The following is a 44,484-nucleotide window of genomic DNA, read 5'->3' as shown; positions in this document are numbered from 1 at the left end:
CGCTGGTGCGGGTGGCCGCGGCGACGCGGGAGCGGATGAGCGTCACGGGCGAGCCGATCCCGGCGAGGTATCCGGCCGTATCTCAGGCGGTCGGGTCGGCGGTCATGTCGATCGCGCAGGCGTCGGCGATCACGAAGGGCCTGGATCGCACCGGGAACCGCGTGGGCGTCGGCGAGCTCGAGCGGGCCGAGATGGAGCTGGTCGCGTCAGCGTGTGGGGTGAACCTGGAAGACGAGCAGCCGGCCGTGCCGAAGGTGCTGGAGGTGCAGGCGGCGACGTGGGTGTCGTACCTGGACCCGGACGGTGACGAGCCGCGGGCCGACAAGATCGCGGAAGAGCGCGGCCTGTGGATCTCCCGGCGCAGCGACGGCGCGGTCACCGGGAAGTTCGTGGCGACGCCCGAGCAGGGCGAGCAGCTGCTGTCGGTGTTCGATGCACTGCTCTCGCCCCGGCGCAGGGTGGAGTCCCCGGCCGCGTCCGAGTGCGGGGAACCCCTCGCCCCCGCGCTCGGCGCCGACGAGCACCCGCTGGACGAAGACAACGCGCACAGCGACAACGACGAAGTCGAGGTTCCGCTGGTGGACCCGCGGTCGATCGAGCAGCAGCGCATCGACGCGCTCACGATGGTCGTCCGCGCCTACGCCGAGTCACCAGACGCGCCCAGAACCGGCGGCGAAGCCCCCACCGTCATCATCGTCACCACCGAAGCCGGCATCGCCGGAACAGCGACACGACCCGAAGACGTCCCCCACCTGGAGCGCACCGGAGACCCCGTCCCACCCAGTGTCGCCGCGCAGCTGATGTGCGACCGCTTCATCCGCGTCGCGACCCGCAGCAGCGCCGGGGAGATTCTTGACCTCGGCCGCAAGCAGCGACTCTTCACCACCGCCCAACGCCGCGCGATCGCGATCCGAGACCGGCAATGCCGGGCGCCCGGCTGCAGCGCACCCGTGCGCTGGTGCGAAGTGCACCACGCCACGCCCTGGAGCGAAGGCGGACCCACCGACGTGAAACACGGCATCCTGCTCTGCTCCTTCCACCACCACGAAGTCCACCGGGGACGGCTCGTCCTCATCAACGGCAGCAGCGGACGCTGGCACGTCGTGCCCACGCTCGGACACCACGCCCCACGCAGAACCGCGCGCCGCCGCAGCTACACCACCAACAGCGTCCAAGCCGCACGCCCACGGATCAACCGAAGACCCTGAAACCAGAGGCAGGGGGAACTAACCCGCCGACCCGCGACCCTGATCAACTGACGGCACCATTCCACCTACGGCTCTGATCAACGGACGGCTCTGATCGACCGAAGATTCTGATCGACCGAGGACTCTGATCGACCGAGGACTCTGATCAAGCGAGGACTTCTAAAACCACGGACAGCCCAACGGTCGGAGCCGAGACCCAGCCAGAAGCCCCCGAAACACCAGTCCCGCCGTCAACCCTGCCGTGCGCTCCTCTCCGCCGCCAGAACCAACTTGATCGTGGCCGCGTCATCAGGAACCGTCGGGTCGAGCCCCGTCACCGACGCGAACTTCGCCAGTCGGTTCATGACCGTGTTCCGGTGACAGAACAGCGCCCCCGCGGCCTTCGACGCCGAACCAGTAGCCATGTACACCTCGACGGCCTCAACCAGCAGAGTCCGCTCGGACGAAGGCAGGACAGCAAAATCCCGAAGCGAATCCGCAGCCAGGCTCGACGCGACCAGCCCAAGCCGCCGCACGACCAGACTCGGCCAATGCTGCGCGAGCAGCGCCGCCCGCCCAGGAACCGCGAACTCAGCCAACTCGGACGCCAACTGCCACATCCCACTCAACGACGACAGCGTCGCCGCCGACTGAGACACACCCACCTGCAGATCAGCGAGCCCCAACTGCACAGACAGACCAGCAGAGCGCAGACCAGCAGAGCGCAGACCAGCGGAGCCCAAGGCGGCCGACTCAGCGCCAGCAGACCCCGCGCCAGCAGACCGCAGCCCAACAGGCCGCAGGCCGGCCGACTCAACGCCCGCAGACCCCACGCCAGCCGACCCCACACCGGACGAGCCAGCAACGACCGCGAACTCCACACCATCAAGGCGCAGGCACACGGCCGCGGGAAGAACGGCCCGCACGTCCGAGGCGAAGCTCGCCGCCGCATCCTGATGCGCGACCGCGACCCAGTACGGACCAACAAGCGGAATCTCGAGCGCCTCCGCAGCCTGCACATGCAACTGCGAGTCGTCGACACCACCGCGCAGCAGACGACGAAGCAGGAACGCCTGCTCCTGCTCGAGCTCCGCCTTCACCTGCCCCAGCTCGAGCATGTACCCCGACTGCACGCTCGTCGTGTGCGCCTCCACAACCTCCCAGATCGCGACCACATCATCAGAGAGGCGATCCGCCTCCCCCGGCAAGCGGTCGTTGAGCGCCTGCCAGATGAAACGGAAGTCCATCCGCACCGCCCGCAGCAGCGACTCGAGCGGCACCCCCTGACGAACGCGCTTGCGCCCGATGGCTCGCGAGTGCGCCCGCAGCTCGTCCTCGAGCCGCTCCCCACCGAGCTGCCGGAACATGAGCCCAAGCGTCGTGAACGCCGTGCTGTGCACATCGCGCTCCGCGATCACCGACTCGACATAACCCGTGAGCGTGCGCACCTGCATCACGTACAACGCCGTTATCTCGTCAAGGTCGTCGAGACACGATCGGATACCGCGCTGCAACGGCGCCGAAACAGACGCGTCATTCACCGGCTCAAAACCAATCTAGATTGTGCATTTGCCCATCCTAGGCGTGCAATCGAGTGGGCCTGGCGATTGCCCGACCCTGCCATGGCGGGGTTGCATAGGTACACCAACGTCACCGCAGACGTGCACGTTCACATGCAGGCCTTTCCCCCAACATCGGAGCCACCATGTCCCACGACCCGCAGACATCGACCCCGAGCGCCCCCGCCGCCCCACCCAAAGTCAGCCTCAAAGAAGCGCGGCGCATCGCCTTCGCCGCCTTCGTCGGCACCGCCCTCGAGTGGTACGACTACTTCCTCTTCGGCACCGCCGCGGCCCTCGTCTTCAACCGCCTCTTCTTCACCGACCTCAACCCGGCAGGCGCCACCCTCGCCGCCTTCGCGACCTTCGGCGTCGGCTTCGCGGCCCGCCCCATCGGCGCCGTCGTCTTCGGGTGGATCGGCGACCGCTACGGCCGCCGCCCCGCCCTCCTCACCACGATCGTCATGATCGGATGCGCGACCGGCCTCATCGGCGTCCTCCCCGACTACCTCGCCGTCGGCATCGCAGCCCCCGTCATGCTCGCCGTCCTCCGCCTCGTGCAGGGCTTCGCCGTCGGCGGCGAATGGGGCGGCGCGACCACCATCGCCATCGAGCACTCCCCCGAGAAGATGCGCGGCCGCTTCGCCGCCCTCGTGCAGATCGGCTCCCCCGTCGGCACCCTCGTCTCATCCGGCGCCTTCGCCCTCGTCCTCATGATGCCGCCCGAGACCTTCGACGCGTGGGGCTGGCGCCTCCCGTTCCTCCTCGCCTTCCCCCTCCTCGGCATCGCCCTCTACATCCGCCTCAAGGTCGAAGAGTCGCCCGTCTTCCAGGAGCTCGCCGCCGCCGGCGAGCAGGTCAAGGTCCCCGTCGTCGAACTCTTCCGGAAATCCGGACTCCGCCTCCTCGTCGCCGTCGCCGCCGCCATGCTCGGCGTCGGAGGCTTCTACATGATGACGACCTTCGTCGTCTCCTACGGCACCAACGTGCTCGAAGTCGACCGCCAGGTCATGGTCAACGCGACCCTCATCGCCGCCGTCCTCCAGATCGGCGTCACGATCTTCGCCGGCCGCCTCGCCGAGCGCTTCGGCCCCGGCCGCATGACCGTCGTCGGCGGCCTGACGACCGGCATCGCCGCCTTCCCCCTCTTCTGGCTCATCGACACCGAGAGCCCCATCGCCATCATCGCCGCCGTCAGCATCGGCATCGCCCTCATCACCCTCTCCTACGCCGTCACCGGCGCCCTCCTCGCCGAACTCTTCCCACCCCGCCTCCGCTACAGCGGCGTCTCCCTCGGCTACAACCTCGCCGGAGCCATCAGCGGCTTCCTGCCCCTCATCGCCACCGCCCTCATCACGGTCGGCGACGGATCATCGTGGCCCGCCGTCCTCGTCCTCATCGGCATCTGCGTCATCACCGTCATCGGCGGCGCCTTCGGCGAGCGGATGCGCCTCCGCGACGACATCGTCGAGATCGACGAAGCCGCCTCCTGAGCGCAGACAAACGCTCCCTCCCCACGCCGGGCACAGCTGCCCGGCAGCACCACACGCGAAAGCAGGACACGACCATGACCACGCCAACCACACCCACCGCCAGCCCCAGCACCAGCGCAGCCACCACACCCGCCGGCGCCCTCACCGACGATCAGCGCCAGCGCATCCTCGACGCCGTCGACGCCGCCTTCGACCGCCAGATCGCCTTCACCCAGGAGCTCGTGCGCCACCCGTCGCTGCGCGCCAACGAATCCTCGGCGCAGGACCTCCTGTACGGCGCCATGGCCGGCCGCGGCCTCGCCATGGACCGCTGGCAGCTCGACCCCGACGAGCTCGCCGCCCACCCGGGCGCCGGCGCCGTCGAGATCTCCTACGACGGCCTCGAAAACGTCGTCGGCACCTTCGCACCCCAGGAAGAGCGCGGGAACTCGCTCATCCTCAACGGCCACATCGACGTCGTCCCCGAGGGACCAGAGAGCCAGTGGGCCCGCTCCCCGTGGGACGCCACCGTGCGCGACGGCTGGCTGTACGGCCGCGGCAGCGGCGACATGAAGGCCGGCCTCGTCGCCAACCTCTACGCCTTCGACGCCGTCCGCGCCGCCGGCCTCACCCCGACCGGGCGCATCCACTTCGAGTCCGTCGTCGAAGAGGAGTGCACGGGCAACGGCTCCCTCTCGGCCCACCTGCGCGGCTACACGGCCGACGCGGTCCTCATCCCGGAACCCGAAGAGGACATGCTGGTGCGCGCCAACACCGGAGTCATCTGGCTGCGCCTCCGCGTCGACGGCAAGCCCACCCACCCGCGCGAGATGCAGACCGGCTTCAACGCCATCGACGCCGCCTACTTCGTCATCGGGGAGCTGCGGAAGCTCGAGGCCGCCTGGAACGCGAAGCAGGGCGAGCACCGCTACTTCGAGGAGCTCGACCACCCCATCAACTTCAACGTCGGCAAGATCCAGGGCGGCGACTGGGGCTCCAGCGTGCCAGCCTGGTGCGAAGTGGATGTGCGCGTCGCCCTCTACCCGGGCATCACCGCCGACTCGGCCTGGGCCGAGATCACGGATGCGCTCGCCGCCGTCACCGTGGATGCAAACGGCAACACGATCGCCACGACGGCAACGAAGACGGGCTTCTTCGCCGAGGGATACGTGCTCGAGGAGGGTGGCGCCGCCGAGCAGGCGCTCGAGCGCAGCCACAGCGCCGCCTTCGACGGGGCGAAGCTCGAATCGTTTGTCACCCCCGGCTACCTCGACGGGCGCGTCTTCGCGCAGTACGCCGACACCCCCGCCCTCGTCTACGGCCCCATCTCCGAAGCCATCCACGGCTACGACGAGCGCGTCGACCTCGAGTCCGTGCGCCGCATCACGAAGTCCATCGCGCTCTTCATCGCCGAATGGTGCGGGGTCGAGTAGACGCCAGCAGCGACTTCACGGCACCGACACCGGCGATCCATCGCAACGGCCGCGCCGGCTCTCACGCTCGAGAGTCTGCGCGGCCGAGCGCGTCCCGGGATACCCAGGCTTGGTTCGGCGCTGCCTCGCGGTCAGCATCGTCTGCTCGCTCGATGTCTGCTCGCTCGACCTTCCCTGGTCACCTCCGCGTCGCCCCAGCGGGTGGCCCCGTCGCTTCTCAGCGCGTGCCGGCCCCGTGCATCCACTCGTCGCCGCTGCCGCTGAGGGAATCCTGCACCGCTTCCTCGGCGTCGGCGAGCGCCCGTTCGGCGGCGTCCAGCTCGAGCTTCGTGGCTTGCTCCGCCTCGAGGCGCTCACGGTCAGCCGCCTGACGTTCGGCGCGATCGCGCAGCGACAGCGACTGCGAATCCGGCAGGTGCAGGTCTTCGCTGCGCAGGGCGGCGAGGCGCGAGCGCAGCTCCCGCGTGCGCAGGTACGCCTCGCGGACGCGGAGCATCAGCTCGGGTTCCGACTGCTGGCCTGCTTCGTCTGCGCGCGCGTTCACAGAGAGAGCCTAGAACGTTCCGACAGCACGGCCGAACACGGCGCGATCGCGGCGCGCGCGGTTCAGCCAGCCCAGGCCACGCAGGCGGCGCAGGCGGCGCGTGCGGCGCAGGAGGCCTGACGCTCAGGACGCTCAGGCCACGAGCGAACTCGTGCTCAAGGGCTCCGGGCAGATGCGCATGCCACCTGGCGTGCTGGCCGAGCTGATGATCGCGCGCACCCACGCCTCGTTGATGGCGGGCATCCGTCCCCCGGCGAACCGGAAGCGCAGGTCGGTGGCCGGGCTGATCCACAGCGTCTCGCGGCCGCTGCCCTGGCCAGCGGGGCGCGACATCGAGAAGGCGACGCTCTGCCCGGCTCGCAGCAGACTCAGCACGGCGATCTTCAGGTGCGCGAGCGGGCGGTCGTCGATCTCGAGCTCGTGGCCCTGACTGCCGTAGTACATGAAACCCATGGGGTCGCCTTCGATTGATGAGGAACCAAGGCGACGGATCCGTCTCGACCGCTCGGTGTGCGCCCCGAACAAGTGAAGGAGGGGCTGGGGACCGAAGTCCTTCGAGTGTCACACGCCGCGCTCGCAATCCCTACACTTTCGCTGATTCCCACATCGACCCTGGCTCAGTTCGAGCCGCAGCGCCGCCGACACGGAGGACGAGATGTCCGACTCGCGTTCGTTGAATCGACGCTCCGAGATGCTGGCTGCTCGTCGCCTCGGAGCAAGCGCATCTCGTACGGTGGATGCATGACCGGAGGAACACCGCGACGCGTCGCGCTCATCACGGGTGTGGGGCGCCGGCGCTCGATCGGCGCCGCGCTTGCGGTGGGCCTGGCTCGCGACGGCTGGGACCTGGCGCTCAACTACTGGCAGCCGTACGACGACCGCGTTGGGCTCGAGCGCTCCGGCGATGACCCGCGGGCCGTGGCGGAGCTGTGCCTTGATCTCGGCGCGTCCGTCGAGCTCGTCGAGGGAGACCTGAGCGACCCGAGCGTCCCAGGCCGACTCTTCGAGGAGGCGCGGACCCTCGGTCCGCTCGCAGGCCTCGTGCTGTCGCACGCGGAGTCCGTCGACAGCTCCATCCTCACCACGGATCTCGAGAGCTGGGACCGCCACTTCGCGGTCAACGCCCGCGCGACGTGGCTGCTGATCAAGGCGTTCGCAGAGCAGCTGCCCGTGGTGCCCGACCCCGGGAGCGCCCGCGCCAGCATCGTCGCCCTCACGAGCGACCACACGGTCGACAACCTGCCATACGGGGCCAGCAAGGGCGCGCTCGACCGCATCGTCACGGCTGCCGCCGTCGAACTCGCCGACCGCGGCGTCAGGGCCAACGTCATCAACCCTGGCCCCGTCGACACGGGCTGGCTGGACGACGAAACCCGAGCGTGGTGCACCGACGCGACCCCGGCGGGTCGCCTCGGCACTGCCGAGGACACCACGAACCTGGTGCGCTTCCTGTTCTCGCCTGCGGGCGCCTGGATCAACGGCCAGGTGCTCTCGAGCAACGGCGGGTTCAAGGTCGGGTAGGCCGCATCCGCAACGCGCATCCGGTAGACATGACGCATGACTCTCGATGAGCCTCGCCGGACGATGCGCATGTGGATTCTCGCGAGCGTGATCGCCCTCGTGTTGGCGGCACTCGCGACGTGGCTGCTCTTCCCGGTCTCGCTGGACACGTACTGCGGTCGAACCGGGTTCGGCCCTCTGAACTGCGGCGACGTGAGCTACTCCGCAACTGGAGCGCCGACGAGCTTCGCTCTCTGGATGCGGGGAGCAGGCGCAGCCATCGCGACGCCGCTCGCCGTTGTGGCGGTCACCAGCTTCGTTCGGAAGCAGCGCGCCATGCGCGCCGAGCACGCCCCAGTCCCACCGGCGAATGAGGGAGCCGCGAGCGCATGACCCCTCCGTTCCTCCGCCCTCGGTCGACCGCGCGCATCTGGCTCTGGACGGCCGTCATCGTGGTCCTGATCTCGCTCGTCCTGGCGCCCACACACGACTACACGATCTGCGTCGACAACTACAGCGATCCCTCCCTCTCCTACTGCGAGAGCTACCCGCTGTCCCTTGCCGGCAACCGGACCCACGTGCTCGCATGGCTGGCAGCCGTGGCCGCGACGGCGCTCACCGGTTGGCTCCTCGCTCGACGCCACAAGTCGCGCGACCCGCGGTAGGCGCGGCCCCACGCCCGAAATCGAAAGGAAGGGGGCTCGTCCACAACAGGACGCGAATCAGGGATGCGAGAGCTTCGAATCGCCCAGTCAGCACCGTCTCCCGCCCTGCTAGCTTGAGCGCGTGGCCCCGCAGATCCCCCCGCAGCTCGCCGACCGGCACACGCGTCGCCTGCGCCGCCCGGCCACCGAGCGCACACCGGAGTTCGACCTGAGCTACGCGCGCACCGGGCCCCGAGCATCCACCCCCGTCGTCGTGATCCCGGGCGGCCCCGGCCTCGGGTCGCTCCTCCCCTACCTCGGCTTCCGCCGGCGCGCAGCCCAGGGTGGGCTCGACGTGATCATGGTCGAGCACCGCGGCGTCGGCTTCTCGCGCGCCGACCTGCGCGGCCGCGACCTGCCGGCGTCGGCGATGCGCATCAGCGACGTCATCGACGACATCGCCGCCGTGCTCGACCACGAGGGCATCGGCCAAGCGCATATCGTCGGCGCTTCCTACGGCACGTACCTCGCCTCGGCGTTCGGGGCCCGCTACCCGGAACGCGTCGCCGGCATGCTGCTCGACTCGGCCCTCCAGTCGGCCGAGTCGCTCAACCTGGAGCGCCACACCGTGCGCGAGCTGTTCTGGCGCGGCGACACCGCCACCGCCGAGGCCGTGCACGCGCTCATCGACCAGGGCGTCGACTCGCGCATCCTGCTCGACGTGGCGAGGGCTGCATACGAGCTCGGCGGCGACGAGCTGCTCCTCCCCGTGCTGCGGCAGCGCGCCAACCACGCCCACACGGCCGCCTGGAGCGCCCTGCAGCTCTACGCGACCCGCGACCGCTCGATCGTGCGGTTCCCCGGCATCTACGAGTTCGACCTCGCAGGCGTCATCGGCTTCCGCGAACTCGGCTACGGCGGCACCCCGGACGGACTCCCCCTCGACCCTGCCCTCACCTACTCCGAGATCGCCGACCTCTTTCCCGCCTTCGCGGGCGAACCCTTCGACCTCGCCGCCGAGACGCCGAAGTTCACGTGGCCGCTCGTGCTGCTCGTCGGCACACGCGACCTGCGCACCCCTCCGCCCATCGCCCGCGCCGTTGCGGCGACGGCACGGGATGCGGTGCTCGTGCACATCGAGAACGGCCACTCCGCCCTCGAATCGCACCCGCTCGCACTGCTCAACGCGATCCGCGCGCTCGTCCGGGGACGGGAGCACGCGCTGCCCGGAGCCGCGGCGGCGATCAACCGGCTGCCGCGCCGGGGACTCGCCGCGCGCATCCCGGAGCTGCTGGGAGCCGCGACCCTCGTCGAGAGCACGGTTCGGCCGTAGCCCGCCGACCGCCGCCCCTCAACCGCGAGCGGGGTCCATCCCATCGACGACACCGGTGATGCTGTGGTTGATCGGGTGGTAGGTGTTGATGCCGATGTTGTAGTAGACGCCGCCCCGGTAGGAGCGGCGATGCTCTCGGAGGGCGGGCGTCCCGACAGGCATCTGGAGCGACCCGGCGAGGACGTCGTCGAGGACGACGGCCGTGAGCTTGTACTCGATCCGATCGGCCGCCCAGCCGTTTCCCGCGAATTCGGCTTCGATGCTCCCCCGGGTCAGCGTCTCCTCGTCGAAGACCACGGCATCGGGGCGGACGTAGTTCTCGAAGCTGGCGATCGGCACCCCGCTCGCGTACCTGTCTCGGACGATGTGCAGGAGGCGAGCCCCGATGGGGAACCCCGTGACCGACGACACGTCGGCGTCGGCGTGCGTCCAGGAGAACTCCCGAACGTCGGTGCTCGGCTCGCGCTTGCTCGCCGCGATCAGCTCGAAGAGCGTGTGCGAGGTCTCGGGATGATGCTGGATGGCGGCGGCACCCTCGACTCGGGTTCCGCTGCCCTGGGTCCGGGAGATCAGTCCTCTGGCCTCGATATCCCCCATCGCACGCCGCAGCGTCGACCGGGCCACCCCGAACCCTTCGCAGAGCTGCCGTTCCGTCGGCAGCAGGTCTCCGCTCTGCAGCACGCGCCGCCGGAGAGCTTCCTCCATCTGCGCGATGACCTGCGCATACAGCGGCGCCCTGCTTGTCACATCGACGGCGACGAACGCCTCGCCGAAGGACACACGTCGTGGAGCATCGCTCACTGCTGATTCTCTTTCCTCGCTTGTCGCGACGTGCGACGCCGGGATCTCCCGGCGCCGCACCGCTGGCCTCACTCTAGGAACGAGAGCTGCGCCACAGATCCTGCCAAGTGACCGTCTTGGTGTAATCATCCTGCAGGGTGTCGGTGTTGTACGGCTGGAACCCGCCCGCCTCCTTCAACTCGATAACGCCCCAATCGTCTGCCACGGGCTGCACCTCCGGATCGAACGAGGACTTGCTGTCGGGCATGATGAACTCCATCCCCTCCTGCGATGTCGCGAAATGGATGTAGAGCTTCGCGGCGTTCGGGCTCGCGCTGTTCGTCGCGTACGCCATCGTCTGCGGTGTCGCGGCCCCCGCATACGGGTTCATGCCCTCGCAGGGCGCGAGCTTGTATCCCTTGTCGACATTGTTGCGGTACTTCGCGGCATACATGAGGCCGAAGGGCGGGTCGCTCTGACCGGCAGCCCCCACCGCGTCGGAGACCTCCTCATCGTTCTTGAAGATCGTTGGGCTGTTGCCCGCGAGACGCTTCACCCACTCGTGAACCGCCGTGGGCTCCTCGGTCACGAGCTCCTCGCCGAAGTGCTCTTCGTAGGCTGCGGCGTACTCGTCCGCGTGATGGTTCGCCGCCTGGTTCCAGATCGTCGTGTACAGCGCCCGGCTCTCCGGGTCGGGGATGGCGACGCTCCCCGCCCACTCCTCGTCCGTGAGCTGCCAGATGTTCGAGATCGGGCAGGTGTCCCCGTACACCTCGGTGTTGTACGTCCAGATCGCCTGGTTGTCGCTGGTCAGATACGGGTACTGCGCGTGCGCAGGCAGGCGGTCGTAGGCGTCACCCGGAACCCAGTTCGTGAGCACCCCGTCGGCGAGCAGCTCGCTGTAGAAGGTGGGCACTTCCGAGTTCGCGACGACATCGCCGATGACGTTGTCCGCCTCGTACTCCTTGGCCACCTTGTCCATGACGTTGGTCTCGATCTTGATGCCCGTCGCCGGGATGCCGTACTTCGCAGTGAACGCCTCCGCGATCTGCACGACCTTCCCGGTCTCGTCGTAGATCGTGATGGGGCCTTCGTTCTTCGCGGCGTCGATGAGCGCATCGAGGTCGAAGCCCTCGGCCGTCTCGTCTGCTGCGAGGTCCGGGCGCTCCACGGTGTTCTCGGCAACGCTGCCGTCCGCACCGGGAGGCGCGCAGGCCGACAGCGAGAGCAGCGCCGCCGCGGACACTCCGACGGCGAGCGCCCTGCGGAGGGCCCGCGAACGTGTTCTGGTCATGATGGTTCCTTTCGGGGAGATGAGATCAGTTGTCGGAGAAGACCGACGGGACAGGACGGGTGCTCTGGAGGCGCATCAGCGATTCGATGTGCGGGAAGACGGCGCCGGCGACGGTGCCGTAGTAGTGGCGGTTCAGGTGATCAGATGCACCCGGCAGCTGCTCGCCGCCGCCGTACGTGCGGTAGATTCCACCGGCCCGCTTCAGGATGAAGGCCGGTGCGGCGACATCCCAAGGGGACGCCTCGAACGAGAAGACGGCGTCTGCCCAGCCCGCGGCGACGTGTGTCAGCGTGATGGCGCTGCTCCCGAGATCGCGGACGTGCGAGTACGTGTCCTCGAGCTCTGCGTAGGCCTCCAGCGCTTCCACCCGCAGGTGCACCAGGTCGCGCGGCAGCGGGAAGCTGGCGAGGACCGTGGCACGTTCGGGGGTTGTCGCTCCCTCTGATCGCAGGTCTTCGCCGTTGAGAAACGCGCCACGCTCATCCGCGACGAACATGTTGTCGGCCACCGGGTCGTAGACCACGCCGGCGACAACCTCCCCGTCGACGGCCGCGCCGATGCACACGGCCCACAGGGCGATGCCGCGTGCGAAGTTGGAGGTTCCGTCGATCGGGTCGATGAACCAGGTCACGTCACCGGCACCGCTCGCGCCTCCTTCTTCTCCCACGATCCTCGAGTCGGGCAGCTCCTTCTCGATGACGCCCCTGATGAACTGCTCGGCGCGAACGTCGTACACGGTCACCAGGTCGTGGAAGTTCGCCTTCTCGTCGATGCTCATGCCCTTGGAGCGGAAGCCCTCGAGGGCGAGCGCCCCTGCGCCCCGCGCCGCCTCCTCGGCGATCCGTGCGAGTTCGATGCTGCTGATGGTCTTCGTGGTCATGCGGTTTCCACCTTCATGCGTTGTTCGTCCTGATCGAAGACGTGCAGCGCGGATTGCGCGGCACGCAGTGTGACCCGGTCGCCCGCCCGGACCGGCGCGGCGACGGATGAGGTCGTGTAGACGTGGCGTTCGCCGACGAGGACGTCGGTGGTCCAGCTGCCCCCGGTGGGCATGACGGACGCCACCGTCCCGTCGAGCGTGAGCTCATCGGTGACCCCCGTGTCCCCAGCAGGCTCGACCCGGATCGCCTCGGGCCTCACTCCGAGCGATCCGAGCCGACCAGCATCCACCCTCGCCGCGAGGTACTCGTATGCCGACGCAGAATCGGCACCGGCGGGAGTGAAGTCGAAGAAATTCATGGGTGGCACGCCGAGGAAGTTCGCGACGAACCGATTCGCTGGCCTGTCGTAGATGTCGAGGGGTGTGCCCACCTGCTGCAGCTTCCCCTTGTTCAGCACGGCGACGCGGGTCGCGAGGGTCATCGCCTCCCACTGGTCGTGCGTGACGAAGACGATCGTCGACTTCGACTCGTTGTGGATGCGCTTCAGCTCGGTCCGCATCTCCAGGCGCAGCCGGGAGTCGAGGTTCGACAGCGGCTCGTCCAGCAGCATCGTGTCCGGCTGCACGGCGAGCATGCGGGCGAGGGCCACGCGCTGCTGCTGCCCTCCAGAGAGCTGCGCCGGATAGCGATCGCGGTAGTCCGTGATGGAGAGCGAACGCAGCACCTCGTCGATTCGTTTCGCACGGGCCGCCTTGTCCAGCCTCCGGAGCTTCAGGCCGTAGTCGATGTTGTCGGCGACCGTCAGGTGCGGCCAGAGCGCGTAGCTCTGGAACACGAGACCCAGGTCGCGCCGCTCAGGAGGAACGAAACGAGCGGCTCCGGGTTCGTCGACGGCGCGGTCGCCGATGCGGATGGATCCGCTGGTCGCGTTCTCGAGGCCGGCGATCATGCGGATCGTGGTCGTCTTCCCGCATCCGGACGGGCCGAGGAGGCACATGAAGTCGCCGTCCTCGATGGTCAGATCGAGGTCGTCGACAGCGTTGGAGGCTGCCCCGTAGTTCTTGACGATGCTCTTGAGATCGATGGTGGGCATGGGGTTAGCCTCCTAGGCCGCGGGACAGGTCGGTCTTCATGATTTTCTGGACGGCGTAGGTGCCGAAGAAGGCGAGGGCGGAGACGACGAGGACGACCCCGTTGCCGGCTTGCGTGTACCCCACATCCAGAAGACGGATGGACAGTGTGGTGAGCACTTCGAGGCCGGGGACCGCGAGGATGACGACCAGGCTCAGGCTCTTGACGCCGGAGATGAAGGACATGAGCATCGACGTCGCCACGGCGCTCTTCTGGACGGGCAGGATGATCGTGCGGAAGCGGTGGAACCAGCCTGCGCCTGCGACTCGCGCGGCCTCCTCGGTCTCGCTCCCGAGCTGCATCATCGCGGAGATGCCGGCCCGCGAGGCGAAGGGCATCTGCTCCGTGAAGTAGATGATCACCAGCAGCGCCGCGGTCCCGTAGAGGGCCGGCACCGGCCCCCGCTGTACGGCGAACAGCGACAGGTAGGCGGTCGCGAACGCGATGCCGGGAACCAGGTACGGGAAGAACAGCATCTGTCGCAGCGTCCCGGAGAGTAGCCTCGACTCCGACCTGACGATGACGTAGCCGACGAGCAGCCCGACGACGCCGGCCATCACCGACGACAGCCCGACGATCCAGAACGTGTTGAAGGCCGCGCTGAGGACTTCCGCGTTGAGGAGGATCCCGTTCGGGAATCCGAACGTCTGCAGGTTTGTGCCGATCCAGAAGTCGAGTGTGAAGTTGTCGGGCGCGAAGCTGCCCGGCACGCGCATGACGGTTGAGAGCGCCAGCACGAGAATGGGGAGCGCCACGCTGACCGTGAAGAGCGCGACGCAGGCCAGGGTCGCGAAGATGCGAGACCTGCCGAGCCGCACCTCGTTTCCCGCCGAGCCGCTCTTCCCCGAGATCGTCACGAAGCGCTTCGCTTCCTTGAGGAAGTGCATGTCGACCCACAGCGAGATCGCGCCGATGAGCACGATCGCCGCGACGATGACCGCCGCAGAGCCTTGCTGGTTGTTGTAGACGCTCCGGTAGAGGCTCGTCGCGAGGACGTTCATGTTGACGGGCAGGCCGAGGACGTAGGCGACGCCGAACTCTCCGAGCACTTTGGCGAGGATGAGCGTCACCGCTGAGATCAGCGAGGGTCGGAGGATCGGCAGGACGATCGTGAAGGCGGTCCTGATGCGTGATGATCCGAGAATCTGGGCCGACTCCTCGAGTGTGGAATCGAAGCGCTTGAGGGCGTTGCCGACGAGCAGGATCACGAACGGGACGAAGTGGATCGCGAAGATCAGGATGATGGGCACTCGGCCGTAAGCGAGCCAGTCCGGGACGACGACCCCCATCGCCTCAAGCCATCCGGCCTGGCCTCCCGCTGAGCGATTCTTGAACATCGTCAGCCAGGCGAGCGCGAAGGTCCAGGCCGGGAGCATGTACGGCACGATGAGCGCGGTCGCGAACCACTTGCGACCCCACATGTTCGTGCGGACGAGCAGCCAGGCGGCGCACACGCCGATGACGAGCGCGAGCGCCACGCTGCAGACCGCGATGACGACGGTGTTGCCGAGCGGCCCCCAGAATATGGCGGCGGCCTGCGGCGAGAAGAGCACCCGCCAGAGGTAGTAGGAGGTGAACGACCCTTCCTCCTGCTGGGTGATGGCTGTGTCGGCCCGGTCGACCGTGATCCCGTCTCCGAGCAGCGAGATGATCGGCGCGACGATCAGGTAGGTGAAGAGCAGCAGGGCCAGGATGCCGATCGTCGTCGTGGGGTTCGTCGAGAGGACCCTGAGCCGGTACGCGAGCGGCGTTTTCGTCTTCGGTGGACGCTTGCCGCGCCTGGCTCGCGGGGGCACGGGCGGTTCCCCCTCCGGCGTCTCCGGAATGATGATGCTGGTTGTCAAGACATCCTCGTCTCACAGTGCAGGTGAATTGGTACCTTATTAGGTATGTTTAGAGGAAACACCCGCCCCACCAAAATGTCAAGACAATAGATCGAAGTGACACCTCATTTCCGCGCCGGTCCAACAGAGCCCGCTGCGTCGGTGCGCACAACGGACTCGGGGCGGTGAGCCGAAGCCCACCGCCCCGAGAGACGACCGAGAGAGACCGAGGCTACTCGCTGATGACGGCGTCGACCTCGACCTCAAGCAGCAGGTCCTTGGCGACGAGACCCGCTGTGCCGATGAATGCGCAGGCCGGTCGGATGTCGCCGAAGACCTCGCCGTGCACGGCGCCGACGGCGTCGAAGTCGCGCTCGATGTCGACGAGGAACACTCGCGTGCGCACGACGTCGCTCAGTGAAGAGCCCGCCTGCTCGAGCGCGGCCCCGATGCGTTCGAAGATCTCCCGCGCCTGCTCTTCAGCGTCGACACCCGGGGCCGTCGTACCCGCCACGAAGACGAGGTTGCCGACCTTCACGGCTCGCGAGTAGCCGACCGTCGCCTCGTACGGCGAGCCGGAGGAGATGTTCGTGCGTTCGGTCATGTGGGGCTCCTTCTTGTGGTCAGGTTCCGCCTCCGACTTGGGAAGCGCGTCCTGGCAGGCGATGTCAGGGAGAGCATGCCATGCGGCGGGCGCCGGGTGAACCCGCCTCAGACCCCGACACGGCCCCCGTCGTCATCGCGGTCCAGCTCCGGCTCCCCGGACTCGAGCGCCGCCCGAGCTGTCGGCGCCTCGATCCGCGCCGGGTCATCGGCATCCGGCCGGTCCGCGTCCGGTCCCCCCGTGTCGGCCTTCACCACGTCGAGCATCCCCGTCGTGGCCTCCGTGTACCACTCGGTGAGCGCCGGGTCCTCGGTATCGAGCCAGGCACCAGCCCCGTGCTCCGACTCGACGACGCTCGCCCCGAACACGAAGTCGTCACCGTGCTCGGCGATGCCCGCGCGCACGCCCTCGTCGATGGCCTCCTTCGCGTACCGGCGGCGCATCATGTAGGGGTCCGTGCGCAGGTCCTTCGCCCACGCCCACATGATGCCCATGACGACGAACGCGAACGGCAGCGCAGTGACGACCATGATCGCCTGCAGCCCCGACAGCGCATCCCGGCCGCCTGCGAGCAGCAGCGAAGCCGCGATCAGGCCGAGCATGAGGCCCCAGAAGATCGTGACCCAGCGCGATGGCTCGGCCTTGCCCTGCTGGCTCATCGACCCCATGACGATGGACGCGGAGTCGGCGGACGTGACGAAGAAGATGACGATGGATACCAGCGCGACAACACTCGTGATGGCGCCCAGCGGGAGCTCCGCCAGGAGAGCGAACAGCTGAGCCTCGGCCGAACCGGCCGCACTCACGCCAGCGCCCTGGGTCTCCAGCCACATCGAGGTGCCCCCGACGATGCCGAACCAGACGAGACACACCGCGGACGGCACGACGATGACGACCGTCACGAACTCGCGCAGCGTGCGCCCGCGGGAGATCTTCGCGATGAACAGGCCCACGAACGGCGTCCACGAGACCCACCACGCCCAGTAGTACGTCGTCCAGGCCTGCATGAACACCTCCGTCTCCTCACCCATGGAGGCGTTGCGCATCAGCATGGTGCCGAGCTCACTGAAGTACGTGACGCCGGCGGCCGGGATGATGTTCGCCAGCAGCAGCGTCGGCCCGGCGACGAGTACGAACAGGCCGAGGAGGCCCGCGACGACCATGTTGATGTTCGACAGGATGCGGATCCCCCGCTTCACACCCGACACGGCGGACAGGATGAACAGGGCCGTGAGCACGGCGATGGCCCCGATGATGAAGCCGTTGCCGAGCGCTCCGAGCCCTGTCACCATCTCCACGCCCGACGCGATCTGCAGCGCGCCGATCCCCAGCGAGACTGCCGTGCCGAAGAGCGTCACGAGGATCGCGAAGATGTCGATCAGCGGGCCGAACCATCCCTGCGTGCGCTGCGAGAACACCGAGTCGAACAGGGCCGAGATCAGTGGTGGACGGCCGCGGCGGTACGCCGCGTAGGCGATGGCACCGCCGACGAGCGCGTAGTAGGCCCAGGCCATCGGCCCCCAGTGCAGGACGGTCTGCGCGATCGCCGTGTGCATCGCATCCACGCTGCCCGGGTCGACGTCGAAGCCGTGCGGCGGCGCCAGGAAGTACGTGAGCGGCTCCATCGGGCCGTAGAAGAGCAGCCCGATGCCGATGCCAGCGGAGAACAGCATCGCGATCCAGGACACCATCGTGAACTCGGGCTTCTCATCGTCCGCGCCGAGGCGCACCCCACCGGTGCGCCCGTAGCCGACGACGAGCATGAAGATGGCGACGACGATCGTCAGGAGCGAGAACAGCCAGCCGAAGTTCTCCGTCACCCAGTCGAGCGACACGGAGCCGACGGCCGAGATGCTCGCCGGGTCGACGAGAGCCCAGCCGATGACCGCGACGACGCCGGCGCCGGCGACCCCGAACACCCACCAGTTCGTCCGGAAGGCCCGGCCCGTCTCCTCGACGCCGATGCCGGGGATGAGCGCCGGATGCAGCGGATCCGGGTCGATCACCTCCCGGATGATGCGCGACACGGGCTTGCGCTCGGGCCCGAAGGCAGCCGGCTCCTGTGCGGATCGGGAGGGTGGCGCGTCCTGTGAGTTCATGGCGTGCGGTGCATCCGTTTCTCTCGGGGGAAGGCAAACGGGGTGCAACGTTACCCGAAGGTCTTCCCGCAGCCGAGTCGAGCTCGCACCGCTGCGACCGTCCTCTGACGCCGCGACGGGCGCTGAGCAACCTCGGAGGCCCGCGCGCGAGACTTGGCTGAGTGAACCACCTCACACCCCAGCATCGAGGAGACCCAATGCCGCTCAACATCGCCGACCTCACGATCAGCAGCCCCGACTTCGAGGCCGGAAGCCGCCTCGCGGACACGTTCAGCGCTGACGGAGGCAACACCGCCCCTCGGCTCGAGATCACGGGAGTCCCGGCCGACGCCGTCGAGCTCGCGCTCATCGTCCACGACCCGGATGCGCCCATGCCGCTCGGCTTCACGCACTGGATCGTGTACGGCCTCCCAGCCCAGGACGGCCCCGTCGACGCCACCGCCGACCACGCCAGGACCGCCGAGAACACGGCGGGCAAGAGCGAGTACATGGGGCCTCAGCCGCCGGAGGGCCACGGCGACCACCACTACTACTTCACGGTCTACGCGCTCGACCACCACGTCGAAGGCACGCCGACCCGCGAGGAGTTCCTCGACGGGTACGCGCACGCGATCCTCGAGCAGAACCGACTCGTCGGCGTGTACTCGAACTAGGCGCATCCCGGAGATCGCGCGGTCACAGGCAGCGCCCCGGCAGCTCCCCCTACATTGGGGGCCGTGACCCACCCCCGCGATTCCTCCCAGGGTGTCGAGGGCGAGCTCGCCCAGGACACCGCGTTCGACGACCGCGTCGTGCGAAAAGCCGACTCCAGAGCGGCGGTCGCCGTCCGCCAGGGCATCCAGCGCGTCGGAGACAAGGTCGGTCCGAACAGCGCGCTGATCCTGCTGCTCGTGATCGGCGCGGCGATCATCCTCGGCCTCAGCATCCTCGCCGCCGAGATCTACGAGGCCGTCACCGACCGGGACGGCGTCGCGGGCCTCGACCAGCCGCTGCTCGACTACGCGATCACCCTCAGGTCCCCGCAGGCCGACGCCATCATCACCGCGTACACGGACATCGCCGGGCAGATCGGCATGCCCGTCATCGCCGTCGGAACGCTGCTGATCCTGTCGATCCGCCGCCGATCGTGGACGCCGGTCATCCTCATCGTGGCCGCGGGCGGCGGTTCCCTGCTCATGACGGTCGTCGCGAAGAACTTCATCGGGCGCGTCCGCCCCGAGCAGTCGGAGGCCGTTCCCCCGTACGAGACCTCGGCGTCGTTCCCCAGCGGGCACACCCTCAACGCCGTCGCCGTCATCGGCGTCATCGCCTACCTGCTCATCCTGCGCCGCCAGACCCGGCGCGCCCGAGTCCTCATCGCCCTCGGCGCCGCACTGTTCGCGCTCACCGTCGGCCTCTCACGCGTGTATCTGGGACACCACTGGTTCACGGATGTGCTCGCCGGCTGGGTCCTCGGAGCCGCCTGGCTCGCGTTGGTCATCTGCGCGCACCGCCTGTACCTGCTCATCCGCGAGCAGCGGCATGCTCGCCAGCTCGAGCAGACAGCCCAGGACAGGGCCGTCTGAGGTGCCGTCTGAGGCAATCCGTCTTGCCACGAGTCTCCCAGGAGGCACAGACGACTCGTGGATGCGCGCTCGCTACGGTCGCCGGCATGGTTAATCTCAAGAAGCGGGTGTCCACTGTCATCGCCGGTGCCGTCGTCGCGGGTGGCCTCATGTTCGGCGGGGCGACCGCCGCCCAGGCGGTGACCCCCAACTACAACGTCGGCCCGTTCGCGACGGTGAGCGAGTGCGAGGCGGCGAAGATCACCTACATCTCCTCCTGGACGAAGATCAGCCAGGACTGCACGTACTACCCGAAGCAGGGTGGCTTCGTCGACAACGGCTACTACTTCCACTACCGCGCGATCGCCTGATCGAGGTCGCCGGCAGCGCGCGGCTCAGCAGGCTATGCCCTCCGCCACACCGTACGTGGCGGAGGGCATCCTCGTTCCCTGGCCACCGCGGCGAACGAACGTGCTGCGAGCGTCACCGCGGCTCGGCGCGAACGCGCGCAGCAAGCGCGGCAGCACAGGCGGCGCGGGACCTCAGACGCGCTGCTCGTGCACGGCCTCAAGCGCCGCGCGATCCTCCGGCAGCATGCCGTCGATCGGCTCGCCGTTCCAGACGATGTCCGCGCCAAGAGCCGCGAGCAGCTCCTTGCGCTCCCCGTGCGAGAGCTGGGCCCCGTGCACGATCGTCGCCGGGCTCCACAGCATCGCGAGCTCGTCGTGCCAGCCCGCGCCGACGTCGCGCACGTGCAGCAGGTCGTGGAGCGACTTCGGGAGGTGCTTGATGGGCTCGGCGAACGCATCAGCGAGCACCGCGAGCTTCACCTGACGCTCGACGCCCGGCGCGACCACGAACGGCTCCGGGTTGGTGCCCTTGAACGCCTCCGAGACCTCCTCGGCCTCGAGCAGGATGACACCGCTCGTGGGCCGCGGGTTGCATTCGATCGCGAACAGTCCGCCGTCGTTGTCGACGAAGTCGAACGACAGCTGCCCCGTGTAACCCGGGTCGAGGGTGTCGACGAGCTTCTGCGTGTAGTCGAGCGTCTCCGTGCTGTCGATCGCGAGGAACGAGATGCCGGTGCTGTGCGCCCACTGCTCGGGCGCGCGGTAGGTACAGTGCGCCGTCACGCGGCCATCGACGACGATGCTGTACGTGCAGATCATGGGGCCGTCCACGAACGGCTGCACGAGCCACGGCTGGTCGGGCGTCGGCACCGCGTCGTCCACCGACATCTTGCCGGCGAGCGGTCCGGTGTTCGTGAGCAGCCCCACGCCGCCGCGCGAGAACGCGGCGCGCGCGAAGTACCTCGGGTACTGGTCGATCGCCGCCCGCAACTCCTCGGGGCTGTTCGCCACGATCGTCTCCGGCACGGGCACGCCGGCCTCGATGGCGAGGCGCTTGAAGCTGGCCTTGTCGTGCAGGCGGGCGAGCTGCTCGAACCCGCCCGTGAAGATGCTCGTGCCGTCCGGCAGCTCGTGGCCGCGAGCCGCGAGGTAGAACGCCTCCTCGAACGTCGGGATGACGACGTCGATCCCGTGCTCTTCCACGATGTTCACGAGGTCTTCGATGAACTCGTCCGTGTTGAAGCGCGGAGAGTTCGTCACGAAGTGCCCCGCGAGATAGCGGGAGTGGTTTCCGATGGCCCCCTCGTACGTGTCGCTCGCGAACACCGTGTGACCGGTGCTGCCGAGCTTGCGGATGATGTCAAGCGCGAACGTGTTCCGCGAACTGGTGACGAGTACTCGCACGGGGAGATCCTCTCGAAGGGGAAGCGGGGTTCCCGCCAGCCTAGTGAAGTGCCCACCCCAGCCTCGCCCCGGGGATTCACGAGGAAACTCCCCATCGAACTCCCCACTTCGGCCCCTCGGGCCGACGCAAATCTGCATCCCCCGTTCGCTGTGCAGATCTCCCCGGGATGTGAAGTCCGGTCGCCGAGCGGCGACACTCCCACGACCGCTGGCCTGAGCGTCGTGACGCACGTCAGAGACCGCTCCCCCCGCCGAGCTGCGCTCGAACACGCAGAGCAGCTCGCGCACTTCGCCGACGCTGCCCTGGCCGAAGGGATCAGCGTCGACACGTGCGTGTTCTACTCGAGCCGCGCCGCGACCGTCCACACGGACGCTGCCGAGGTGACACCTTCGGCTGATCGCACCGCGGTCATCGCCGACGAATCCCAGTTCCTCGATCTCCTCGCACGCCGCGAGCGCGCCGGACGCCGCCCGCTCACTGCAGCTCAGATCGAGCGACTCGCGACGCTCCTCCATGAGCAGGGAGCGAAGATCGACGCCTTCGGGGACTACGAGCGAGTCGCTCGCAAGACCGCACCAGTGGAACCGATCACCTCACCGTGAACGACTGACAACCGAGATTGGTCATCGCCCCACTTCCAGTGATCGCGACCGCGCAAGTTGCATGCTGTCCGGCCGAAAGCTTCGCTGCAGCCCAGAAGGAGTGGCTTCCCGGAACCCAGGAGAGGTACGGAGTGGGCCCGTTCGCGGAAACTGCAGTGAACCACCGACCGTCGATGAGAACGGCGACGGATATCGCGTCCCTCATCCGGTCCGGATCGTATGCCCATCCGTAGATCGCCGTGGTCCGGTTGCCGATGTCGGCAATCGCCATGCTGCCGACGGGCGGAGTCGGCTCGGCCACAGTCACTGATCGACAAGCGGGGTAGTGGTGCTCGCCTGCACCGAATCCCACCGCCACAGAGCAGATGAAGTGCGACCCCGGCTTCAGATCGAACGTCCACGAATAGCTGTGCTCTCCGGGGATCCCGTACGCGTAGAGATGCGTGGATGGCTTTGAAGCCATGGTGGCTCCCATCCATTTCGCGTTGATCGTCACGCCCACCTGGATGGAGTTGAAAAGATCAGAATAGTCGAGGGCGATTCCTGAGACCGTGACCTTCGATCCGCTCACGCGCACATCCATCGTCGAAGACGCGTTGAAGCGAGAATTGGCATTGTTGAACGTGTTTCCGTCGCGCACGAATGATGCCAAGTACTTCGCTGAGACGGCCCGGCCAGGTGCACTGAAATGCGTCTTGTCGATCGCGGAAGCCCAGAACGATGCAGGGTTAAATCCCGCGGCGATGGCGTTCAGGTCCGCCTGTCCCCGCGTGATGCCCGCATCATAGAGGGCGCCGTTGCTCAGGTAGTCCGCGAGCGGAATCGTCCGCTCGCCATACGTCTGCTCAGCCCAGGCGTTGACGTCCAAGCGATTGAGCGTGCGCAGGGCGCCGTGGCCTTCCCAGGCCGGCGGGATCGTGACCACGAAATAGGGGGCCGTCGACACGCTCTGGTGCAGACTCACCATTGCCGCGATGTCGCGCTTGATCTGGGCCGGTGAGAACAAGTTGTTGGTTCCGGCCCAGATAATCGACGTAGCGCCGGGCAAGGGCATGTCGAGCGATTCGAGCGCCGCGCCAGCCTTCGCCAGCGTCGCAGCGCCAGAGGATGTGCGGGTGAAGCTCCACTGCAGCGACGATTCAGCAAGGTCAGGGCGATGCGTGATTCGTCCATCGATTCCGTTGATTCGGGTATCCATGACGAAGCGGCCGAAGTCCCCGGCGGAGACGGGCAGCCCATTCGGCTGCCCGAGCTTCACGCTCCCCGAGCTCGGAATAGTGACATCTCTCGAAAGACTCAGCGGATAGACGCCAGCCATCGTGGCGATCGCGGGGCTCGTCATGCCACCATCGGCGTTGTTCACCACGGTGAAGCCCGGTAGCGCGGAGCTCATGACACCGGTCGCACACAGGCTATTGATCATCGAGTCGCCGAAGCACTGCACCGTGTTCGGAACCGCCTGGCGCGGCGCCGCGGTCGGTGCCGGAGTCGGGGTCGACGTCTCGTCGGGGATCGGTGGGGTCGGAGATGACGGAGAGGCTTCCGGTGGCGCGTCACTCGGTACCGACTCTGGAAGCTGAGTGGGCGAAGGAACCACCTGGGTCTCCTCGACCGGTCCGGTATCAGTGCCCGGTGGTGGTGGTGTCTGAGGCGCGGTCGGATCGGGCGTGACCGAGGACTGCGGGAACTCACTCGAAGGCGGCGTGGGTGCAGGTGAGGAGGTGAACGCAGACGCTGCAGGGGCTGACAGAAGCGCGCCCACGATGGTGCCTGTCATTGCCAGAACCACAATTGAATTACGGACGATGGGGCGCATTCCCATTCCCTTTCGAACATTTCCAGGCGCGCGAATGCGTTCCCGATCTCGAAGAATACCGATCCGCGTAATGCCGCGGAGTGGCGAATTGACCGGGGAATTCAGCGTCCACGAAGGTTCCCAGCACGCCGGTTTCGGCGAGTGCACAGAAAAGATGGACGCGTCGAAGGCGTCCCCTCACCGTCTCGCATGACTGGCCTGTTCGGAAACCGCGCCCGACGCCCGGTGCCCGGCGCCCGGCGCCCGGCGCCCGGCGCCCGGCGCCCGGCGCCCGGCGCCCGGCGCCCAGCAACGAGTTACGGGCGAACGCGAAAAGGCCCCGCTCGGCGGGGCCTTTTTCGTGTTGCTTCTCTTGCTCAAACTGGCTGGGGTACCTGGACTCGAACCAAGAACAAAGGTACCAGAAACCTCCGTGTTGCCAATTACACCATACCCCAATGGCACCGAAGCGCCTCAGAGAGCATAGCGCACTCCCGGACGCTGAACAAATCAGCCCCTCAGCCCGTCGACCCCCGCAGCCTCGGCGACTCCCCCGACGGGATCCGCGACCAGCTTGCGGCCGGTGAAGCGACGAACCAGGATCTCGAGCACGAAGCTGGCCACGAACACCACCAGCAGCGTGATCCACGTGCTCGCCGGGCCGGTCGAGATCGTGTACCCGAGCAACAGGGCGAACAGCGCAGCGTTGAGGGCGATGGCCGCGATGAGCGGCCACAGCTTCGCCCCAGTCTGCTTCCGCAGCTTGATGTGGCCGACGCTCACGGCGCCGTAGATGACCAGGAACGCGAGGCTCGCCATCTGCCCCCACCGCGGAGAGCGGGAAGAACATGACGAACGCCACCGTAAGCGCGGCAGACGCGAACAGGCCACCCGTTCCGCCCAGCCACACCTTCTTCTTGAACTGCTGCGGCAGCTGCCCCGTCCGGGCCATCATGAATGCGAGGTTTGCGTCGCCGAAGAGGGTCGCGTTGACACCCGACGCCGTCGCCAGCAGCGCCGCCGCACCGATCACGACGAAGCCGACCTGGCCGAAGATCGCAAGACCCGCCTCGGCGACGACATGCCCCTGATGCTGCTCGACCTCGGGCACGGACAGGATCATGACCACCAACGACGAGACGACAACGTACACGGCGACGACGATGATGAGCGACAGGTACATGGCTCGCGGCAGCTCTCGTGCGGGGTTCTTCATATCCGCCGCCGAGTTGGTGACCACCCCGAACCCCTCGTACGTGACGTACAGGAGTCCCGCGGCGAACAGGATCCCGAGCGCACCGGCCTACCCCGCCTCCTCGAAGATGAACTTCGGGTCGGCCTTGAAGAGCCCGGCCACGATGAACGCGAGCAGGATGAGCAGCTCGATCGCGATCACGAACTGCTCAGAGCGGCCCACGAGCTTCGAGCCGACGAGGTTGACGACGACGACCAGCAGCACGAGACCCACCCCGAACGCCTTCGCCGCCCAGGCCGGCGCATCGAACGGGAGCATGCTCACCGCATAACCGCCGAAGCCGACCGCATACAGCGACATTGCGATGATCCACCCGATGAACTGGAACATGTTCAAGCCGCCCGCGACGACAGTGTCGCCGAAGCAGCGGATGAGGAACTGACCGGCGCCACCACGACTCGGGAACTTCGCACCGAGCTTCGCGTACGAGTAGACGCTGAAGGCGGAGACCGCGCCACCCACGATGAACGCGACCGGGATCCACACGCCCGCCGTCGTCGCCGCCAGACCGAGCAGCGTGTAGAGGCCAGCGCCCATCATGCCGCCGACACCGATCGCGGTGCCGCCGAGCAGCGAGATGGCGCCCTTCGGCTTCGAAGCCGCGCCTGCGGCTGGTGTGTCTCCGGTCATGACTGGCCCTTCACGAGGAGCGAGGCGTCGCCTCACCGGCGCCCGCGGGAGCGGCGACGGTGCCGACAGTGTCAAGCTAGCGCAACCCGCACCCTCCGAACAGCCCACGGGCGCGCCCCGGACCAGCCTGCATCACGCCGCCCCCGCGCGGGCCACCAGCAGACGCGGCAAACCACGCGGGGCTCACGTGGGTCAGAGGCCGAGGAGGTCCCGGTCCACAGCCATGCCGGTCTGCGCACCGTTCCCCGCCGCGACGATGAGCATCTGCGGCCCGGGCCCCGTCAGCTCCCCCGTCGCGTAGATGCCGGGCACGCTCGTGCGACCCAGCTCATCCGCCGCCACGAGGCCGAACGCGTCGAAGTCGACACCGAGGTCGCTCGCGAAGTCGAGCTTCGCCACGTAGTTGGGGCGCACGAAGACGGCCTCGGTCGTCACGACGTCGCCATCCTCAAGCGCAACCCCCGTCACTCCCCCCGGCCCGCCTTCGACATCGACGACGGCCCGGTTCTCGACGACGACTCCGCGCTCGATGAGGTCGAGCTCCTGCAGCTCAGCAAGCTGCCCTTCCCCCGCGAACACGGTCAGCGCGCCGGTGAAGCGCGTCAGCTGCACCGCCCGCTCGTAGAGATCCGTCACCCCCGGCGCCGCGATCACGGAGACCCGGCGGTCGCGCTGCGTCCACCCGTCGCACTCGACGCAGCTGTGGATGCTCGTGCCGTAGAACGCGCGCAGCATCGGCAACGCAGGCAGCACCTCCGTGAGGCCCGTCGCCAGGATCACCGAACGCGCGAACACCGCCCGCGCCGGCGTGCCGCGCACCCCCTTCGCCTCGACCGCGAACCGGTACGGCACGCGTACCCCATCCCGGCGACGAGATGCGATCTCTCGCGGGTCAGCGCTGACACTCGAACCGTCAGCCGCGGGGACGCCACCCGCCACGAACGCGAACGACCCCTCGAACGCGGCCCCCTGCGAGGCCTCCGCGCCCGCCGACTCCTCGTCGCTCAACGCGCGCACCCGAGAGACCTGGGCGAACTGGATCTCCGCATCCTCGTACGCCTCGACGTCCTCACGCCCCAGCCTGCGCAGCTCGTTCGGGGCGGTGTGGTCGCGCGTCAGGAAGCCGTGCGCCTCGAGCGTCGCCGAATGCCGGGGCCGATTGCCGTCGAGCACCAACGTCGAGTACCGGTGCCGCGCGAGGATCAGCGCCGCCTGCAACCCCGCAGGCCCACCCCCGATGACAACAACGTCGTAGTGCGTGCCCAAGGCCTCGGTCATGCAGTCCTCCCGGAGTCTCCCGCCCGCAGGCTCAGGCAGGCGGGCATCCTCTGAGGGTATCCTCACCCGCCCCGACGTGCGAGGGCTGGCGCGATCCGCGGGCCTCCGGGCGCCATCGGGACCACCCGCTCTGCCCCACTCGCGCCGACTGCGCGACTTCACTAGCCCCTCGCCCCGGACACAAGTCTCGGGATGGGTAAATCGCTTCGGGATGAGAAAGAAACCATCCCGAAGTGATTAACCCATCCCGAAACGAGGGGGTGAGTGCTCGGCACGCGCGAGGGGGTGAGCGCGCGCGCAGCGCGGGCTACGCGGCGAGGCGCGAGGCGAGCGAGCGGATGCGCGCGAGCGACTGCTCGCGGCCGAGCAGCTCGAGCGACTCGAAGAGCGGCGGGGAGATCTTGCGGCCGGAGACGGCGACGCGGATCGGGCCGAACGCGACGCGCGGCTTGAGGCCGAGGCCGTCGATGAGCGCGCCGCGGAGCGCCGCTTCGATCTGCTCCGTCGTCCACGCATCCGGTGCCTCGAGCGCGTCGAGGGCCGTGATGGATGCGTCGAGCACGCCGGAGACGTCGCCCTTCAGCGACCCGACCGCCGTGTCCTCGACCTCGAGGTCTGCGGCGTCAACGAACAGGAAGCCGAGCATCTCCGGGGCCTCGCCGAGGAGCTGCATGCGCTCCTGCACGAGTGGGGCCGCGCGACCGAGCAGCTCGAGCTGCGCATCCGTCGTCTCGAGCGGGAGCACCCCGGCGAGCTGCAGCGGGGCGACGAGGCGTGACGCGAAGTCGTCGGCGCCGAGCAGGCGCATGTGCTCGCCGTTGATGGCCTCGGCCTTCGTGAGGTCGAATCGCGCCGGGTTCGGGTTGACGTCTTCCACGTCGAACGCGACGATCATCTCGTCCATCGTGAACACGTCACGGTCGGCGGCGATCGACCAGCCGAGCAGCGACAGGTAGTTGAGGAGCCCCTCCGGCAGGAAGCCGCGGTCGCGGTGGTGGAAGAGGTTCGACTCGGGGTCGCGCTTGGAGAGCTTCTTGTTTCCCTCGCCCATGACGTAGGGCAGGTGGCCGAAGCGCGGGATGAACTCGGCGACTCCCACGTCGATGAGCGCGTGGTACAGCGCGATCTGGCGTGGCGTCGACGAGAGCAGGTCCTCGCCGCGGAGCACGTGGGTGATGCCCATGAGCGCGTCGTCGACGGGGTTCACGAGCGTGTACAGCGGCTTGCCGTTCGGCCGCACGAGCACGAAGTCGGGGAACGACCCCGCCTTGAACGTGATCTCGCCGCGCACGAGGTCGTCGAAGGAGAGGTCGGTGTCCGGCACCCGCAGGCGCAGCGCCGGCTCGCGCCCCTCGGCCTTGAGGCGGGCGATCTCGTCGGCGGACAGGTCGCGCTCGTAGTTGTCGTAGCCCATCTTCGGGTCGCGACCGGCGGCGATGTTGCGCGCCTCGATCTCCTCGCCCGTCGCGAACGACTCGTACAGGTGGCCGGCGTCGCGGAGCTTCTGGATGACGTCGAGGTAGATGTCGGTGCGCTGCGACTGGCGGTACGGCTCGTGCGGCCCGCCTGCGTTGACGCCCTCGTCCCAGCCGAGGCCGAGCCAGCCGAGCCCGTCGATGATCTGCTGGTAGCTCTCCTCGGAGTCGCGCTCCGCATCCGTGTCCTCGATGCGGAACACGAACGTGCCCCCGGTGTGCTTCGCGTAGGCCCAGTTGAAGAGGGCCGTGCGGATGAGCCCGACGTGCGGGGTGCCCGTGGGAGACGGGCAGAAGCGGACGCGGACATCGCTGCCCGTTGCGGTGGTTACGAGCGAAGAAGAGGATGCAGTCATGAGGCCCCCAGCTTACCGGGGCGAGCCCACGCGCCGGGAGCTCCGTCGGCAGCTCAGCCGGCAGTTCAGCCGAGCACCTTCCGCCAGGCGCCCTCGCTGATGAACGGACGGAAGCCGAGGGCCTCGTTGACGTTCAGCATCGGCCGGTTCTCTTCGGCGTTGTACGTGTAGACCCGCTCGACGTCGGGGTGCAGGCTCCTCCACGCGAGCAGGTTCTCCGCCTTCACGAGCAGGCCGAGCCGGTGGCCGCGGTGCTCGCTCAGCACGAGCGTGTCCTCCTGGTCGGCCCGCTTCGTGCCGTCGGCCATCCGCTGCAGCTCGGTGAAGGCCACGAGCTCGCCGCTCGGGAGGTGCTCGATCGCGCCGACCAGCACCTGGTCGCCTCGGGCGATGGCCGTCGACTCGAGCTCCTCGCGAACGCGCTTCGCGTCCCACTCCTGCTCATCTTCGGCGAGGTCGCCCTGCGGGGCGTCCGTGCTCATGCGGGCCTTCAGCTGCGCGTAGCCGTCGACGTGCTCCTCGGGCGTCGGGTACGACCATGAGACGTAGCGGTAGTCGTCGCCGGCGACCTCGGCCGCGCCGTCGCGCAGCCCGCGGAGGCCGGCGTCGCGCTCCTCCCCGAGCTCGAGCACGCTCATCCGCTCGACCTGTCCCAGCTCGAAGCCGCGCGCGACCAGCATCTGGGCGGCCGGGTCGAGGGCGGGGATGTCGCCCACCCCGGTCGGTGACGGGATGCGCGGCCCGTCGACCTCCCGGTGCACCACCCAGGTGCGGATCTCGGTGCGGCCCGCTTCGCGCACCAGGCGCTCACCCAGCTCGTAGGCGGCGGCCCCGAACCCGCGGCCCCTCGCCTCCGGGTGGATCTCGAGCATCATCTTCGCCATGTGGACGTCCTCCGTGAGCGGGAGGTCGAAGAGGACCCGGCCGACGAGGCGCCCGTGCTCGCGGATGAGACGACCGTCGCGGCGCTCGTAGTCGCTCGCCTCGTAGCCCGGGAGCAGCACCTCAGCAGGCAGGACGAAGTCGTCGTTGCGGTACGTCTCCCGGGCGACGGCGTTGCGGAGCGCCGTCATCTCGTGGAACGACTCGGCCGACGCATCGCCGAGCGATGACGGGATGGCCAGGGGTTCAGCGGTGAATCCGCCTGGCTGACTGGCGGCGGGGGCAGTGGTGTCGAGCGACATCGGATGCTTCCTGTTGGTGCGGTGAAGCTGCGGCATCGCAGCCGGCCAGGATATCGACGGCGACGCGCTCACCTCAAGCGGGCGGCGTGGCGACCGTCCGTCGCGCATCGCGCTTCATGGACACAACGACCAGAACCGTTCCAGAACTGGACGCCGGGGTAAGGCAAGGCTTATCTTGGCTCGGTGACTGCTTCCGCTGCTCTCCAGACCCGCCCCGCCTACCGGCCATACTGCGCCGAGGTCCGCTCGGTGCAGCATCTGTCGCCGGCATTCACGCGGGTGACGTTCACGTGCGAGGAGTTCGAGCACTTCGGCACCACCGGGCTCGACCAACGGATCAAGCTCATCCTCCCCATGGCCGACGGCACGACCAGCGACTTCGGGCAGCGCGACCCTGAGGTCCTCGACGCCGGCCTCTGGTACGAGCGCTGGCGCGAGACGCCGACGGCAGAGCGCAGTCCCCTGCGCACCTACACGGTTCGCCGCGTCGACCCGGACGCGCGCGAGATCGACGTCGACTTCGTCGTGCACCACGGTGCTGGCCCCGCGGGAGCCTGGGCCGAGACCGCGAAGCCCGGCGACGACCTCGTCATCGTGGGCCCCGACCAACGCAGCGAGCACTCGCACCTCGGCGCCGACTGGCACCCAGGTACCGCCAAGCGCCTGCTCCTCGCGGGCGACGAGACCGCGGTCCCCGCCATCGGCTCCATCCTCGAGTCGCTCGACGAGCGGTGCGACGTGGACGCGCTCCTCGAGGTGCCGACGAGCGCAGACATCATCCGCATCGACGCGCCCGCGAACGTCCGCATCACCTGGCTGCCACGCGACGGCGCCAAGCACGGGGCGCGCCTCACGGAGGCCCTGACCAGCTGGTGCGAGGCCTCCCCCGACGCGCTCGCGCAGGCCGCATCCCCACGCCCGCAGCAGATCGCCGACATCGACGTCGACGTCGACCTCCTCTGGGACAGCCCAGAGGACGGCGAAGGCGAGTTCTACGCGTGGATGGCCGGGGAAGCGGCGACCATCAAGACGCTCCGCCGCCACCTCGTGACCGTGAACGGCGTCGACCGCAAGCGCGTCGCCTTCATGGGGTACTGGCGCCTCGGCCAGTCCGAGCACCAGGAATGATCGCGGGCGCACGCGCGCCGCATCCGCCTGGTCGCCGTCGGCGCCGTCGCGCTGCTGATTGCCGCCGTGATCCTGAGCCTCCTCGTCGGAGCCCGCCCCATCGCCCCCTCCGTGGTCCTGGATGCGCTGCTCTCCCCCGATCCAGAGCTCGCGGACCACACCGTCGTGCGAGACCAGCGCATCCCCCGCACCCTGATCGGCCTCCTCGCGGGCGCGGCGCTCGCCGTCGCGGGCACCCTCATGCAGGGCATCACACGCAACCCGCTCGCCGACCCGGGACTCCTCGGCATCAACGCGGGGGCCTCCGTCGCCGTGCTCGTGGCCATCACGTTCTTCAGCATCTCCGCGCCGATCGGATTCGTGTGGTTCGCGTTCGCGGGAGCCGCCGTCGCCGCCGTGGTCGTGGCCTTCGTCGGCACTCGGGGGCCCGACGGCGACAATCCGGCGAAGCTCGCGCTGACCGGGGCCGCGGTCACCGCCGGCCTCACCGCCGTGACCACCCTCATCCTCACCACCTCCATCGTGGCGCTCGACGTCTTCCGCTACTGGCAGGTCGGAGGGCTCACCTCGCGCGGCCTCGACACCGTCGCCGTCGTCGCCATCCCGCTCCTCATCGGCGGCATCATCGCCGTCGCGAGCGCGCGCGGCCTCGACCTCATCGCCCTCGGCGCCGACACCGCGGCAGGCCTCGGGCAGAACGTGGCCCGCACCCGCGCGCTCGGCATCCTCGCCACCGTCTTGCTCTGCGGGGGCGCCACCTCGATCGCCGGCCCCATCGTCTTCATCGGGCTCCTCGTCCCCCACGCGCTGCGCGCCCTCGTCGGCGACGACTACCGGCGCCTCCTCCTCATCGGCGCGCCCCTCGGCGGCGCCGTCCTGCTCATCGCCGACATCATCGGCCGAGTCATCGCCCTCCCCGGCGAAGTGCAGGCCGGCGTGGTCGTCGCCTTCGTCGGCGCCCCGGTCCTCATCACGCTCGTGCTGCGTCGGAAGCAGGTGGCGCTGTGACGGGATGGGATACGCGCACGCTCGCCCCCGCCGCCGAGCACGCAGGGGCCGACTCGCCACTCGAAGCGGTGCGAGCCCGCGTCCGCCGCCGGCGTTCCGCCGTCTTCGTCGGCCTCAGCGTGGCCCTGGCCGCGGTTGTCCTCGTCGGCGTGACGACGGGCGACTACCCGCTGACGCTCGAACAGCTCGGCCGCGCACTCCTCGGCGGCGGCGACCGTCTCGAGACGTACGTGCTGTTCCAGGTGCGACTCCCCCGGGTCCTCATGGGCGTCCTCGTCGGAGCGTGCCTCGGCGTGGCCGGTGCTCTCTTGCAGGGCGTGCTGCGGAATCCCCTCGCGAGCCCCGACCTCCTCGGCATCAGCGGAGGCAGCAGCGTCGCCGCTGTGTTCCTGCTCCTCGTCTTCGGCGTCACGGGGCCCTTCCTCGCACTCGCAGCGTTCGCCGGAGGCCTCGCGGTCGCCGGCGTCCTCCTCCTCGCGGCTGGCCGGCGCGGCGAGGCCGGCTTCCGCCTCATCCTCGCCGGCATCGGCATCTCGTTCCTCTGCGTCGCCATCATGAACTACCTCATGGTCCGCAGCCAGGTCGAGCTCGCCCAGGCCGCGCTGCTCTGGGTCACGGGCTCCCTCGCCTCCACCGCCTGGTGGCACCTCCTCGTCGTCGGCGTCGTCGCCCTTGCGGCGCTCCCCGCCGTGACGCTCTCGGCCCGCTGGCTGCCCATCACGCAGCTCGGCGCATCCACGTCCGCCGGACTCGGCGTCAGCACCAGTCGGGTTCGGATGACCGCGGTCCTCACCGCGGTCCTGCTCACCGCCGTCACCTGCGCCTTCGCGGGACCCATCTCCTTCATCGCCCTGTGCGCGCCCGCCATCGCCAGGTCGCTGCTCGGCCACGGCGCCATCGGCGTCGGCGCGAGCGCGCTCACCGGAGCGGCCCTCCTCACCGGCGCCGACCTCGTCGCGCAGTTCGCGATCCCCGAGACCTCACTGCCAGTCGGAGTCGTCACCGGAGCCGTCGGCGCCGTGTTCCTGCTCTGGCTCCTCGCCTCCACGAAAGGACGCCAGCTGTGAACGGCGACGACTTCGCGCTTGCACCCACCGTCGACCCCGCCGCGAGCGCCGGCCCGGGCCCGCGCCTCTCCGCACGCGGGCTCTCCGCCGGCTACCCGCGCCGCACGGTCATCGAGGGACTCGACCTCGACATCACCCCCGGCCGCATCACGATGATCATCGGCGCCAACGCCTGCGGCAAATCCACCCTCCTCGGCGTGCTCGCCCGCCTCACCGCGCCGCTCGCGGGCAGCGTTCGCCTCGACGACGTCGACGTGGCGAGCATCCCGAGGCGCCGGTTCGCGCAGACCGTCGGGATGCTCCCCCAGCATCCGACCGCCCCCGACGGCCTCACGGTCGCAGAGCTCGTCTCCCGCGGACGCCACCCCCACCGCGGACTCTTCGACCGCTGGGGCCAGGCCGACACGAAGCACGTCGACGAGGCAATGCGCCGCACCGGCGTCGCCGAACTCGCCGACCGCCCCGTCGGCGACCTCTCCGGCGGGCAGCGCCAGCGAGTGTGGATCGCGATGTCGCTCGCCCAGAACCCCAAGGTGCTCCTCCTCGACGAACCCACGACGTTCCTCGACCTCAGCCACCAGCTCGAGGTCCTCGACCTGCTCGTGAGCCTCAACCGGCGCGAGGGAACCACCATCGTGGTCGTGCTCCACGAGCTGAACCTCGCCGCCCGCTACGCCGACGAGCTCATCGTCATGCGCGATGGACGGATCGTCGCAAGCGGAGCTCCCACCGACGTCCTGACGAAGGAGGTCGTCGCCGACGCGTTCGCGCTCGACGCGCTCGTCATGCCAGACCCCCTCACCAAGACGCCCCTCATCGTGCCCGTGCCAGGCGGCGCCCACACCGGCAGCGAGCCCGCATAGTCCCGCCGCACCCCGACTTCCTCACGTCACGCCCCGTTCGAAAGGAACCACCAATGCACCGAATCCTCCGACCGATCGCCGCCGCAGCGGTCGCGGTCACGGCGCTCGCGCTCAGCGCCTGCTCCCCCGCGGCCACCGACGCGGGCGACACGTCCGCCGCCCCAGGCGACGCATCCAGCTTCCCCGTCACCTTCGAGCACATGTACGGCAGCACCACGATCGAAGAGGCACCGACCCGGATCGCGACGTGGGGCTGGGGCGTCACCGACGCGGTCCTCGCCCTCGGCATCGTCCCAGTCGCCATGGCCTCGATGGACTACGGCGGAGGCGACGACCGCATCGCGCCGTGGGTGTCCGACAAGATCGAGGAGCTCGGCGGCGAGATCCCCGTCATCCTCGACAACGCCACCTACGAGCTCTCCGTCGAAGCGCTCCTGGCCACCGACCCCGACGTGTTCATCGCGTCCTACTCGGGGCTCACCCAGGAGGAGTACGACGCCGTCACCGCAGCCGGTGTGCCGGTCGTCGCGCCGGAGGAAGCCATCTGGTCGACGCCGTGGCGCGACGTCATCACCGACACCGGCAAGGCACTCGGACTCGAGTCGGACGCCACCGCGGTCCTCGCCGACCTCGACCAGCAGGTCGCCGACCAGGCCGCAGAGCACCCCGAGTTCGAAGGCACCACCATCGCCTACGCCTCGGAGGACGTCGACACCTTCTACCTCCTGCTCGAGAACGACCCGCGCGTCGAGCTGCTCACCGACCTCGGGTTCACGAGCGCACCATCCGTCGCAGAGCTCGCCACCGGAGAGTCGACCTTCTCCACCACGGTCTCCAGCGAGAACCTCGACCGGATCGACGCGGACGTCGTCTTCACGCAGACCGAGACCGAGGAGCAGCTGCAGACGTTCCTGACCTCGGACCGCACGAAGCTCATCCCCGCCGTCTCGAAGGGTGCCGTCGCGGCGCTCGTCGGCGAAGAGAACGGGGCGGCCATCTCGCCGACCGCGCTCTCCATCCCGTTCTTCCTCCCGACGCTGGTCGAGCAGCTCGCCGCCGCCACGGAGGTCGCGAACAGCTAGCCGCGGCGCTCACGCGCGCACGGCGCAGATCGCCGCCAGCCGATGTGCCCTTTCGGGACGCCCAGAAGGGCACATTGACTGGCGGCGATGGGCCGACGCAAGGTCGGCGGGGGCTCCAGCTAGACGCCGACGGCGCGGCTCAGCGCGGCGAACTCGGCGGAGAGTGCGGCCCTAGCGGGCGGTGACGGGGTTCGAGAGCGAGCCGATGCCCTCGATCGTGCAGGTGACGGTGTCGCCCTTCGCGAGGGGGCCGACGCCAGCGGGAGTTCCGGTGAGGATGATGTCGCCGGGCAGCAGCGTGAACACGCTCGACGCGTACTCGACGAGCTTCGCCACCGAGGTGATCATCTGCGAGAGGTCGCCTTCCTGGCGCAGCTCCCCGTTGACCTCGGCCGTGATGCGACCCTTCGACGGGTTGAAGTCGGTCTCGATGATCGGGCCGAGCGGGCAGAACGAGTCGAAGCCCTTGGCGCGGGCCCACTGGCCGTCGCTCTTCTGCAGGTCGCGGGCCGTCACGTCGTTCGCGATCGTGTAGCCGAAGATCACCTGGCCCGCGTCGGCGGCCGGCACGTTGCGGGCGACCTGCCCGATGACCACGGCGAGCTCAGCCTCGTGGTCGACGCGCTCCGACTGCGGCGGCAGCACGATGGGGTGGCGCGGGCCGATCACCGAGGTGTTCGGCTTGAGGAACATCATGGGGACCTCGGCGGCCTCGTTGCCGAGCTCGTTGGCGTGCTCCGCGTAGTTGCGGCCGAAGCCAATGACCTTCGAGCGCGGCAGCACGGGCGACTGCAGCTGCACCTGGTCGATCGGGATGCGTTCGTCGAGCGTCTCGTAGCCGAGGTAGAGGGGGTCACCCGCCAGCTTGACGTAGACCTTCTCCTCCTCGTCGAGGATGCCGAAAGTGAGCTGACCCTGGTATTCGAAGCGCGCGATCTTCACCGGGCCAGCCTACAGCGGACCGGGCCGCCCGCGGTCGGGCGATGCCCAGCCACGTCACGCCAGGCCGGCACGAACTACTGCAGCGCCGGGGCCGGCTCCGCGTCGCCGTCGGCGCCCGTCTTGATCGTCTCGCCGCGGAAGAAGCCGGGGCTGCGGAAGTACTGCACGACCATGAGCACGACCCCGAGCAGCAGCACGCCGATGCCGAGCACGAAGACGAGGCCTATGCCGTCCTGGGCGATGCCGTCCGCGTCGTAGCTGGTCGCGAAGATCGCCGAGCCGGACCCGAACGACGGCGAGAGCGACGCCCTGGCGGTCTCGAAGAAGAAGTAGAGCAGCGCGAGGCCGCCGAGCAGCGGGAACACGAAGCGGAAGAACACGTTGCGCGTGGATGCGAGCAGCGAGCGACGGAAGTACCAGACGCAGGCGAGCCCGGTCACGCCGTAGTAGAAGCAGACCATGAGGCCGAGGGCCGCGATCGTGTCCCACAGCGCGTTCTCGGAAAGCAGGCGCAGCACGATGTAGAAGGCGATCGCCGCGACGGCCGAGGCGATCGTCGCGACCGACGGCGACTTGAAGCGCGGGCTGACGCTCGCGTACGACTTCGGCAGCGCTCCGTAGTGCCCCATCGCGAGCAGCGTGCGCGACGGCGACACCATGGTCGACTGCAGCGAGGCGGCCGAGCTGAACATGACGGCGACCGTCATGAGCAGTGCGAACGGCCCCATGATCGGCTCGGCGAGGGAAGCGAGGATGCTCTCCTGGTTGTCCGGGTTGCCGGCGCCGAGCCCCGCCTCGCCGATCCCCGCGTACGCGAGCACGGCGAGCGTCATGAGCACGTAGATGGCGACCATGACGAAGATCGTGAGCATGGATGCGCGTCCTGGCGTCTTCTCCGGGTCCTTCGCCTCCTCGTTCATCGTGATGACCGTGTCCCACCCCCAGAAGAGGAAGATCGACAGCGAGACGCCCGCCGAGATCGCGGCGAGCGAGCCGACCTCGAACGGGTTGAACCAGGACAGCTCGACGGGCGTCGCGTCGAACGCGGTGCCGTTCCCGACGTGCACGAACGCCGCGATGATGAACCAGACGATCGCGATGAGCTGCACCACGACGAGCACGTACTGCACCTTCTTCGTCGACTCGACGCCCCGATACGAGATCCACGCCGCCAGCGCGGTGAAGATCACGGTCATCGGGATGTTGACCCACAGCACGCGTGTGAGGTCGGCGAGCGCCGGGTTCTGGAAGATCTGCGCCAGCATGATGAAGAAGAAGTCGACGGCGACGGCCGCCAGGTTGGAGAGCACCAGCACGGTGGCGGCGATGAGCCCCCATCCGCCCATCCACCCGATCCACGGGCCGAACGCGCGGGTCGCCCACGTGAACGACGTGCCGGAGTCGGGCATCGCCGTGTTGAGCTCCCGGTAGCCGAAGACCACGAGCAGCATGGGGATGAAGCCGACCATCATGATCGCCGGCGTGTACACGCCGGCCTCCGCGATGGTGGGGCCCAGGCCGGAGGTGACGGCGTAGGCGGGGGCGATGCAGGAGACGCCGATGACCGCGGCTCCGAGCACGCCGACCTTGCCGGCGGAGAGGCCCTTCGCGCTCAGTCCCCCGCCGTGCAGCTCCTCATTGAGCTTCGCGGCGGCTGCGGTTTCCGAAGTTGTCATTTGGTGATGATGACCCATCGACGGTGACCCGTCAATGGGCCGAAATGGCCCCGAAATATACGTGAATCGACAGAACGGCCAGTGGCCTCCACCGACCCGTCGGTTTGCAATCCGGTCGGGCCCGCGAGACATTGGCACCTGCTCGCGCGTGTCCTCCCCCTCGAGAGTTGGTGGGCAGCACCCTCGACCGAGAGGCACCATGAAGAGGCCAACAGACCCGCATCCCGTCATCGAGACCCTGCTCGACGGTGCCGACGACGACGCAGCCCGTCCCAGCCCGCGGTCGCCGAGGCGCGCATCCGCACCCTCCGCCCGCCGCCCCAGGGCTGGCGAGGGCCGCCACGTGTCCAGGCGCAGGCGCACGAGCTCGAAGTTCGTGAGACGCCGCATCATGGTCGCCGCGGCGGCGGCGGTCTGCGTGACCATGGTCGCGGGCATCAGCTTCGTGTCGGCCACGTACTTCCAGGTCGTCGGCAACCTCGCCGACAACGCGGTCGGGCGCGCCGACGGAACGGGCACCGAGATCTCCGGGTGGGACGGCGCCGTTAACATCCTCATCATGGGCTCCGATTCGCGGGACGGGCAGACGAGCGCCGACTACGGGGAGGCCGGCGGGGCCAGATCCGACGTCATGATGCTCCTGCATGTGTCGGCTGACCGCGAGGACGCGACGCTCATCAGCATCCCCCGCGACACCATGCTGCCGACCCCGGAATGCACGACTCCGGCGGGCGACATCGTGCCAGCGCAGGAGGCCGCGCAGATCAACGGCGCCCTCGAGAACGGGCCGTTCTGCTCGCTCGACACGATCCGTGCCTTCACGGGGCTCCCCATCGACCATTTCATCGTCGTCGGCTTTGACGGCGTCATCGGCATCACGGAGGCGATCGGCGGCGTCGACGTGTGCGTCGAGAACGACATCGCCGACGACTACTCGGGTCTCTACATGACCGCCGGCACGCACACTCTCAAGGGTGAGGCCGCCCTCGCGTTCCTCCGCACCCGCCACGGCTTCGCCGACGGCAGCGACCTCGGCCGCATCCAGGCGCAGCAGGCGTTCCTCGCCTCCCTCGCCCGGAAGGTGACGAGCGCTGGCACCCTCACGAACCCGGGTGCCCTCTACGGACTCGCCGACTCCGCGTCCAAGGCCATGACGGTCGATGAGGCGCTCGCGCAGCCGAGCAGCCTCGTTGCCCTCGCGCAGACGCTCTCGAACGTCGACCTCAGCCGGATCGTCATGCTGCAGCTGCCCGTCGTGCCGTACTGGGCAGACCCGAACCGGGTGGAGCCGCTGCCCGAGGAGACCGACGCGATCTTCGCGACGCTGCGAGCCGACCTGCCGCTGTCGTTCCAGGACGACGAGGCACCGGATGCGCCGGCCGGGGTGGCCCCGGAGCCCCAGCCGGACGACGCGCCGCAGCCCGAGGACGCGGCCGGAGCGCCGAGCGAACCCCTGACGCTGTCCGACGACATCGTCGGCCGGACGGCGGAGGACACCACCTGCGCGAGCTGACGAAGCACTCCGCATGAACACAGAAACTGGAGTTGCGCATCCGATCATCTGGCCGGGATGCGCAACTCCAGTTTCTGTGTCACGCCCGGCGCGGGCCGGGCGAGAGCGCCCGAGCGCTAGTCCTTCAGCACCTCGATCGACTGCGTGTCGCGGTCGTTGCCGATCTGGATCGTCTCGCCGCGGAAGAAGCCGGGGTTGCGGAAGTACTGCACGACCATGATGACGACGCCGAGCAGCAGCACGCCGATGCCGAGCACGAACACGAGGCCGATGCCGTCCTGGGCGATGCCGTCCGCGTCGTAGCTCGTCGCGAAGAGCGCCGAGCCGGAGCCGAACGACGGCGAGAGCGATGCGACTGCTGTCTCGTAGAAGAAGTAGAGCAGCACGATGCCGCCGAGCAGCGGGAACAGGAACCGGAAGAAGAAGTTCCGTGCGGAGGCGAAGAGGCTGTGCCTGAAGTACCAGACGCAGGCGAGGCCCGTGACGCCGTAGTAGAAGCAGATCATGAGGCCGAGGGCCGCGATCGTGTCCCACAGCGCGTTCTCGGACAGCAGCCTCATGACGACGTAGAAGACGACGGCGGCGATGGCCGAGGCCAGGGTCGCGACCGACGGCGACTTGAAGCGAGGGCTGACGTCCGCGAACCGCTTCGGCAGCGCCCCGTAGTGCCCCATCGCGAGGATCGTGCGCGACGGGGAGACCATCGTCGACTGCAGCGACGCCGCCGACGACGAGAGGATGGCGAGCGACATGAGCAGCGCGAACGGCCCCATGACCGGGCCAGCGAGCGCCGCGAAGATGCTCTCCTGGTTGTCCGGGTTCCCCGCCCCGAGACCCTCGGTGCCGATGCCCGCGAAGACGAGCACGGCGAGCGTCGTGAGCAGGTAGATCACCATGATGATGATGATCGTGAGCATGGCGGCGCGGCCCGGGGTCTTCTTCGGGTCCTTCGCCTCCTCGTTCATCGTGATGACCGTGTCCCAGCCCCAGAAGAGGAAGATCGACAGCGAGACGCCGGCGGCGACCAACGACATGTCACCGAGCTCGAAGGGGTTGAACCAGGACAGCTCGACGGGCGTCGGGTCGAAGGCCGTGTTGTTGCTCAGGTGCATGAACGCGGCGATGATGAACCAGGCGAGCGCGACGAGCTGGAACGCCACGAGCCCGACCTGGATCTTCTCGGTCGCCTCGACTCCCCGGTACGAGATCCACGCGGCGAGCGCCGTGAAGAGGACCGTGACGGGGATGTTGATCCACAGCACCCGCGTGAGGTCGGCGAGCTCCGGATTCTGGAAGACCTGCGCCAGCAGGATGAAGAGGAAGTCGACCGCGACAGCGGCGAGGTTCGAGAGCACGAGGACGGTTGCCGCGATGAGCCCCCATCCGCCCATCCACCCGATCCACGGCCCGAACGCGCGCGACGCCCACGTGAAGGTCGTGCCGGAGTCGGGCATCGCCGAGTTCAGCTCGCGGTAGCCGAAGACCACGAGCACCATCGGGATGAAGCCGATGAAGAGGATCGCGGGCGTCTGCACGCCGACCTGCGCGATGGTCGGGCCGAGGCCCGAGGTCAGCGTGTAGGCCGGGGCGATGCACGAGATGCCGATGATGGTGGCGCCGATGACGCCCACCTTGCCGGCGGAGAGGCCCTTGGAGCTGAGCCCGCCCCGCTCCGTGCTGTCTGCTGTCTTCGTCATCGCCCTGTTCCTGTCTCAGTGGATTCGGCACCGGGGGCGGGCTTGGGCGCCTCGGCGGGGAGCACCGCGCGTGGCACGACGATGACCGGCACCGTCAGCACCCGCAGCAGTCGCTGCGCGCGGGCGCCGAGGAAGATGCGGCCTCCCTGCGCGAGTCGGCTGGAGCCGACGAACGCCACGTCGCCCGCACTCCAGTTCGCCTTCTCCAACGCGGCCTCGAGGTTCTCGCCCTCGACGGTCTCGACGGTCGCCTTCCCGGACTCGAGCAGCGCCTCCGCGCGCCCCGCGAGCACGGCGCCGCCGAACTCGCGCACGAACTCCTCGACCTCCTGCACCTGGCTCGGCGGAACGCGGTCGAGCTGCACGAGCGAGAGGAGACGCAGCTGCACGTCGCGCTGGAGCGCGCTCTCGACGGACGTGCCGATGAGCGCGGCCGCACCGGAGCGCGTCCCGAAGAGGGTCGTGATGCGCGTGACGGGGCCCTCCTCCGCGAAGCCAGCTGGCGCGAGCGCCACCGGCAGCGGCGAGGCGTGCAGGAGCGTGGATGCGACGGTCCCGACCGTGAACTGACGCAGGAGCGCCGTCGTGGCCGCCCCGATGACGATCGCGACCGCACCGAACTCCGAGGCGACATCCATGAGGCCCTGCGCCTCGCCCGAGGCGCTGCGGACGACGCCCGTCGCCTGGATACCCTCGGGCACCTGGGCGAGCGCTTCGCTCATCCACGTGTCGATCTGCTTGCCGATGATGCTGTCCGCATCGTCGAGCGGCAGCGGGTGCGTGCCGCTGTACGGCGACGTCTCCGGGGTGATCATCGCGATGATGAGCTCCGTGTCCGTGCCCTTGGCGAGGAAGGAGGCGAGGGCGAGGGCGTCATGCCCTCGGTCGCTCGCGATGTAGCCCACTACGAAACGCTGCGTCATGCTGCCTCTCCAGTTCTTCGGGTGTCGTCCGATTTCACGTGCCGTGGGCGCTCAGGACTCGAGGATGCGCTTCGCCGTAGCTTCGCCCATCCGCACTGCGCCGTCAACGTGCTGGTAGCCCTCTGCCGCGAGGTCGGAGCTCGACCAGAAGATGGGGCCGACCGGGTCGTGCTGGATGGCGCCCCAGCGGGCGAGCCCACCGAGGTCGTAGCTGGTCGCGTACGCGCCTCGCGTCCACTCCTCCGCGCCGAAGTCGGAGAGGTAGAACACCTCGGGCTCGAGTGCCTTCGGGCCGAGGAATTCGGCGACGGCCCCGAGCACGGCCGCCTTGCGCTCCTCTTCGCCGAGCGCCCACATGGCCTCGGCCGCCTCGTCGGTGATGAACCCGACGAGCGTGCCGCGCTCGTCTTCGTGGTTGGTGTTGTCGTAGACCTCCTGCACGAGGTGGCCGGCGCCGAAGGCGGTGCCGCTGAGGCCCTCTTCCCGCCAGAACGGCGTCGCGTAGGTGGCGTGCACCTTGATGACGAGGCCCATGGAGATGTGCTGGTGCACGATCATCTGCTGGCGAGGCAGCGCGGGCACGAACGAGACGCGCGAGTAGAGGTTCGGCGGCACGGCCATGATGGCGTGCTGGGCCTTCACGGTGATGTGGTCGGCGATGGCCGTCACCGGGGCGGCCTTGCCTGCGCCGTTGTCGTCCCAGTGGAGGAAGCGCACGGGGTTGTTCAGGAACACGACGTCGTCGCCGAGTTCCGCGGCCATCTGCTGGCTGACCGACTGCATGCCCCCGACGACGCGCTTGTCGAGGATGAAGCTCTCGTCGACGAGGTTCGAGAACGAGCCGGCGGATGCGGCCATGAGCACCGCCTGCAGGGCGGAGAACGCGAAGGCCGGCTTGGTGAGCATGCCGCCCGCGACGAAGAGCCCGATGTTGTTGCAGGCTTCCTCGTCGTCGGACTGCTGACGCAGCCAGTGGTGGAAGGAGATGGTGTCGAGCTCGCGCGCCTTGGCGTGCGCCCAGGGCTCGTGGGGGCCGATCTCGGCGGCGAGGCCGTCGAGGATCTCGATCATGCGGTCCATCTCGGCGGCCGTGTGCTCGCTGACGGGGAAGGTGTCTCCCTCGTAGACGGTGCGCTCGCCCTTGGGGCTGATGTAGACCGACTTGCCTTCGCGGTAGCGCGAGAAGGTGTCCTTGCCGAGCTCTTCGAGAAGCGCGAGGAGTGCCGTCTGGTCCGGCGACACCCACTGGCCGCCGATCTCGAAGGACTGGCCGTCGATGATGTTGGTCCACGTGCGCCCGCCGACGCGGTCTCGAGCTTCGAGGACGGCGACGGTCTTGCCCGCCTGGGTGAGGCGGCGTGCCGCCGTGAGTCCGGATGGGCCCGCTCCGATGATGACGACGTCGCGTTCGATGGTCTGCATTTCCGCTCTTTCCGTTGTGACAGCCCCAAGCGCCCTGGCTTCGCCGTCGAAGTGAGTCAGGATGGCGACCGGGTTCGTGACCGTGCCATCCAAATGAACAGGATTAATTTACGTTAGTCGACACCGCGCCCTCGGACAAGGAGCATTTGCGAGGCGATATGGTCGGGAGACGGGAGGGCCAGTGAGCACCAGCGAACATGTCGAGTCCGATGGACAGCGGCGTGCCGGGCGACCCCGCACGCGCATCCTGACGCAGAAGCGCATCACCGACGCCGCCATGCGGGTCGCGAGCCACGACGGCTACGACGCCCTGACCATGGCGAAGCTCGCCAAGGCGCTCGATGTGACCCCCGCCGCGCTCTACAACCACGCGCACTCGAAGCGGCAGATCCTCCGCTGGATCGAGGACCGCCTCATGGCCGCCGTCGACGCCTCCGCCTTCGAGACCGAGCCATGGGACCTGGCCCTGGCCGCGTGGGCGCGCAGCTACCGGCTCGTCATGAAGGAGCACGACTCGCTCGTCGAGGCGATCGCGAAGATGCCCGTGGCAGGTGCGACCGAGACCCTCGCGATGTATGAGAGCGTCGCCGCAGGCCTCCGCCGCGCGGGCTGGCCCGACGCGAGCATCATGCCGGCGATCGTCGCCATCGAGTCGTTCATCTACGGATCCGCGTACGACCTCAACGCCCCGCTCGACATCTTCGACCTCGGCGACCAGGCGGATGCGGCGCCGACGCTCGCGGCGGCCGTCGCCGCACATCCACCCCGCGAGCTGCGCGAGCAGGCCTTCGAACGCGGCCTCGAGGCACTCATCCGGGGCCTCGGCGCCGCGGCCGGCCTCGAGACGACGACCCACTGACCCGTTCCGGGCCACCGCGCCCCGCCCGTTCCGAACCGTCGCGCTGAATCCGTCCTGGTGCCCAGCCCCGGCGCAGACATGCGGAAGATGCAGGCTCGTCTCGAAACGAACCTGCATGAGCCCCATGTTTACACGCCGTTCGGCGG

General features: G+C 68.7%; 39 protein-coding genes, 1 tRNA gene and 1 pseudogene. 18 read left to right on the top strand and 23 right to left on the bottom strand.

Annotation, left to right across the window (positions count from 1 at the left end):
* A partial coding sequence (locus tag ACQFZP_RS18080) for an HNH endonuclease signature motif containing protein (protein ID WP_211892329.1) occupies positions 1–1,208 on the top strand: 1,208 nt, incomplete at its 5' end.
* A gap of 230 nt (positions 1,209–1,438) precedes the next feature.
* Here the strand turns inward: ACQFZP_RS18080 and ACQFZP_RS18075 are convergent.
* Positions 1,439–2,641 (bottom strand): helix-turn-helix domain-containing protein, encoded by a 1,203-nt coding sequence (locus ACQFZP_RS18075; protein ID WP_249312740.1) that lies wholly within the window; start codon positions 2,639–2,641, stop codon positions 1,439–1,441.
* Positions 2,642–2,892: 251 nt separating this feature from the next.
* Between ACQFZP_RS18075 and ACQFZP_RS18070 the strand changes: the two genes are divergently transcribed.
* Complete coding sequence (locus tag ACQFZP_RS18070) at positions 2,893–4,239, top strand: MFS transporter (RefSeq protein ID WP_211892328.1); 1,347 nt, start codon at positions 2,893–2,895, stop codon at positions 4,237–4,239.
* A gap of 74 nt (positions 4,240–4,313) precedes the next feature.
* Positions 4,314–5,651 (top strand): ArgE/DapE family deacylase, encoded by a 1,338-nt coding sequence (locus ACQFZP_RS18065; RefSeq protein WP_211892327.1) that lies wholly within the window; start codon positions 4,314–4,316, stop codon positions 5,649–5,651.
* Between the two features lie 217 nt (positions 5,652–5,868).
* Here ACQFZP_RS18065 and ACQFZP_RS18060 read toward each other — a convergent pair whose 3' ends face one another.
* Together ACQFZP_RS18060 and ACQFZP_RS18055 are read right to left on the bottom strand one after the other, a co-directional pair.
* Entirely contained in the window at positions 5,869–6,195 is a 327-nt protein-coding gene (locus tag ACQFZP_RS18060) for a hypothetical protein (RefSeq protein WP_211892326.1), read from the bottom strand.
* Between the two features lie 132 nt (positions 6,196–6,327).
* A complete protein-coding gene (locus ACQFZP_RS18055) occupies positions 6,328–6,648 on the bottom strand; it encodes an ATP-dependent DNA ligase (protein ID WP_249312727.1) in 321 nt (106 codons plus the stop codon).
* A 288-nt stretch (positions 6,649–6,936) separates the two neighbouring features.
* Between ACQFZP_RS18055 and ACQFZP_RS18050 the strand changes: the two genes are divergently transcribed.
* The 4 genes from ACQFZP_RS18050 (at position 6,937) to ACQFZP_RS18035 (ending at position 9,672) form a co-directional block, all read left to right on the top strand.
* Positions 6,937–7,716, top strand: a complete 780-nt coding sequence (locus ACQFZP_RS18050) for an SDR family oxidoreductase (RefSeq protein ID WP_211892325.1) — start codon at positions 6,937–6,939, stop codon at positions 7,714–7,716.
* 36 nt (positions 7,717–7,752) lie between these two features.
* Entirely contained in the window at positions 7,753–8,088 is a 336-nt protein-coding gene (locus ACQFZP_RS18045; protein WP_211892324.1) for a hypothetical protein, read from the top strand.
* Positions 8,085–8,360, top strand: coding sequence for a hypothetical protein (locus ACQFZP_RS18040; protein WP_211892323.1), 276 nt, complete (start codon positions 8,085–8,087; stop codon positions 8,358–8,360). Before ACQFZP_RS18045 ends, ACQFZP_RS18040 begins: the two co-directional genes overlap by 4 nt.
* Before the next feature lie 121 nt (positions 8,361–8,481).
* Positions 8,482–9,672, top strand: a complete 1,191-nt coding sequence (locus ACQFZP_RS18035) for an alpha/beta fold hydrolase (RefSeq protein ID WP_307852997.1) — start codon at positions 8,482–8,484, stop codon at positions 9,670–9,672.
* A gap of 18 nt (positions 9,673–9,690) precedes the next feature.
* On the opposite strand, the gene ACQFZP_RS18030 is transcribed toward ACQFZP_RS18035, so the two are convergent.
* From ACQFZP_RS18030 to ACQFZP_RS18000, 7 genes are all read right to left on the bottom strand, one after another.
* Entirely contained in the window at positions 9,691–10,473 is a 783-nt protein-coding gene (locus ACQFZP_RS18030; RefSeq protein WP_181026914.1) for a GntR family transcriptional regulator, read from the bottom strand.
* A 73-nt stretch (positions 10,474–10,546) separates the two neighbouring features.
* Positions 10,547–11,746, bottom strand: coding sequence for an ABC transporter substrate-binding protein (locus ACQFZP_RS18025; RefSeq protein WP_104252407.1), 1,200 nt, complete (start codon positions 11,744–11,746; stop codon positions 10,547–10,549).
* Positions 11,747–11,771: 25 nt separating this feature from the next.
* On the bottom strand, positions 11,772–12,626 hold the full coding sequence (locus ACQFZP_RS18020; RefSeq protein ID WP_211892322.1) for an inositol monophosphatase family protein: 855 nt from the start codon (positions 12,624–12,626) through the stop codon (positions 11,772–11,774).
* Entirely contained in the window at positions 12,623–13,720 is a 1,098-nt protein-coding gene (locus tag ACQFZP_RS18015; protein WP_104252405.1) for an ABC transporter ATP-binding protein, read from the bottom strand. Before ACQFZP_RS18015 ends, ACQFZP_RS18020 begins: the two co-directional genes overlap by 4 nt.
* 4 nt (positions 13,721–13,724) lie before the next feature.
* A complete protein-coding gene (locus ACQFZP_RS18010) occupies positions 13,725–15,602 on the bottom strand; it encodes an ABC transporter permease (protein WP_211892321.1) in 1,878 nt (625 codons plus the stop codon).
* 211 nt (positions 15,603–15,813) lie between these two features.
* Positions 15,814–16,185 (bottom strand): RidA family protein, encoded by a 372-nt coding sequence (locus ACQFZP_RS18005; RefSeq protein WP_104311129.1) that lies wholly within the window; start codon positions 16,183–16,185, stop codon positions 15,814–15,816.
* Between the two features lie 107 nt (positions 16,186–16,292).
* Positions 16,293–18,284: a BCCT family transporter gene (locus tag ACQFZP_RS18000; RefSeq protein WP_211892320.1), complete on the bottom strand. Its 1,992-nt coding sequence runs from the start codon at positions 18,282–18,284 to the stop codon at positions 16,293–16,295.
* A 197-nt stretch (positions 18,285–18,481) separates the two neighbouring features.
* Here ACQFZP_RS18000 and ACQFZP_RS17995 point away from each other — a divergent pair, with 197 nt between their 5' ends.
* From ACQFZP_RS17995 to ACQFZP_RS17985, 3 genes are all read left to right on the top strand, one after another.
* Positions 18,482–18,937 carry a YbhB/YbcL family Raf kinase inhibitor-like protein gene (locus ACQFZP_RS17995; RefSeq protein ID WP_211892319.1) on the top strand — a complete coding sequence of 152 codons (456 nt, stop codon included), beginning with the start codon at positions 18,482–18,484 and terminating at the stop codon, positions 18,935–18,937.
* A gap of 63 nt (positions 18,938–19,000) precedes the next feature.
* Positions 19,001–19,849 (top strand): phosphatase PAP2 family protein, encoded by an 849-nt coding sequence (locus ACQFZP_RS17990; RefSeq protein ID WP_211892318.1) that lies wholly within the window; start codon positions 19,001–19,003, stop codon positions 19,847–19,849.
* An 86-nt stretch (positions 19,850–19,935) separates the two neighbouring features.
* Positions 19,936–20,199 carry a hypothetical protein gene (locus tag ACQFZP_RS17985; RefSeq protein WP_146080736.1) on the top strand — a complete coding sequence of 88 codons (264 nt, stop codon included), beginning with the start codon at positions 19,936–19,938 and terminating at the stop codon, positions 20,197–20,199.
* Positions 20,200–20,370: 171 nt separating this feature from the next.
* Here ACQFZP_RS17985 and ACQFZP_RS17980 read toward each other — a convergent pair whose 3' ends face one another.
* Complete coding sequence (locus ACQFZP_RS17980; RefSeq protein WP_211892317.1) at positions 20,371–21,582, bottom strand: carbamoyl-phosphate synthase large subunit; 1,212 nt, start codon at positions 21,580–21,582, stop codon at positions 20,371–20,373.
* Between the two features lie 222 nt (positions 21,583–21,804).
* Between ACQFZP_RS17980 and ACQFZP_RS17975 the strand changes: the two genes are divergently transcribed.
* Complete coding sequence (locus ACQFZP_RS17975) at positions 21,805–22,185, top strand: hypothetical protein (RefSeq protein ID WP_211892316.1); 381 nt, start codon at positions 21,805–21,807, stop codon at positions 22,183–22,185.
* Here the strand turns inward: ACQFZP_RS17975 and ACQFZP_RS17970 are convergent.
* The 7 genes and pseudogenes from ACQFZP_RS17970 to ACQFZP_RS17940 form a co-directional block, all read right to left on the bottom strand.
* Positions 22,172–23,608, bottom strand: a complete 1,437-nt coding sequence (locus ACQFZP_RS17970) for a hypothetical protein (RefSeq protein WP_211892315.1) — start codon at positions 23,606–23,608, stop codon at positions 22,172–22,174. The genes ACQFZP_RS17975 and ACQFZP_RS17970 overlap by 14 nt on opposite strands.
* A 755-nt stretch (positions 23,609–24,363) precedes the next feature.
* Positions 24,364–24,438, bottom strand: a tRNA-Gln gene (locus ACQFZP_RS17965).
* A gap of 52 nt (positions 24,439–24,490) precedes the next feature.
* Positions 24,491–24,799, bottom strand: coding sequence for a hypothetical protein (locus ACQFZP_RS17960; RefSeq protein WP_211892314.1), 309 nt, complete (start codon positions 24,797–24,799; stop codon positions 24,491–24,493).
* Positions 24,800–24,824: 25 nt separating this feature from the next.
* Positions 24,825–25,865, bottom strand: a pseudogene (locus ACQFZP_RS17955) (APC family permease); the annotation flags it as partial.
* 192 nt (positions 25,866–26,057) lie between these two features.
* A complete protein-coding gene (locus ACQFZP_RS17950; RefSeq protein WP_211892312.1) occupies positions 26,058–27,143 on the bottom strand; it encodes an NAD(P)/FAD-dependent oxidoreductase in 1,086 nt (361 codons plus the stop codon).
* A gap of 307 nt (positions 27,144–27,450) precedes the next feature.
* The gene (gltX, locus tag ACQFZP_RS17945; RefSeq protein WP_211892311.1) at positions 27,451–28,974 is read right to left on the bottom strand and encodes a glutamate--tRNA ligase; all 1,524 of its coding nucleotides are present in this window, start codon (positions 28,972–28,974) and stop codon (positions 27,451–27,453) included.
* Between the two features lie 65 nt (positions 28,975–29,039).
* A complete protein-coding gene (locus ACQFZP_RS17940) occupies positions 29,040–30,158 on the bottom strand; it encodes a GNAT family N-acetyltransferase (protein ID WP_211892310.1) in 1,119 nt (372 codons plus the stop codon).
* A gap of 183 nt (positions 30,159–30,341) precedes the next feature.
* Between ACQFZP_RS17940 and ACQFZP_RS17935 the strand changes: the two genes are divergently transcribed.
* Genes ACQFZP_RS17935 through ACQFZP_RS17915 form a run of 5 tightly spaced genes read left to right on the top strand, consistent with a single transcriptional unit; the run spans position 30,342 to position 35,306 of the window.
* Positions 30,342–31,286: a siderophore-interacting protein gene (locus ACQFZP_RS17935; protein ID WP_211892309.1), complete on the top strand. Its 945-nt coding sequence runs from the start codon at positions 30,342–30,344 to the stop codon at positions 31,284–31,286.
* A gap of 21 nt (positions 31,287–31,307) precedes the next feature.
* Positions 31,308–32,294: a FecCD family ABC transporter permease gene (locus tag ACQFZP_RS17930; protein ID WP_211892332.1), complete on the top strand. Its 987-nt coding sequence runs from the start codon at positions 31,308–31,310 to the stop codon at positions 32,292–32,294.
* The gene (locus ACQFZP_RS17925) at positions 32,291–33,361 is read left to right on the top strand and encodes a FecCD family ABC transporter permease (protein WP_307852995.1); all 1,071 of its coding nucleotides are present in this window, start codon (positions 32,291–32,293) and stop codon (positions 33,359–33,361) included. Before ACQFZP_RS17930 ends, ACQFZP_RS17925 begins: the two co-directional genes overlap by 4 nt.
* Positions 33,358–34,224, top strand: a complete 867-nt coding sequence (locus ACQFZP_RS17920) for an ABC transporter ATP-binding protein (protein WP_211892308.1) — start codon at positions 33,358–33,360, stop codon at positions 34,222–34,224. The genes ACQFZP_RS17925 and ACQFZP_RS17920 overlap by 4 nt, the downstream gene beginning before the upstream one ends.
* Before the next feature lie 53 nt (positions 34,225–34,277).
* Complete coding sequence (locus ACQFZP_RS17915) at positions 34,278–35,306, top strand: ABC transporter substrate-binding protein (RefSeq protein WP_211892307.1); 1,029 nt, start codon at positions 34,278–34,280, stop codon at positions 35,304–35,306.
* Between the two features lie 171 nt (positions 35,307–35,477).
* On the opposite strand, the gene ACQFZP_RS17910 is transcribed toward ACQFZP_RS17915, so the two are convergent.
* Both ACQFZP_RS17910 and ACQFZP_RS17905 read right to left on the bottom strand, forming a co-directional pair.
* Positions 35,478–36,248: a fumarylacetoacetate hydrolase family protein gene (locus tag ACQFZP_RS17910; RefSeq protein WP_211892306.1), complete on the bottom strand. Its 771-nt coding sequence runs from the start codon at positions 36,246–36,248 to the stop codon at positions 35,478–35,480.
* 74 nt (positions 36,249–36,322) lie between these two features.
* Entirely contained in the window at positions 36,323–37,924 is a 1,602-nt protein-coding gene (locus tag ACQFZP_RS17905) for an APC family permease (protein WP_211892305.1), read from the bottom strand.
* Between the two features lie 199 nt (positions 37,925–38,123).
* Between ACQFZP_RS17905 and ACQFZP_RS17900 the strand changes: the two genes are divergently transcribed.
* Positions 38,124–39,437 carry an LCP family protein gene (locus tag ACQFZP_RS17900; RefSeq protein ID WP_211892304.1) on the top strand — a complete coding sequence of 438 codons (1,314 nt, stop codon included), beginning with the start codon at positions 38,124–38,126 and terminating at the stop codon, positions 39,435–39,437.
* A gap of 116 nt (positions 39,438–39,553) precedes the next feature.
* Here ACQFZP_RS17900 and ACQFZP_RS17895 read toward each other — a convergent pair whose 3' ends face one another.
* The 3 genes from ACQFZP_RS17895 to ACQFZP_RS17885 are packed head-to-tail and all read right to left on the bottom strand — an operon-like array spanning position 39,554 to position 43,479.
* A complete protein-coding gene (locus ACQFZP_RS17895) occupies positions 39,554–41,134 on the bottom strand; it encodes an APC family permease (protein ID WP_211892303.1) in 1,581 nt (526 codons plus the stop codon).
* Complete coding sequence (locus ACQFZP_RS17890) at positions 41,131–42,057, bottom strand: universal stress protein (protein WP_179557232.1); 927 nt, start codon at positions 42,055–42,057, stop codon at positions 41,131–41,133. The genes ACQFZP_RS17895 and ACQFZP_RS17890 overlap by 4 nt, the downstream gene beginning before the upstream one ends.
* Positions 42,058–42,108: 51 nt before the next feature.
* Positions 42,109–43,479, bottom strand: coding sequence for a flavin monoamine oxidase family protein (locus tag ACQFZP_RS17885; protein WP_211892302.1), 1,371 nt, complete (start codon positions 43,477–43,479; stop codon positions 42,109–42,111).
* A gap of 181 nt (positions 43,480–43,660) precedes the next feature.
* On the opposite strand from ACQFZP_RS17885, the gene ACQFZP_RS17880 reads away from it, so the two are divergent.
* Positions 43,661–44,338, top strand: a complete 678-nt coding sequence (locus ACQFZP_RS17880) for a TetR/AcrR family transcriptional regulator (protein ID WP_307852994.1) — start codon at positions 43,661–43,663, stop codon at positions 44,336–44,338.
* Positions 44,339–44,484: the final 146 nt, after the last annotated feature.

It is taken from the genome of Pseudoclavibacter sp. Marseille-Q434 (genome assembly GCF_050315415.1).
In the GTDB taxonomy this organism is placed as follows: domain Bacteria; phylum Actinomycetota; class Actinomycetes; order Actinomycetales; family Microbacteriaceae; genus Pseudoclavibacter.
The sequence above is the reverse complement of the archived record's forward strand: the minus strand, read 5'-3'. Positions and strand labels throughout refer to the sequence as shown.

Coding starts and splice junctions, on each gene's coding strand:
- ACQFZP_RS18075 (WP_249312740.1), bottom strand. CDS start 2,641: ATGCAGGTGCGCACGCTCACGGGTTATGTCGAGTCGGTGATCGCGGAG.
- ACQFZP_RS18070 (WP_211892328.1), top strand. CDS start 2,893: ATGTCCCACGACCCGCAGACATCGACCCCGAGCGCCCCCGCCGCCCCA.
- ACQFZP_RS18065 (WP_211892327.1), top strand. CDS start 4,314: ATGACCACGCCAACCACACCCACCGCCAGCCCCAGCACCAGCGCAGCC.
- ACQFZP_RS18055 (WP_249312727.1), bottom strand. CDS start 6,648: ATGGGTTTCATGTACTACGGCAGTCAGGGCCACGAGCTCGAGATCGAC.
- ACQFZP_RS18050 (WP_211892325.1), top strand. CDS start 6,937: ATGACCGGAGGAACACCGCGACGCGTCGCGCTCATCACGGGTGTGGGG.
- ACQFZP_RS18045 (WP_211892324.1), top strand. CDS start 7,753: ATGACTCTCGATGAGCCTCGCCGGACGATGCGCATGTGGATTCTCGCG.
- ACQFZP_RS18040 (WP_211892323.1), top strand. CDS start 8,085: ATGACCCCTCCGTTCCTCCGCCCTCGGTCGACCGCGCGCATCTGGCTC.
- ACQFZP_RS18025 (WP_104252407.1), bottom strand. CDS start 11,746: ATGACCAGAACACGTTCGCGGGCCCTCCGCAGGGCGCTCGCCGTCGGA.
- ACQFZP_RS18020 (WP_211892322.1), bottom strand. CDS start 12,626: ATGACCACGAAGACCATCAGCAGCATCGAACTCGCACGGATCGCCGAG.
- ACQFZP_RS18015 (WP_104252405.1), bottom strand. CDS start 13,720: ATGCCCACCATCGATCTCAAGAGCATCGTCAAGAACTACGGGGCAGCC.
- ACQFZP_RS18005 (WP_104311129.1), bottom strand. CDS start 16,185: ATGACCGAACGCACGAACATCTCCTCCGGCTCGCCGTACGAGGCGACG.
- ACQFZP_RS18000 (WP_211892320.1), bottom strand. CDS start 18,284: ATGAACTCACAGGACGCGCCACCCTCCCGATCCGCACAGGAGCCGGCT.
- ACQFZP_RS17995 (WP_211892319.1), top strand. CDS start 18,482: ATGCCGCTCAACATCGCCGACCTCACGATCAGCAGCCCCGACTTCGAG.
- ACQFZP_RS17985 (WP_146080736.1), top strand. CDS start 19,936: ATGGTTAATCTCAAGAAGCGGGTGTCCACTGTCATCGCCGGTGCCGTC.
- ACQFZP_RS17970 (WP_211892315.1), bottom strand. CDS start 23,608: ATGATCAATAGCCTGTGTGCGACCGGTGTCATGAGCTCCGCGCTACCG.
- ACQFZP_RS17960 (WP_211892314.1), bottom strand. CDS start 24,799: ATGGCGAGCCTCGCGTTCCTGGTCATCTACGGCGCCGTGAGCGTCGGC.
- ACQFZP_RS17950 (WP_211892312.1), bottom strand. CDS start 27,143: ATGACCGAGGCCTTGGGCACGCACTACGACGTTGTTGTCATCGGGGGT.
- gltX (WP_211892311.1), bottom strand. CDS start 28,974: ATGACTGCATCCTCTTCTTCGCTCGTAACCACCGCAACGGGCAGCGAT.
- ACQFZP_RS17940 (WP_211892310.1), bottom strand. CDS start 30,158: ATGTCGCTCGACACCACTGCCCCCGCCGCCAGTCAGCCAGGCGGATTC.
- ACQFZP_RS17915 (WP_211892307.1), top strand. CDS start 34,278: ATGCACCGAATCCTCCGACCGATCGCCGCCGCAGCGGTCGCGGTCACG.
- ACQFZP_RS17905 (WP_211892305.1), bottom strand. CDS start 37,924: ATGACAACTTCGGAAACCGCAGCCGCCGCGAAGCTCAATGAGGAGCTG.
- ACQFZP_RS17900 (WP_211892304.1), top strand. CDS start 38,124: ATGAAGAGGCCAACAGACCCGCATCCCGTCATCGAGACCCTGCTCGAC.
- ACQFZP_RS17895 (WP_211892303.1), bottom strand. CDS start 41,134: ATGACGAAGACAGCAGACAGCACGGAGCGGGGCGGGCTCAGCTCCAAG.
- ACQFZP_RS17890 (WP_179557232.1), bottom strand. CDS start 42,057: ATGACGCAGCGTTTCGTAGTGGGCTACATCGCGAGCGACCGAGGGCAT.
- ACQFZP_RS17885 (WP_211892302.1), bottom strand. CDS start 43,479: ATGCAGACCATCGAACGCGACGTCGTCATCATCGGAGCGGGCCCATCC.